Genomic DNA, 57,671 nt, shown 5'->3' on the forward strand with positions numbered 1-57,671 from the left:
ACTACGGCTGGTATGCCTTTGGAGGTATGTATGCTACCATTGATGGTGTTGGTTGGGGAGAAATGTATGCTTCAGAACCATACCGCGATTTGTTGGACAAGAATCCAGAGGACCGCAGACATAAGTTTATTGAGCCGCAGTACGTGGATGATGGTACCTATGAGTTAACTTATTCATATGATAAAGCATCTCCAGCTGGTTCAAGAATGTTTCAGATGTACGCAGTAACTGATAATGCAGGTACCTGGGAGTATGAATACAATGGGGGTACTCATGCTGTGATGACTGAAGAGGTGAATGGAGTAATGAAGTATTATATTACCGAAGGTGATCATATTAATGGAAAGACATATGTACGTATCGATAAGAAGATGAAAGTTCGTAATGGTTATCCTAAGTATTTCGTTATTAAATGTTCGAACCAGGAAGGACAACCACAACTTTTCTCACCGATTATTTCTCGTTTGGCAGAAATGTATCTGAATCGTGCAGAAGTAAAAGCAAAAGCTAATGATGTGGATGGTGCTTTGGCAGATGTAAATGTAATCAGAGAACGTGCGGGTATTCCAACTTATACAGAAGTGCCAGATGGTATGACTATACTTGAAGTGGTATTGGAAGAGCGTCGCCTGGAGTTGGCCTATGAAGCTCACCGTCGTTACGATATCTTCCGTAATGGTCTGACACTTGATCGCAAATACCCGGGTACACACGATAAAGGTTCAAATGCCTTACTGACAGTACCGGCTAATCATCCGAGGGTAGTTGATTATATTCCTGAAGCACAGATTCTGGCGATGCCAAATCTGATTCAGAATCCATAATATTTGCCTGAATAATTTTAAAGAGACTTTGCCAGGTATAATCATGCCAGGTAAAGTCTCTTTTTCTAAAAAATAAAGACATATGCAATATTCAAAACAATTCATTGCGTTTATTTTATCCATTTTCCTGGCGAGCTTTATTATTTCTTGCGATGGAGCTAATGGAGATGAAGATACCGATCCTCAACCGGAGACAAAAGAACCTCCGAAAATGTTGACTCAAGTTCCTGCAGAAGGAAATAGTTGGTTTCTAACAAACGTGGGGACAGCTCAAATGCACTCGAAAGATTTTAAAGGTAATAGCTGGTCATCAACTCAATCGGTTTTACGTACTTATTTTCATCTCGAGAAGGCAGGCACAGTACATATTGGCATTAAAGGAAAGGTAGTTTCCGGGACTTCTACAATTGAAGCAACTTTTCAGGGGGAATCAAAAGAGGTTACCATGAAAGATTCATATACAGGAGTGGTTTATATTGGTTCTTATGAGGTGGCATCTGCCGGGTATTATCACCTCGACTTAAAGGGGATAAAAAAAGTGGATGTTCAATTTGCTGAACTTGACCATATTGCCCTGGGGGGGGATGCTACCAGTGCAGGCGTTAACTTTTCTAATGAAGATTATTTTTACTGGGGACGCCGCGGGCCTTCAGTACATCTAGGGTATCAGGTGCCAACAGAAGCGAGCGATGTGCAGTGGTTTTATAGTGAGGTGCAGGTGCCGGAAGGCAATGATGTGATAGGCTCATACTACATGGCCAATGGCTTTGGACAGGGGTATTTTGGAATGCAGGTGAATTCAAGCACCGAAAGACGTGTGCTATTTTCTGTTTGGAGCCCATACCACACCGATGATCCCAACAGTATTCCTGAAGATCAGAGAGTGAAGCTAATCTCTAAAGGGGAGCTGACAATTACCAACGATTTTGGCAATGAGGGTTCCGGAGGCCAAAGCTACATGGTACATAATTGGGAAGTTGGTCGTAAGTATGGTTTTCTGCTGAGAGGTGAACCAGCAGCCGATAATAAAACAGAGTACAAAGCTTACTTTTTTGATTCGAAAGATGAGAAGTGGTATTTCATTGCGCACTGGAGTCGACCAGAAACTTCAACCTATTTAACCAACTTATATTCTTTTCTTGAGAATTTTAATACGGCAACTGGCCCGCTGGGGCGCATGGCTTTTTATGGTAATCAGTGGGTTTATGATACAACTGGCAAATGGTATGAGGTAACAAGTGCCAAATTTACAGCTGATGCCACAGCGCGTGATAAAGCCCGTATGGATTATGCCGGAGGCTATGTGGCTGGTGATGATGGTTTTTACCTTAAAAACTGTGGGTTTTTCAGTGAAGTTTCTACGTTGGATGTTGTTCATAATCGTCCTGCAGGTGGCACTGCACCCGTTATCGATTTTGACGCGCTCCCATTGAATTAGTAAATAGGACAGGAAAAGTGAAATAAACTAAAAAATATGATTTCTTCTTGAAATATCGTATTATTTTGGTTTATTTCACACCTTTGTTATAGGGTGTAGGGCCCCTGGAACCGTCTTACAGATAAGAAACAAACAATGTAATAGTGCTGATGGATTTTAAGAAGGATACAGATCATCTTATTATAAAATCTTTATCCAACAATTTGAATAAAGAAGAACAGTCGCGTCTGGATCAATGGTTAGCTGATTCAGAGCATAATAAAGATGAGTATTCTGCTTACTCCGAATTGTGGAAGCGTTCAGAAAAACTTGCTTTATCTGATGAGATTGATGTAGACACGTCTCTTGCCGCTACCAAAAGTCGGATGAACTTCAATTCCAATAAGCAAATTTGGTTGAATCGTTTACAGCAAATTGCAGCCATATTGGTTATTTCTATTGCTATCTCAACTGTTTTACATTTCTGGACGAGATCTGAAGCTGAAGAAGCCGTTTATCAGGAAATCGCAACCGCCTTTGGTGTTCAAACCAATGTTACCCTGGCCGACGGAACTGTTGTATGGCTCAACTCCGATAGTAAACTTCGATTTCCGGTTTCTTTTGACAATATGACTGAAAGAAGGGTTGAATTGTTAGGTGAAGCTTTTTTTAAGGTAGCACATAATGCTGAGGTGCCTTTTATTGTTAATGCCGATGAGTTGGATGTTAAAGTTTTGGGAACTTCTTTTAATGTCACAGCTTGGCCTGAATATGATAAATTGAGTGTTGCTTTAGAGGAGGGAAAAGTTAGCCTGTTTAATGCTAAATCCGACTCTAAGAAAGCGTTACTTACTATGAAACCCAATGAATTGGTAACGTTTGATCGTGAATCAAGAAGTTTAAATGTGGCTCATGTAAAGGACCTTGAAAGGTATAGCGAGTGGAAGGACGGCCGTTTAGTATTTTTGGGAGATGACATCGAAACAGTGATGCAAAAGCTGGATAAGTGGTATAATGTGGAAACAGTTATTGCGGATGAAGCACTCAAAGACTTTCACTTTACTGCTACTTTTACTAAAGAAACACTCAACCAGGCTTTAAGTTTGTTATGTAGTACCTCAGGTATAGCTTTCAAGATAGAGGCTGCTGTACAAATGCCAGACGGAAACTACACAAAGCGTAAGGTGGTACTGTCTTCGATAAAATAAACTGGAAAATAATAAAAAAAGCAGAGGAGTGGTGACGCACTCCTCTGTTTTGCAACTAATACCCAAATGTTAATCAGGTAAAATAAATGTTAATTTAAGCTAAAGGCAAAAATATGAAAAAATAGAAACAACCGGTTATTTCCGATGAGATATATAGAAAAAAAAGTGTCAGTTTGGAGAAGCTTATTGTTGACAATCATATTGTTGGTCAATGCCTCTCTAGCACCTGATCTGTGTGCGCAGGAAAATGGGATTCACCTGGATGAAAAAGGTGTTTCCATTAAGGATGTATTGCGGAAAATTGAAAGAATGAATGGTTATTTCTTCCTCTACAACAACAACCTGATTGATGTGGAGCGTAAGATTGATATACAAGTCTCCAATGCTGGAATTGATCAGGTTATTCCTCTTATTTTCAGTAACCAAAAAGTTAATTACGTCATTCATGACAGGCAAATTGTACTTTCACCCTATGAGCTACAGGCATTTAAAGGTCGTGAATATATAGCACAAGGGAGGGTTATTGATGAACAAGGGCAGCCGCTCATTGGCGTTGCCATTGGGGTGTTAGGCACAACGCGAGGTACAATTACGAATATGGAAGGACAGTTTAAAATTGAACTGGATCGTCCGGTTGCTGAATTGATATTTTCTTTTGTTGGCATGAATACAATTCGTTTTGACTATCAGGGCAAAGATGATATTCAGGTCGTGATGTCGCCCAAAAATAAATTGATTGATGAGGTGATTGTTGTAGCTTATGGTCGGCAGGCGGCCATGACTGTCACTGGGGCTGTACATTCCATCAATATGCAAAAAGTTGAGAATGCAGGTGTGCCTCAGGTGGCCAATTTGGTGCAAGGAGTTGCACCCGGATTGTTGGTGATTAATTCGTCAGGTATGCCGGGTGAAAAGCCTAAAATGCGTATCCATGGCGAAGGTTCGTTCAACTATTCCAACGAGCCTCTGTGGGTGATTGATGGTATAATTTATGGGCACTCTTCGCCGGATATTAATCCAACCGATATAGAGTCGGTTTCTGTATTGAAAGATGCTGCTGCTACAGCACTGTACGGTTCCAGGGCTTCAAATGGCATCATTATGGTTGAAACAAAGGTTGGAAAGTCTGGGCATAATGCCTTTACTTTTAACTCCAATGTGGGTATTACCCAGCTCAACCAAGGGCGTTTTCAGATGATGAACGGGAAGGAGTTATATGATTATACCATTGGTTTTGTAAATGATCAAAACCAATTTACCATGCCAGATCCTGATTCTGATAATGTTCTTAAAAGTACCAATTGGCTAGATATTGTATCAAAAACTGGTGTTGTACAAGATTATAATTTGTCATATGAAGGCGGCCGAAAGGGAGTGCTTATTTATGCCAACCTGGGATATTTCGAAGAAAAGGGTGCTGTTATTGGGCATGAGTGGAATAAGATTTCCGGGCGAATTAACTTTGACTACCAGGTGTCAGAAAAAGTAAAGATGGAGGCCCGCCTAAGCGGAGTGTTTCAGGATCGATTCAATAAAGAAAACGGTATGCTTCACTATTCATACCTGATGTTACCATGGGATAACCCTTATCACGAAGATGGAAGTATTAAATTGATTACCAGCGATGACTCCAGCTTAGAGTGGTATAGTCGTTATCAATTGAATCCGTTATATAATCAGCAATATAATTATACGCAAAGCAAAAATTACCAATACATGTCAGACCTTAAACTGGAACTTAAGCTGACTGACTGGTTGAATTTCTCTTCCGCAAATCGACTGCATAACACACACAGCCGATATGAGAGCATTGTTGATGCACGCACTTCTGCTGGTATTGCTAATAATGGTTCTATTGAAAATCATTATGCTCAACGACATTACTTTTCAACCAGTAATATCTTCCGTTTCAATATTGAACAGGAGAAACATCACCTGTTCGGATTGGCTGCTTATGAGTATTCAAAATCATACTTCAATAATATGAATGGAGCAGGCAGAGGTGTGTATTTCGATCTTGAGACCTTGAATAATACCTCGGTGCCCATGTGGCTGAATGGGACCAAATCAGAATCGGCATTTTTATCTGGCCTGTGCAATTTTCAGTATAACTACGATCAAAAATATATGATGAATGCTTCATTTAGAAGTGATGGTTCATCTCGTTTTGGCAAAAATAATCGCTTCGGAAATTTCTACTCTGTTGGTTTAGCATGGGCACTACACCGTGAGAAATTTATGAGTGCTGCCGGTTTCATTGATCATCTGCGAATCAGAGCGAGTTATGGCTCGGTGGGTAATGCTAATATCAATGAATATGTGGCTTATGGGGTATATAATATGAATAACGTGCAGTACAATGGCGAACCTGGAGGTCACCCCAGACGCTTATCAAACCCTGATCTAACATGGGAATCAAATTATAATGCAAACTTTGCCATTGATGCTGGTTTATTTCGTCGATTAAACCTGACCCTGGATATTTACAGTAAGAAAACTGCGAATCTTATACAGGATATACCAATGCCCCTTGTGAGTGGCTTCTACTGGTACACCGACAATGTAGGCTCTATTCAAAACAGAGGAATAGACATTCTTATGGAAGGTAGTATTGCTGAGGGAAGGTCTTTTGAATGGAGAGCCAATTTTAATGTTAGCTTTAATAAGAATAAAGTGATAGAACTAAATGAAGGTGAAGAAATATTTATCGGTAATAAAATAATTCATGAAGGTTGGGATATGAATACCTTATATCTGCGCAAGTGGGTTGGTGTGAATCCCGAAAATGGAGATCCTTTATGGGAGAAGGTCGTCATCAACGAGAATGGAGAGGAGATAATAGAAATCACCAATAATTATAGCGATGCCACGATGCAGCCCGTTGGAAGTACTTCACCGGAGTTTTTCGGAGGCTTTTCTAATACATTACGCTATAAACGTTTGAGTATGGTTGCTGATTTCAATTTCGTCTATGGCAATCAGATTTATAATAGTTACCGCGAATTGTTTGATAATGACGGAGCTTATCCTAGCTATAACTCCATGAAACTGCATTCGGGTTGGAAGCGATGGGAAAAGCCCGGTGATGAGGCCACTCATCCCAAACCTGTGTTTCAGGGCAACAGATTATCCAATAAGAGTTCGTCACGTTACGTTGAAGATGGGAGCTATATACGTTTGCGGCAATTAGTGTTACGTTATAAGTTACCCGAAAAGTATATCAATCGGATAGGCTTGAAAACGGCAGAGTTGAGTGTGTCTGGCGCTAACTTATGGACATGGGCTAACTTTTCAGGTATGGATCCGGAAGTTGGTATTGAAGGTTATTCCGAAGCATTGTATCCGGTGACGCGTAAGTTTATGCTGGGAGTTGATATTAGTTTTTAATGCAGACAAAGGTGAGTATTATGGGTAAGAATATGATTGTACTGGTAATTGGCTTAGTTTTATTACAGGCTTGTAACCTGGATTTAGAGCCTTATGAGGGACTGCCCGAATCTGAACTTATTGACAGTGACCATGGGATAAAAGGAATTACAGTTGGTAATTATAACTACTTGAAGGACTCGTATTATCAGCGCAACTTTCATTTTTTTGGCGAGTATGGTGGTGATAATATTTCACTGAGCGGAACCACCACGGATCATTTGTTTTATTGTTATAACTACCAGCATTTTCCGGCTATGTCCAGTACAACCAATTTCTGGGAAAAGGCCTATCAGTTGGTGGTTGGTTGCAACAAAGTGATATTGAATGTCAACACAAAAACAGCATCAGCTCAACAGCGTGAGTTAAAAGGTGAAAACTTGTTTCTACGGGCGCTAACCTTCTTTCACCTGTGCAATACCTTTGGCAGACCATACTATCAAGATCCTGAAAATAATCTGGGAATACCGCTAAAGTTAGATGATAACCTTGAAAATATCCCGCATCGTTCAAGTGTTGAGGAAGTTTATCAGCAGGTTATATCAGATTTGAAGGAGGCTGAACAGCTCATGACTAGCCGCAAACCTAATATCTACGCTACAAAGGAAGCGGCTCAGGCGCTTTTATCAAGGGTTTACTTATACATGTCAGGGAGCATTGAGAATCCCAATAAAGAGCATGCCTTAATGGCGGTTGAATATGCCACAAAGGTGATTGATTCTGAAATATTTCACCTGCTTAATACAGAGGTTTATAAGACTTATTTTCAATTAGCTCCGGAAGAAAATATTGAAACAATTTTCGCAGTAAAGCACCTTCCGGATATTGATGATAGAGGTTGGAGTTCCATAGGTTCCATGTATAATTACGTGAATCAGCAGGGTTGGGCTGAGATGTTCGCTTCAGAGCCTTATCGTGAGCTTTTGGGCCAGAATGTGGAAGATGTACGTCACTCATTTATAGAACCACAGTATGAGCAGGATGGCGTTACTTTACAGAAACGTAATGGCTATCCCAAATACTATATCAATAAATTTTCTCTACAGGAAGGATACCCAACACTTAGTTCGCCCGTATATATTCGTCTTGCCGAAATGTATCTGAACCGTGCCGAAGGGAATGCCCGTGCAGGCCATGCTCAGGCCGCACTGGATGATGTGAATTTACTTAGGGAGCGCGCTGGTCTTTCTGCTCAACAGCTATATACGATTGATGATCTAAAAGGAAGAGAAAGTGTTTTGGAAGTTGTGCTGGAAGAGCGCCGTCTTGAGTTGGCTTTTGAAGCTCACCGACGTTGGGATATATTCAGGAATGGTCTGACATTGGATCGACGTTATAGTGGAGTGCACGAGAATGATTTTGAAACGCTACTCATTTCTCCAGAACATCTAAGAGTCGTATTTTTTATTCCCGAATCACAAATGATTGTGCAGGATAACCTGGTTCAAAATCCATAATGAAATTAAGATACTGCTGAGATAGGTTAGTTTTATTAAGGCGCTTATTGTTGAAATCATTTAGTCAGCTTTCCTGAATTGCATTATAATCTTTGTTGCGTTCGTCAATTAATTGGTTATTTGGATTATAAGCTGTTTGATGCCGGAAATTTATACCTTTTTGATGAAAATACCCTCCTTGTCTCTAAATATCATAAAATCAAGGGTGTGTGTTGATTTGTAAAGGAGGAGGTGAGTTCTTTTCTTTCGCTCATATATCCGTAGATTGGATTATTTAACTGCCTTAAAGCTCTCATCTATTGATATTAAAGATTTGTACCCTTATTTGCTTAAAATTTACACCTGTTTCCGCGTCGTTTATGTCAATTTTGAAGATGACTAAAAACTAGTAATATGACATCAAGAAGATCTTTTTTAAGGAATATGGCGATGGGTGCAGGTGTTGCAGCAGCAGCTCCATTGGCAAGTTGTAACACGCGTTCAAACGAGAAAGAAGCTGTTGCGTATATACGCGAGAATGCTGAGCGTGTACCAAAGATGGAATTCAATATGTGTGGATATGCCGCACCAAAGCTAGATAAAGTACGCGTAGGTTTTGTTGGTATAGGTGATAGAGGTATTGGTGCAGTTGATCGTATGGGTTTCATCGAGGGAGTTGAAGTAACTGCTCTTTGCGATACGCGTCAGGCGGCTATTGATGGAGCTCAGGCTTCATTGGCTAAAGCGGGGTTGCCAAAGGCGAAAGAATTTACAGGTAGCGATATGGCTTTTAAAGCGTTATGCGATAGTGGCCTGGTTGATTTGGTATATATTGCTACGCCATGGGAATGGCACGTGCCTGTTGCCCTGGCTGCAATGCGCGGTGGTAGTCACGCTGCTGTGGAGGTGTCCACGGCTAAAACCATGGACGAGTGCTGGGAAATGGTGGAAGTATCGGAGCAAACCAAAAAACACTGTGTGATTTTGGAGAACTGTTGCTACGATTTCTTCGAACTGTTGACATTGAATATGGCTCGTCAGGGTGCTTTTGGTGATTTGGTGCATGGCGAAGGAGCTTATATTCACGATTTGGATTACTGGCACTTTAACAAGCCACAAGATGATAAACCACGTGGTGATGGTGCTTACGACAAGCTATGGCGTTTACACGAGAATACTCGCAAAGCCAATGTGTATCCAACGCATGGTTTAGGACCTATTTGTCAGGCCATGGATATTAACCGTGGTGATAGAATGGATTACCTGACAGCTATGATGTCGGATGATTTCACGTTAAAGCACCGTATCAAAGAGTTGGCTCCAGACAGACCTGATTTGCAGCAGTTCATTGGTAAAGAAATGCGTGGTAACATGGATATGCAGATGATTCGAACGGTAAAAGGTCGTACCATCATGATTCAGCACGATATCAGTTCTCCTCGTCCTTATTCACGTATTCATATGCTGAGTGGTACCAAGTGTTTTGCACAAAAATGGCCGTTGCAGCACATTGCTTTTGGACATAGCAAGGCCGATGATGCCAAGATGAAAGAGCTACAGGAAAAATATACACCTGAAATTGTAAGGCGTATTGGAGAGATGGCCAAGCAGGTAGGTGGTCATGGAGGTATGGACTTTATGATGGACTGGCGTTTAATCGACTGCTTGCGTAATGGTCTGCCAATGGATATGGATGTATACGATGCTGCAGCCTGGAGTTGTATCACACCATTAAGTGAATGGTCTATTTTAAATGGTTCGAAGCCTATTGATATTCCTGACTTTACACGTGGTAAGTGGAAAACAAACAAACCTGTTGAATTAACACTGAAAGGTGGTGGTACAACAGGAGTAAGAAACCTGAAGAAGGCAGATTCTAATAATCAGTTGTCTGTTTAAACTTCAATCTGTCAGAAATTGCGATTTTTGACCATCTGTACTTATATTAGGATGATGCAGTTATGCGTCATCCTAATTTCTATCGATTTTCAATAACCCATCCAGATAAATCTATGAAAACATTTACCTACTTATTAAGTGTTGTGGTAATGATGGCCCTTGTGGCATGCTCATCAGATACTCCGCAACCACAACCAGAACCTGAAAAACCTGAAGAACCAGTCAGCTATAATTACACATCTTCGGCTAAATACAATTTGAATGTAGTTTATTTTGTTCCTAATGATATTAGTGAACGCCAGGAGTGGCATCGCCGTTTAAGTGAAATTCTTTTACATGGACAGGATTTTATATTGAAACATATGAAGGCCTATGGATTTGGCAACAAAACCGTTCATTTGAAAGTAGATGAGGAGCAGGCACGTGTTAAAATAACCCTTGTTAACGGTAAGTATGCCACTAGTCATTATCCATCCGAAGGAGGCGGCACAAAAATAATTGAGGAACTGGAGACCTATTTTGCTAGTCATCCTGATGAAAAAGACAGTGACCACACTTTGGTGTTAATGCCTGTAGATAACCCGGATCCGGGTCAAAGAGATATTCCTTACTACGGTTATGGACGCTATTGTTTTGCACTCGATTACAACGAAATGGATGTAGCTTATCTGAAAGATGAAGATGAACGCGGACAACGTGCTACAACATACATAGGTGGGCTTTTGCATGAGTTGGGCCATGCACTTAATTTACCTCATAATAAACAAACTGTATCAGCCGATAAGAATCCTGAACAAGGTACTGCTTTAATGGGAAGCGGAAACTATACCTACGGTAAGTATCCTACATATTTAACCAGGGCTAGCTGTGCTATATTAAATAACTGCCAGGTAGTCAGTACTGACGAATCCACTAATTTTTATTCAGAGGTATCATTAAAGGTTACTGATATACAGGCCAAATACGAAAACTCAGAATTGAAGGTCTCAGGTAGTATTGAATGTGATGTGCCTGTTAATCAAGTGTGCTTTTATAATGACCCGGCTACAGATAATGCCGATTATGACGCAGTGAGCTGGAGTGTGGCAATGGATGAAGGCAATACCTTTAGTGTTAGTATGCCTGTTAATGAGCTTTTTCAGCGTGGAAACACGCCATATGTTTTGCGTTTGCGCTTCTGTCATCAGAATGGAGCTATTTCTACCTATTCATACACTTACACATTTAAGGACGACAATCTGCTTATTGAGTTTGGCGATAAGGATTACCTCGACAGGCAAGGGTGGAGCATAGTCGATTTCAGTTCTGAAGAAGCAGGCGAACAGGCGACTAATGTGCTTGATGGTGATCATTCTACTTTTTGGCACTCACGCTGGTCAACTAATGCAGCTTCGTACCCGCATTACTTAACCATTGATATGGGACAAAGTCAGACAATTAGCGGATTTACATTTGTGCAGCGCGACGGTATGCGCAAAGTAAAGGATATTGAAATATTGCTAAGTAATGATATGGAAAATTGGGAGAGTCAAGGAAGTTTTGTATTGAAGAACATTAATACAGCGCATCATATTGAACTGAATCAACCGGGTACTTATAGATATTTTAAAGTAATTGCAAAATCAGCCTTTGATGGTCAGCAGTTTGCTGCTATGGCTGAAATAATGTGTTTTTAATGACAATATAAACGTATGAAAACAATCTGTAGTTTTATTCTGATATTATTGACTGTAGTTTTTCTAAGCTGCAACGGTAGTAATACAAAACAAAAGCTGAAAACCGGCGAGGTGCCCGAAATGAGCGTTCGAGTGCCTGCAGGTGGCAATACCTGGGTGGTTGACAATCCCTTTAACGGCTCCAACTTTATTAGTGAAGATGGGATTAAAAGCTGGGACAATCCATCTGATAAATTTCGTATTTACTTTAAACTGCCCAAAGCCGGGGAGTTGCATGTTGGCCTGAATGCCAAAACAGAAGGTGGTTTGTCAGTAATTAAGTGCACCGTTAATGGTACAACAAAAGAGGCTGAGGTACAGAGTGATGCATTAACAACGCATTTTGTGGGCACTTTCAGCATTGATGAACCTGGCTATCATTTTGTGGAACTCGAAGGCATTTCCAAAGATGCAGGTGTTTTTGCAGAGGTAAAAGACGTGTTACTTGGGGGGGAAGCCACAGTGGGTAAAATGTACTTTGTCAATGAAGAATACTACTGGGGACGTCGTGGCCCATCAGTGCACTTAAGCTATAAAGTGCCTGAAGCCGCATCTGATATTGAATATTTCTATAACGAAATAACAGTGCCTGAAGGAGAAGATGTGATTGGCTCTTACTATATGGCCAATGGTTTTGGCGAAGGTTATTTTGGAATTCAGGTAAATTCTGAAACCGAGCGTCGTGTGCTGTTCTCTGTTTGGAGCCCTTATCATACCGATGATCCAAGTTCTATTCCAGATGATGAGAAAATTATTCTTGTCAAAAAAGGAGAGGGTGTTACAACCGGCGAATTTGGCAACGAAGGTTCGGGTGGACAAAGCTATTTAAAGTATAACTGGATAACAGGTAATACCTATCAATTCTTGTTGAAGGGACAACCCCTCAACGACGGTTATACTCAATATTCAGCCTGGTTTAAAGGGCCTGAATTGGATGACTGGCGGTTGATTGCCAGCTTTAAGCGGCCAAAAACCCAAACCTGGCTAACTCATCAGTATTCATTCCTTGAGAATTTCCATACAGAAACTGGTGCGATTAGTCGTAAGGCTTTTTACAATAACCAGTGGGTGCGCGATACCAAAGGAAATTGGTACGAAATGACTGAAGCTAAGTTTACAGCCGATGCTACAGCGCGCAAAGAGTCGCGTATGGACTATGCAGGTGGTGTTGTAGAGGGTGTCTTCTTTATGCAAAACTGTGGTTTCTTTAACGAAACAACACCAATCGATAGTTATCACCAACGCGATGCTTTGGGCGTTCAGCCTGCTATTGATTTTGATAAGCTCCCATAGATTTTTTTTATTGCATACTAAAGGTGGATAATCCCTGGTTGACATTTTTGTTAATCGGGGATTTTCTATTTTGCTATTGCAGAGTAATCAGCGAAAGAAGTAATATAATTTAGTCACAATAAACCTTGGGTTGAACAACAATAAACTATTTTTACATGCGTTCTCAATGAAGGTTATTTAATAAAGTATATCAAATAATGAATCGCTTAGTTAATATCATTTTATTATCAGCGCTTTTTACCCAAGCCGCTTTTGCACAAGACAACACATTGTTAACTATAGGAGACAAGCAGTTTTCTGTTGATGAATTCAATTACATCTATGAGAAAAACAACACTTTGTCGCAAGAGCCTATTAGCAAAAAAGAATACATCGATCTCTTTGTAAATTATAAGCTAAAAGTGGAAGAAGCCATTGCTCAGGGCTACGATACAGTACCTTCATTCCAAAAAGAATTACAATACTATCGTGATGAGCTGGCAAAACCATATCTCAGCGATAAAAAGGCCATTGAAGGAGTCGTTGAAGAGGCTTATGAGCGCATGTGCTATGAAGTCGATGCCTCACATATTCTTATTAAGTTGCCGCCATCACCTACGCCCGAAGATACCCTCAAAGCCTACAACAAGATTATGGATGTTAAACAGCAACTAGGCAAGGGTGCTGACTTTGAGGAAATGGTACTGCGCTATTCTGAAGGACCATCGGCCAAGCAGAGTAATGGCCATTTAGGCTATTTTACGGCATTTATGATGGTCTACCCATTCGAAGAAGCTGCTTTTAATACGCCAGTGGGTGGGGTATCAGAAATTGTGCGAACGGCCTTTGGTTATCACCTTATAAAAGTACACGATAAACGAAAGAATAAAGGAGAAATACAGGTGGCTCATATTATGAAAGCATTCCCATATAAAGCCAGTGAAGCCATCCAAACGCAAGCCAAAATTGCCATTGATTCTATTTATCGGAAGCTGCAAAACGGTGAATCATTTAATGCCCTCGTAGCAGAATATTCAGATGATAAACAAACAGTACCTAATAATGGTAAGTTACCATGGTTTACTACAGGCCGCATGGTGCCTGAGTTTAGCGAGGCAGCTTTTGCCCTTACCGAAAACGGGCAAATAGCTCCGCCTGTTAAGACACAGTTTGGCTGGCACATTATAAAGCGTCTGGACAGTCGGCCAGTAAAGCCTTTGGAAGAATGCCGCGATGACATAATGCAGAAAATAAAGCAGGATGAGCGGTCGTTGGCAGGGCAAAAAGCTACAGTCGCCCGATTAAAGAATGAGTATCAGTTTACGATTGATGCCAAGGGCTATAAGCAACTAAAGGCTTTTGTAATCAATAAGAGCAAAACAGAAGGATGGGTGGATGCACTGGAAGCCAATGATTGGTTGGTGGCGTCCTATGCCGGAGGTCAAATTTCATCGGCCGACTTTGCCAAAGAAATGGCTGCTCATCGTATGTCTGAGCAAGGTGTGAGCGGGGAGTTATTTACCAACCTTTGGAACAGTTATACTGATAAAGTGATGATAGCTGTAGAGAAAAACAACCTGGAAAAAAAATATCCTGAGTTTAAATACCTGATGGGTGAGTACCATGATGGCCTGTTAATCTTTGAAATCAGCCAGAGTGAAGTCTGGAACAAAGCGTCAAACGATAGTGTGGGGCTGGCTGCATTCTATGAGGCACACAAAGACAGCTATGTGCAGGAGGAGCATTTTGATGGGCGTATCATCTATTGCAAGACGAAAGCAGGTTATAAGCAGCTTAAAAAATTAGCAAAGAAAGGAGAGGTGCAGATAGATTCCCTTGCGCCATCGTTGCGTGAAGAGTTGCTGGTGAAACAAGGCCCGTTTTACAAAGGCGATGAGGCCCAGTTGGATAAGCAGATGTGGAAAGTGAAGACGTCCGTTATTAATACCGATTATCCGTACTTGCTAAGCGATGGTCACTTGGTTTCTAAAAGGATTCAGCCAATGGAAGAAATACGTGGACGTGTAATTTCTGATTATCAGGAACAATTGGAGCAGCAATGGATAGAGTCGCTTCAACAAAAATACAATCCAAAGGTCAACACTTTTGTTTTTGACTAGACAATGATATACTTTAGCCATAACATTTTCTTTTAACACAGATAGAAATGAATGGAAAGTACTCTGCAGCCGGCCTGACAGCTGTTTTATTAGTGTTGGTAATGGCCGCCTGCAACAAATCAGGTAGTTCAATTAATGATGATCCTTTGGTACGTATTAACGAAAAGGTACTGACTAAAGGCATGATTTACCAGGCAATACCCAATAGCCTGTCGAAAGATGACAGTACCATATTTGCCCAAGATTATATTAACCGGTGGATTCGTTCGGAGTTGCTGATTAGTAAAGCAGAACTTAACCTGACACCGGAAGAGAAGGATGTGGCTCAGCTGCTGGAAGAGTACCGCCGTTCGCTTTTAATTCATCAATACCAGCAAAAACTGCTAGAGCAAAAGTACAGTCCGCTGATTACTTCATCCGAAATCAGGAATTACTACAGCGATATGGAGGATAACTTCAAGCTGGCTGATCCGATTATCAAAGGCGTGTTTGTGATTGTGCCTCAGTCGGCTCCCAATATCAATAGTTTAAACGAGCTGTATCGGTCCGATGATTCAGAAGACCTGGTTAAGCTGGAAGCCTACTGTTTTCAGAATGCTAAAAAGTACGAGGTGTTTCTCGACCACTGGTTGGTGATAGATGATATCAATAAGTTTCTACCCGAACCCATTAGCCGGGTGGAACGTTTTCTGAGAAACAATACTTACTACCATACAACCGATTCGTTATATCAGTATTTCCTGTCGATTAAAGAGTATAAACTAAACAATGAGCTGGCACCTATAGAGTTTGTTGAAGGAAAAATAAAGGCCATCTTACTCAATAAGAAACGACTGGAGTTTATTAAGCAATTGGAATCGGACTTGTATGAGGAGGCCTTGAAGAATAAGAGCATTACCTTCTATTAACAGAACCTGTTGAAGGGCTAAAAACTTATTAACTATTGGTAATAGCAGCAAAAAATTATGTAGGTTTGCAATTGCCTTTTCAGATGCCCATGTTAATTGGAGAGATAATAGTGTCCGGCACCTGAAAACAGATTATTACGAAAAAGATTTTACAAACTACCGAACATGAAGAAATTCATTAAGATAAGCACGTTTATTTTATCAATATTCTTTTCAATCCAAACCCTTCAGGCACAAACTAATGTAATTGATGAAGTAATTGCTGTTGTTGGTGATAATGCTATTCTTAAATCGGATATAGAGCACCAGTATGAGCAGGCTTTAGTGGAAGGAGCCAATTATGCAGGCGACCTTAAATGTCACCTTTTCGAGCAGGCACTGATTAGTAAATTGCTGCTCAACCAGGCCAAACTAGATAGTATTGAGGTGGGAGAAAACGAGGTGGTTAACCAGGTTGACCAGCGTATTAACTACTTTATTCAGCAGATTGGAGATAAAGAAAAACTGGAAGAATATTTTAATAAGTCATTGCTGCAAATTAAGCGCGACCAAATGGAAATGGTGCGTACACAAATGCTGACCCAACGTATGCAGCAGGAAATCACCAAAGAGATTAAAGTAACACCGGCTGATATCAGGGGCTACTACCGCAACCTGCCCAAAGATAGTCTGCCCATGGTACCTACTCAATTTGAGTTGCAGCAGATTGTGTTGCACCCAAAGGTGGACCAGAAGGAGATTGACCGGGTGAAGGCGCTGTTGCGTGACTTCCAGAAGCAGGTGAATGAAGGACGTGATTTTGCAACCTTGGCAGTGTTATATTCTGAAGATAAAGGTTCGGCCACACGTGGTGGTGAATTGGGCTGGATGCCCCGTTCGGGGCTGGTACCTGAGTTTGCCAGTGTAGCTTTTAACCTGCAGGACAAAAAGAAAGTATCGAAAATTGTAGAAACGGAATTTGGTTTCCATATTATTCAGCTGATCGATCGTAAAGGGGAGCGCATTAACTGTCGCCATATTTTGATTAAGCCCAAGGTAAATCAAACAGCGCGCGAAGAAGCGAATGCAACACTGGATACTATCAGAGGTTTAATTACTGATGAAACCATGTCGTTTGAAGAAGCTGCTCTGCGCTTCTCAATGGACAAGGACTCAAGAACCAGTGGCGGCCAGATGGTTAACCCACAAACAGGAACATCGAAATTTGAGATAGCGCAAATACCGGTAGAGATTAATAAGCAATTACAAAACCTGAAGGAAGGGGAAGTTTCCCCATCATTCTTTATGCTGGATGAGCGTAAAGGACAGGAAACCTACAGGCTGATTAAACTCAAGCGTAAGTCGGAACCGCACAAGGCTAATTTGAAAGAGGATTACCAGCTACTGCAGTCGATGCTGGAAAACAGTATGCGACAGGAAACGCTGGATAAATGGATTAAAACCAAGCAGCAGGAAACCTATATTACGGTTGATAAGAATTGGGTGAATTGCGACTTTGAATATGATAATTGGGTAAAGGAATAAGTACTCGATTCGTTAAAATATAACTCCGGTATTATAAACAATACCGGAGTTTTTTTATCCCTTATGCCGTAGAGTGTATAAAAACAGTACAGATTTTCATGGCTGCAAATAAAAAATGCTTACATTTGAATTATTGCAACAGTTGAGGTGTGAAACGAGTAACCTATAAGTATAGAAACTCCCATTTAGAAGCTTATTTTTGGTTAATCGCCCTTGTTTCACTAGCGTTTTCCTCACCTGACAAGGCAACGCATTACACGTTATGTATTTTCAAGAATCTTGGTTTTGATTTTTGTCCGGGCTGTGGCTTAGGTCATGGTATCGCTTATTTATTTCACGGGCAGCTATTGGAATCATGGCAGGCACATCCACTGGCTTTGCTGGCTGTTGTGATATTGCTTGTTCGATCGATTAATATTTTAAGAAAGGATATAAAATTCACCATAAAAGAATAGACACTATGAATAAAATTTACACCTTATTACCAGAAGTTGAAGGGGAAGAGGCTATCTTCCTGGATTCCCTGTTAAAAGATTTGAATGAGGAACAAGCGCAAAACTTTATCCTTATTTACAGGGGACGACGTAAAGACCCGCAGACCATACTATTGACAGCTTTGTTGGGATTCTTTGGTTTTGCCGGTATCCATCGCTTTTTTATTAATCATATCGGCATGGGTATTTTGTATTTCTTTACGGCTGGCCTTTGTTTTATCGGTACCATTGTTGATTTAGTTAACCACAAAAACCTCGCGTTTGAGTATAATCAGCAGGTGGCACGCGAAATCAAAATATTAATCAATTGATAGCATCCACCATAAGTTGTGCATAACTGATGGGATAGTGTTTACTACCAAAGCTCCGGATTATCGGAGCTTTTTTTTATTTGATACGGCTTAGCCTGTAAATGCTCTTCAGGGAATGGTATTAATAAGGATGTCAGGGCATCTTTGTCCTTGAGTTGTAACCAATCCTCTTCCTTTCCATCGGGTAATATAAGCGGCATGCGCGGCTCTTTGGCCTTGGGATTATTATGAATGTGAGCCATTAGTTCGTTGGCTTGTGTGGTAACAATGGTGCAGGTGTGGTGGCTTTGCCCATTGTCGGGATTAATCCATTGACTCCATAAGCCGGCCAGCAGCATTGCTTCGTTGTCTTGCCTGGCAATGTAATAGGGAATGGTTGTATTATCTCTATGATGGTATTCATAAAAGCCAGCAACCGGAATAAGACATCGCCAGCTATGAGCAGCATCCTTAAATGAAGGCTTCTCAAATATGCTCTCTCCACGTGCATTCAGTGTCTTATTCCAAATGTCATGAGCTTGCGCCGTGTTGCGAATCCAGTGAGGAATCAGTCCCCACTGTGAGAGGATGGGATGATAGGGTTCTTTATTCGTGTAGATAATAATTTTAGGATGCGAAAAGCCTGATGCTTTTTCCAAATCATTAAAGTCTTTCAGCTCTTCTTCATAGCGTCTGATGTCCTCAGCGATGCCATAGTGCCTGGCCCTTTTCAGGGCCTTCTCAATAAGGTATTTGGCTGTGTAACACATATTAGATGCTTTGTTTTACAACAGCCTCGTCCATAAATTTGTTGTGGGGCTAATGTGGTTATATCAGCTACTTTAATCAGAACAACACCCACACATAACAACCTGCCAGTCATCAAACATGTGGGTTGTATGGTTGTATAACCCGGTGCTAGAATAGAATTCGCCTAAAAACAGACAATGTTCAATTTTAGGCATAGCTGCGCAGTTGCGTTGTGAATAGTTCTAACACCATCTTTACTGGCCTTGTACTCTATGTAATAGCTATTCATGGCCAGGCATTAGCTGATAACGCAAACGCGTTTTAATCCTCTCAGATTGGTGACTTTAATGGTTTCCTTATTCATCTCGATGAGGCCTTCGCGCATAAAGTCGTTCAACGAGCGACTTACCGACTCTTTCGATGTGCCAATCCAGCTGGCCATATCAGTGCGCGATATACGAACCGGAAAATCATTGCCTTCTTCTACCTCAAACAATTCCAGTTGCTGAACCAGTATGTTGGCCGCCCGCGCTCTAACGGTTTTCTGGCTCATGTTCATAATAGAAATGCAGGTTTCTTTCATCTCCAAACAGGCTTTCTGAAGCATCGTAAAAGCCAGATTGCTGTCTGTTTTAAAGGCTTCCTGCAGGTTGTATTCCGAAAGTTCACACAATACCGAGTTGACCATGCATTCACAACCCGTTACTTCAGGTTCGTTGGTAAATTGCGAATAGTAGCCTACAATTTCTCCTTCGCGCACCATGCGTATGATTTGCTTAGTGCCTTTGGCACCCACGCTAAAAAGCTTGACCATGCCTTTTTTTACCAAATAGGCGGTTTTAGCTTTGCTGTTAACGTCATAAACGACTTCACCGGTCCGGTACATTGAACACTTGTCAAATGAAGTGAATACCTGCCTGTCTGGTTTCATTGTTCTTTCCATTTGGCTTCATTTGTGGTTGTACAATTATCAGGTATAAAACGGTGGCCCTTGTTATTTATTGTTGCATAACATCGCTTATACCTGCTGTAATTGTATAGACACCTGTAATGTTAAAATGGGTGACAGGTTAATCAAAAAATGGCCGGAAAACTGGAGATTCTGCGGCTTGTTAAGTGTTTATCTGATTGGAGGAATGTGTGTTGTGTGGATTATTCAATAGTCACTCTCAGTGCTTCGACGAGGTCTTTATGCTTTTCAGAAGTGTCTCTGAATGCTTCAGGGGTGCCTCCAGACTTTTCAGGGATATCTCCGAATGATTCAGCAACATCTTAAAGCTCTTTTGAGGTGCTTCCGAATGATTTAGCGATGTATCCAAGTTCCTTGGAGGGGACTCTGAATGATTCAGCAGTGTCTTCAAATGATTCGGCGATATCTCTGAGGCATTTGGAGATATCGCCGAACAATTTATTTTATGCATTTTTCATGCTGAGCTGAATACGTTTTCGAACCCGATCCACTTCCATCACTTTTACTTTTACCTGCTGCTGCAGCTTAACCACCTCGTTGGGGTCACTGATGTAGCGGTCGGCCATCTGTGAGATATGCACCAGGCCATCCTGCTTGACGCCAATATCAACAAAAGCGCCAAAATTAGTGATGTTGGTCACTAGTCCAGGCAACACCATGCCTTCGTATAAATCATCGATGGAATAGATGCCTTCTGCAAACTCAAAGGCTTTGATTTCGCTGCGCGGATCGCGTCCGGGTTTATCCAGCTCTTTCATGATGTCGGTAAGTGTGGGCAGCCCAATAGTATCACTCACATAGTTCTGCAGCTTAATTTTATCGCGTAGCGCCTTGTCTTTCACCAGGTCATCGACCTTACAGCCCAGGTCTGCCGCCATCTGTTTCACTACTTTATAGGCTTCGGGGTGAACGGCTGTATTATCGAGAGGGTTCTTAGCATTCTGAATCCTCAGGAAGCCAGCTGCCTGTTCAAAGGCTTTGGCACCCAATCTTGGTACCTTCTTCAGCTTATCGCGCGAGTCAAAGGCACCGTTTTCGGCTCTGAAATCAACAATGTTTTGTGCCAACTGCGGACCTAATCCTGATACATAAGTGAGCAGGTGTTTACTGGCTGTGTTCAGATTTACACCAACCGAGTTAACACACGACTCCACCACTGTGTCCAGTGATTTCTTCAATTGCGTCTGGTCCACATCGTGCTGGTATTGGCCAACACCTATTGATTTAGGATCAATCTTAACCAACTCGGCCAAAGGGTCCATCAGTCGGCGGCCTATGGAAACGGCTCCACGCACAGTAACATCATAATCAGGAAACTCCTCGCGTGCCACTTTGCCTGCTGAATACACCGAGGCGCCATCTTCACTCACAACAAATATCTGTACCGATTGCTTCAGACGTAATCCTTTGGCAAAAGCCTCTGTTTCGCGCGAGGCCGTACCGTTACCTATGGCAATTGCTTCTATCTGATACTTGTCAATCAATGCAGTAATGGTTTGTGCCGATTTCGGATAGTCGTTCTGTGGCGGGTGCGGATAGATGGTGGCATTATCCAGCAGGTTACCTTGTGCATCGAGGCACACCACCTTACAGCCTGTCCGATAACCGGGATCGAGTGCCAGTACTCGTTTTTGCCCCAGTGGTGAAGCTAACAACAGCTGACGCAGGTTCTCTGAGAAGACGCGGATGGCTTCTGTATCTGATTTTTCAGTAAATAGTCGTGTGAATTCAGTTTCTATAGAAGGCGCTAAAAGGCGCTTATAGGCGTCGGCCACTGCATCGGCTACTTGTTCTGATGCGCTGGTATTGCCCTTTACAAAGAAACGATCGAGGCGTTGGATGCTATTTTCAGCATCTGGTGCTATCGTTAGTTTTAAGAAACCTTCCTTCTCGCCACGGCGCATAGCCATAAAACGGTGCGAAGGACAGCGTTTCAGAGGTTCGTTCCAATCAAAATAGTCCTTGTACTTAAGGCCTTCCTCTTCTTTGCCTTTCACTACTTTGGAGCAGATGGTGGCTTCTTTATCAAATACCGAACGTACAATCTCACGAGCCACCTGATGCTCATTTACCCATTCGGCGATAATGTCGCGGGCACCCTGAAGTGCTTCATCCACATCTGCTACTTCGTCGTTGACAAAGCTGGCAGCTCGTGCTTCGATGTCACGTTCATATTGCTTCATCACAATTTTTGCCAGAGGCTCCAGTCCTTTTTCTTTGGCTTTCACGGCTCTGGTTTTGCGCTTGGGCTTATATGGCAGGTATATGTCTTCCAGTTCGGTGGCATTATAACATGATTTAATTTTAGCTTCCAGTTCTGGTGTTAAAACGTCCTGTTCATCCATCGATTTCAGGATGGTTTCTTTACGTTTTTCCAGTTCCTGCAGCTTTTCATATCTCTCCTTAATGGCACCCACCTGTAGTTCATCCAAACTACCTGTCATTTCTTTGCGGTAGCGACTGATGAAGGGAATAGTTGCTCCTTCGTCAAGCAGTGTAACAGTGTTTTCAACGCCTTTAAGTGGCAGGCTTAGTTCCTTTGCTATTAGCTGAGTTAATTGCATATAATCAGATGACAGTATAATATGAGTAATTATCCGCTGGTATATAATTTATAGAGCCAGTAAAGCTTATTCGCCCTGCCTGGGTTTTTTGCCGGGTTTCTTTTTGTAATTATTCCGTTTGTTACCCGATGGTTTTCCTTTGCCACCTTTGCCTCTTCGGCGACCCTTTAATAGTTCTTCAGGATTATAAACAGGTGCTTCGCCCAGCTCCGGATTAAGCGGAATCTTGTAGATATTCGTTTCAATCAGGCGCTCAATCTTATGAAACTCCAGAATCTCTTTGTCGTTAATCAGTGTAATGGCCACTCCTTGTGTTTGAGCCCTGGCTGTTCGCCCTACACGGTGCACGTAATCCTCTGCATCGCGGGGTACATCAAAGTTAATAACCAGATCAATTTTTTCGATGTCAATACCTCGGGCAATAATATCGGTAGCCACTAATATCTGGATGTTGCGATTTTTAAACTCACGGAGTACATTTTCGCGTTCAGCCTGTTCTAGGTCTGAGCTGATGGCCTCTGCATTAAAGCCATTGCTTTTAAGTGAGCGTGCTATCTCCTTCACTTTTTGTTTGGTAGAAGAGAAGATGATGATGCTGGGTAAGTCTTTGTCCTTAAGCAGGGTGTTGAGCAGTGGAATCTTTTGCGTGTCATATACCATATAGGCGGCCTGTAGGATGCCTTCAGCTGGTTTGCTGATGGAGATATTCACTTCATCAGGCTCAACCAGAATATTTTTGGCCAGCTCCCTGATTTTTGGCGGCATGGTAGCCGAAAACATCAGTGTTTGCCTTTCTTTGGGTAAATATTTAACCACTTGCATAATGTCATCGAAAAAGCCCATGTCGAGCATACGGTCGGCTTCATCCAGAATGAGGTGCTGCAGCGTATCCATTTTTACATAGCCCATGGTTAAATGCTGAATCAGTCTGCCTGGCGTGGCAATCACAATATCAGCACCAGTGGTCAGGGCATTTTTTTGCCGGTTCCATTCACCCGAATCATTACCGCCATATATGGCTGTTGATGATATGTCCAGAAAGTAGCCAAATCCTTCCATCTGCTGATCAATCTGGATGGCCAGTTCGCGTGTTGGAACCAGAATGAGGGCATTTATTTTGTTATGGCCGTTGCGTACCAACTTATCCAGTACAGGTAGGAGGTAGGCAGCCGTTTTTCCGGTTCCTGTTTGAGCGCAGGCAATCAGGTCTTTGCCATCTTTGATAACCGGGATGGTTTGTTCCTGCACCGGTGTTGCTTTTTCAAAACGCATGGCGTTCAGTCCGTCAAGCAACTCTTCCGAAAATCCAAATTCTTTAAATTCCAATGTATTCGCTTTACAATAATACTATTCTACATATACAACCAGTCCTTTTAGATATTCTCCTTCGGGATGGTAAATGTCAACCGGGTGATCAGCCGGCTGAGTCAGTTGCTGCAGTATTCTAACCTTTCGACCGGCTCGGGCTGCTGCCGAAAACACCATCGTTCTGAACTGCTCTTTGGTGATAACCTGTGAGCAGGAGAAGGTAAAGAGGATACCGCCCGGACGTATTTGCTCAAGTGCCTTCGCGTTTAGTCGACGATAGCCCTGCAGGGCGTTTTTAACCACATTGATGTGCTTGGCAAATGCCGGAGGATCTAATATGATTAGATCGTATTTGTTTTTGATTTTGTTGAGATACTTAAAGGCATCCACCGCAAAAGCTTCGTGTCGTTTATCGCCCGGGAAGTTAAGTTCAACGTTATCGTTGGTGATTTGTATGGCACGCTCGGAGCTGTCAACTGAGTGAACCACCTTTGCGCCACCACGCATGGCGTAAAAAGAAAACCCACCAGTATAACAAAACATGTTTAAAACTTCACGGTTGCTGCTGTAATGCTCTATCAGCGAGCGGTTATCGCGCTGGTCGACAAAAAAACCGGTTTTCTGGCCGCGTTCCCAATCAACTTTAAATTTTAAGCCGTTTTCAAGTGCAATCTTCTCTGAACTTTTACCATATATATAGCCATTAACAGGTTCTACATCGGCTTTATAAGGCATGGTGCCTTCTGATTTATTAAAGACAGATTTAAGTCTGTCACCCAGCACTTCCTGCAGAGCTTTTGCAATCAGGTCTTTTACCAGGTACATGCCAACGGTGTGCATTTGCACCACTGCCGTTCCGTTGTAAAAATCGATAATAAGACCGGGCAAATAATCACCTTCACCATGCACTAATCTAAACGCATTGGTATTAGCATTATCGGCCAGTCCAACGGCACACCTTAAGTCAAAAGCCTTCTGAATTCTGTTTTTCCAAAAGTCGTAATCAATTACTTCCTGATTAAAACTTAGTATTCTGACGGCTATTGAGCCAATTATATAATGTCCGATAGCCAGGAAATTATCCTCACTATCTAATACTTCAACAATATCTCCTTCTGTTAATTCAGGTCCTTTTACGCCTTTTACAGCTCCTGAAAATACCCAGGGGTGAAAACGACTTAAGCTTTGCTCTTTACCTTGTTTAAGAACTAATTGTGGACGTTCAGTCATCGGTGCTAAAATTATTATATGGTTTGCGCCTGTGCGTGCGGAAACTCTTCCTGTAGTTTATTTAATAGTTCAATGGCCACCCAGGCATCGGTGGCCGCATAAAGGATTTGACCTTCGGATAAATGAGGTGCCTCCCAGTTAGAAAGGCGCTGACGCTTGCTTACTCTGAAATTAAGAACCAGTCCCGCCAGTTTTTTAAGGCTGGTATCTTCAATGCCTACACCTTTCACATGGTCCTGAATTTCGATGAATCCAGCTTGTTTAAAAGGCACTAATCTGTTTAAGCCTCTAATGTCATCTCTGATGCCAACACCTACTTTTTTTATCTGTGGGTTTGATAAAAGGCGCACGAGTGATGGGTGAAATCCTGTTTTGTTTAAACGAAACAGATAGGCTTTTTCATTGGTTGCCAGCTGCAGCAGAGCTACCTGGTTCACTTTCCCTTTCTGAAAAGAGGGTTTGGTTTCTGTATCGAATCCTATTGTATCGTGTTTTTCAAGCTCTTTTACAAGTTCTTCGATGATATTGATGTCTTCAATGACATCAACACGGCCTTCAAAGTGCTTTAAAGGTAATTGATTAAGTTCTTCTTTTGTAATGGTTTTCTCCATTTATCTTAGTTGGCTTTATTATAGTAATGGGGGCAGTTCGTCACTATCATCCTGCCAGTCTTGTTGCATCCGGTTGTACCAGTTATCTTTTTGTTGATTGCTCTGGAAGGTATCTTCACCCTCTTCCTCATCCAGTGCCTCATCTCCATATTGTATGGCATGTAAGGCTCTGAGTGTATTGACCATTTTTTGTCCCCAGTACAATTGAAAGTTCTCAACGACTTCCGCCAGTGCATCATTCATTATTTCGGTCACCCCTAATCGATAGGCCGAAATAAAGTCTTTAATATCCTGGTAAATGTCAGTCAGATCTTCGGCAATGAAAGAAATAACCGGGGTATCACTGCGTTGCATTTCAGGGGTAAAAACTTCCAGGTAATCATTAAAGCGGCCCAGTTTAGTAGTTAAGGCATCTAATACATTGGTGTAAGTCATTTCATCCACTGTTTTTTCAATGCTCTCTTCCAGTTCACTTTCCACCTTAGGTAATACCGTCGCTTTAAGATATAGAAGTGGTATAATACGCGTGGCTACTGTTACAAATTGTTGCCTGTTGTATTCATCTGTTGATTCCAAAAAGGCACAATATTCCTTGGCTACAGTAACAAATTCAATAACATTTTTAGAGTAAACGATGTGCTCAAATGCTTCTTCCATACTTAGTAATCACCCTTATGTTGAGACAATGTAGATATGATAAGTGGCAAAAGTAACAAAAATTAGCGACTATATCCGGCGTGTTGAGATATTAACATCACACGGCTTGTGAAAGGCAATGACAGTAGGTTACACAGGGTGTTCTGGCTGATCGATTATCTTTGAAGCTGCAGCCGCATCAGCTCTTGAATGTAAAGAGTTGGGGAAAAATATTATTTTTGCACAGAAGTGTTGAGAAGCTGTATATGCAACGCAACATTTTTTTGCATTAATAATGACAGATGAATAAGGAAACAATAAGTTTAGGAGTGTTGTATAATAATCTGATTGGTAGGTTGAAAGGTTTGGTGGTGAGTCCGCAAAAGGAGTGGAGTGATATCTTCTCAGAGCGTAAAGCTATCAACGAGGTGCTTGCGCAATTCAGTTTTCCCTTGTTAGGGCTATATACTCTCAGCACTTTTATTGGTTACTTATTATCTCATCAGGGACTCGATTTTGGTTCGGCGGTTAAGGAGGCTGTGTTTACTTTCTCATCCAGTTTTTTCGGACTTTATGTAAGCTATTTTTTATTGGTTAAGGTAGGTGTCCTTTTAGGGCAGGAGATTGGGAAAGAAAAAGCTTTTCAGTTGATTGCCTACGCATCAGCTATTACATACCTTACCGGTAGTATTATAGCTTTAGTTCCTGAAACCATTGTTGTTGCGAGTATTGTCAATCTGTATATTATATACCTGGTGTGGCTGGCCTGCAGAGTGTTATCAACTTTGTCGCAGGATGCCCGAATCTGGCTAACCATCATCGCAAGTATCTTCATTCTTGCTGTACCCGTATTAATAAGCCGATTGTTTGTTTTCATCAGTAACCTTACAGTATGAGTCTGCCCACATCACGCATCAATATAAGAAATAAAAGAGCCACGTTTGATTATGAATTGATCGAACGCTTTAGTGCTGGTATACAGTTGGCAGGTACAGAAATAAAGTCCATCAGACTTGGTAAAGCCAGTTTGGTTGATTCTTACTGCTACTTTGTTAAAGGCGAGCTATGGCTCAAAGGTATGCGTGTGTCCGAATATTTCTACGGAACCTTTAATAATCATCAACCTGAACGTGAAAGAAAATTGTTGCTAAAAAAGAAAGAGTTGCAGAAATTGGAGCGTAAAACCAAAGAATCTGGTTTAACCATTGTGCCAATTAAACTCTTTTTCAATGACAGAGGCTTTGTGAAAATTGAAATTGCATTGGCCAAAGGTAAAAAGCAACACGATAAGCGTGAAACACTTAAAATGAAAGACGCAGGCAGGGAGATGGATAGGGCTAGAAAAAAGTTCTAAAAATCAACATCTGTCACGCAACCCCTTCTAAATTAATTCATCTATCAGGTGAATTTAATTTCTATGAAAGAATGGGGTTGATGCCACTGCTGCGACAATTTATTATTCAGTTTAGGTGTTTAATTAGAATCATCTTTAATGCTAAATTGGTAATTAATTGTTGTGAATAATCTCAATGACATAATTAAGGGATGTCAGAAGAACAAGGCTGCTGCTCAAAGGCAATTGTATCAGGCATATGCTGCAAAAATGTTTGCGGTATGCTTGCGCTATTGCAAGGATAAAACAGAGGCCGAAGATTGTTTGCAGGAAGGTTTTATTAAGGTATTCAACAACATAGATAAGTACGGATTTAAAGGCTCGTTTGAAGGATGGGTGCGTCGTATAATGGTTAATACGGTTATTGAGATGTTTCGAAAAAAGCAGCCTGAGCTGTTGGTTGATGAATTTCCTGTTCTGACCGATGGTGAAGATGAAGAAGTTTATGATGCGTCGTTTACGCATGATGAATTAATGGCTATGGTGCAGGAGTTACCGCCAAAGTATAAGTTGGTGTTCAATTTATATGTGCTTGAAGGATTTTCGCATGCCGAGATTGCTCAAACAGCGGGTATTTCTGTAGGAACGTCAAAATCAAACCTGGCACGAGCCCGCCAGTGGCTTAAAAAGAGTGTTGAAAACAGATTGTTGGAGAAAAAACAGGCCGTATGTTAAGGGAAGGCAAAAATATAGATGCTATTTTTAAAGAAGGGCTATCTGCACATGAGGTGGTACCTGAAGTATATGTATGGGATTCTCTTGAGAAATCGCTTGCTAGTCAACGCAAACAACGGAAGGTATTGGTTATCTGGCGTAGTTTGGCTGCTGCCTGTATTGCCGGGTTTATTGCACTTTCAATTGGCTGGCTTTTCAGGGTGAGTGAACCATTGACTAGTTCTGAGGTGCAAGTGGTTGAAAAAGATAATATTGAGAATGAAATACCTTTGCAGGCTACAGGATTTACTGAGCGAGTTGTCGATAATAAGACTAATGTTGAGGATGTAAAGAGGGAACCTGCCTCTTTAATAGAGAGCAATTTACCACAGCCTAAGGAGGTAACTGTTGCAGTGAATGAAAAGAAGGCCGTTGCTACTGCAGATGTATTGGATTATTTATCGCCCAATTCATCTCTTCAGGTAACAGAGAGTTATGATATTGACAGGCGGCTTCATAACAGACAAGAAAAAGTCTATTATCCGATATATGCGTATAATTCCACACCAGTATCTGAAAAGAAAAAGGCTACGGTAAGCGTAGGCGGTTTGCTCTCGCCAGCTTATAATTCAAAAGTGAGCTATGGAGCTCCTGCCAGAAATGTTCTTAAATCCGGAAGTTCAGTTAATGAGAGTGGTATTAACTCGTTAGGGGGAGGTTTGCAGGTGAGGGTTAATACAGGTTCGCGCTGGAGCTTCGAAACAGGTATATTATACTCGCAGGTAGGGCAGTCTGTAAAAAATGCACAATCGACCACATTTGCAAATGTGCGCGAGGGGGTCATAAGTCCAAATACTGCAACGGCTAATTCACTTGGAGAGATTGTGATTAACAAAGCCAGTGAAGATTTTAGTAGAGCACAAGCGTATGCCAACGATATTGAGTCAGCAGTTTTAAATTACGACAATTCATACAATTCAGTTAAGCAAACACTTGATTACATTGAGGTGCCTTTAATGGCCCGTTATGCCTTATTTAATAGTTTTCCCTATTTGTCAGTGTCAGGCGGTTTTAGTTCAAATTTTTTAGTGAATAACAGTGCTTATGCGGTTAGTGGCAGTTCTAAAGAGAAAATAGGAGAGACGAGCGATATTAAGCCATTTGTAATTAGTAGTTCTCTGGGAGTAGGTGTTGATGTGCCTATCACAAAAACTATCCGTTTGAGTTTAGAACCCAGATTCAAATATTTTCTTAATTCAGTCAGCTCTAATGAGCTCAATAGCTTTCAGCCGTATTCCTTTGGTGTGTACGGAGGCCTCACTTTTGTAGTGAATTAGGCTATTTTAGTGATTCGAGCATAGAAAAGTACACTCCCCTTTGTTTCAGCAGTTCATCGGGGGCACCAACTTCTGCAATGCCTGAATTTTCCATCACAACCACTATGTCGGCCAGTTTGATGGTAGATAGGCGGTGGCTGACAATGATGGCTGTTTTATTTCTCGTGATTTCTTTAAAGTGGGCAATAAGCTTTGCTTCGGTAAAGGCATCCAGTGAGCTGGTTGGTTCATCTAATATAATAATCTGTGCGTCGGTATTGTAAAATGAACGTGCCAGCGCGGTGCGTTGCCATTCACCTCGACTGAGCATTTGACTGCCTTTAAAGAGGGTGCCCAGGGTGGTGTCAAAACCTTCGGGCAGATTCGAAAATAATTCATGTATCCCTGCTTTCTGGGCTGCTTCTTGTATGATTCCGTTTTCATCTTTGCGTCGCATATTACCAAAGCGGATATTATTGGCGGCGCTTACATTGTACAGCATAAAGTCCTGAAAGATGACCGATATATTTTTAGAAATCTCTGATGATGCTATATGATGCCAATTGATATTGTCAACCGTTATTTGTCCTTCGTTTGGTTGATGCAGGCCGGCAAGCAATTTAACCAGTGAAGTTTTGCCACAGCCATTGCGGCCAACCAGAGCTACTGTTTTACCTTTAGGAATCGTCAGGCTAATATTTTTCAGCACCCACTTGTTGGTGTTGGGGTATTTGAAGCTGACATTTTTAATTTCAATAGTAGTTTTAATGGGGTTAGGAAAAAGTTGATTAGCAATGGATTTTTCAATGCTGATATTATTAAACTCAATGAAGTTTTGAAGAAATAGGTTGTCTTCGTAAAGTGAACTAAGGCTGCTTAACAGTCCCTGAAGTACCGCATAGGCACGTTGCAGGGCCAGAAAGTACATGGCCATTGAACCGCTGCTAATATGTCCTTCTACTGTTTGTTGCACAACGTAGCCAATTATTAACAACAAAATAATTGTTGCCAAAACCTGCACTGCTACTTCATACAGGGTTTTGGATTTGGAAAGCGTCCACTGCTTATCCCGTAAATCGTGTTTGAAATACTCATATTCGCGCTTGAAGGTTTCTCCCAGATTAAATACGCGAAGTTCTTTAGCGAAGTCTTTGGCTGTTAGTAGTCTGTTGAAGTAATGAACGCGTCTTTCGTCTTCGGTGTGCTGTTTTCTGTATTGGTAAATCTTGCGTGTATGGGCTATTCTGAAGTAAAAGATGGGAGCGCCAGAAATGATTAAAACAGGTATCATGGCCCAATGGATATTGCTCAGTATAATTAGTATCAGCAACAGTGTCAAGCTGTTTTGTGCCAGCTGTAAAATACCATAGAAAACCCTGGCGGGTCTGAAGTTGGCATCATTCAATGCTCTGTAAAAAGTATCCTGATAATTGGCATCTTCAAAATACTTGTAGTCAATGTTAATCGTTTTTTTATGGATGATGTTTTGAACGTAATCATTTACAAAATGGCTCTGGCGTTCTCTTACCAGGCTACTTACCGAACCGCTTATGGCATTGAGTAAAAAGAAAAGCGCAGTAGCGCCAATAATGTAATAGAGGTGCTGGGGATTATTATTGATGGTGTTGATGTGATTGGTGACTACATCAATCAGTTCTTTTACAACATAGAGCAAAAGCAAGGGAATGCAACCTCTTATTATTGTTATAATGGTATTGATGAGTGTCCATTTAGGAGAACTCCTATAGACAATGCGTAATGATTCAAGTAGATGATTAATTGATAGTTTGTTGACTCTTTTCATTCAACACAGGTGGTTTATATTACTTCCATGTAAATATAGGATCTTTTATTGTTGGAATGATTAAAATCTCACCTGTAATTCCTTAGTTGAAAACACTAATTGCCTGATAGCAGGGTTGTCAGCTTGTAATGAATTCGACCATAATAATTAAATGGCCTTCCTGTTATAGGTGTAAGTTTGGGCATTAGTTTCTTGAATAGCCTGAAAAGTAATTGGTTGGTTGATGTTGTTTTGTTATTTCGTTTGCGAGCGACAACCGTACCTAATACATCCTTTGCTTTAACAGGAGTGTCAGATCTGATAAGTGCGTCGCCTTTGAAATAGTAATGGCAATTGTCGGTTTTTATTAAGCGGTGAGCTATTAAAATATCCTGATGGCAAAATACACCTATATCACCAGTTTGGGGAAGCTTGGGAATAACCACAACTTTATCGCCGGGGTGCAGAAGCGGATACATGCTAATACCATGCGCGGGTACTTCCACCTGGTGCCCATCCTGAAGCAGTTTTTTGAGCGTTATTTGTAGTTTAGTATCAGCCAAGTTCCTTCGTAATTAAATGAACTATTTCATTATCTGGTTTAAAACCGCATTCGTATACCCCGCAGCTTTCGGCAATGGCGTGCAAGGCATCAAGACGGCTTTGTACTTGTTGTTCATCATATTGAAATTGCATGCAGTTGCCTAAAAGTCCCATTGTGCCTTTAATAGCAGGTAGCTTCTTGATATAGTTGTGTGGTGATTGATTGATTAGGAACGCTTTGTGTAGCCTCACACTCTTGTAATTATCCTGATAATAGGGCATAGGAGTGTTGTATGCTACAAATCCCTCCTTATCAGGTAATATTATCAGCCTGTCGTCATTAATGATAGTGGCACCTTGTTGACGCCATAATTCGGCCATGGTTGACTTGCCAGTGCCTGATACTGCTGAGAATAAATAACCTTTGTTGTTGAACTCAACAGTTGAGGCATGGATAACAAAACCGCCATAATGATGAATGATGTATTGTAACAGCAGAATCCCCAGGGGATGAAAAAAAGGATCGAAAGAGAAGGCTTGAAGGTGTTGAGCACAGATATTGATCCCTATTTCTTTGCGTTGGATATTAATATTTGCCAGAGCTTCTTTAATGTAATGGTGGTTTTCGAACTCAACAAATATGCCTTCATCTTCGCCATTTCTTATCACCGACCACTTGTAGGGTATTTCAGTGTCAAATTTGTCTGCACCAGTAAAAATATGATTGATTTCGCGATGGTTTATGTTTTCCTTTAGCCTAATGTTAATTGTCCATTCATTTAATGATGTTGGTCGTACTAATGAAAAATTATTACTCCCGCCCATTGGGTCGAAGTCAAAAAGGGGGCATAAGAGATTAACTGTAAATCTTATGCCCCCAATTGTATACTGTTGGGTTTTATAAACCGTATCCATTTACTACATATTAGAAAAATCAGGTGAATCATTACCGAAAGGGTAATCCTGTGCCGGCGGATTCTGATAATCTGGTGCCGATTGTTGCATTGGTGCCGGCTCTTGAGGAGCAGTTTTAGGAGGTAATGGAGGACTTCCAAAAAGGTATACTACCCCTTTATCAATATAGTGTTCCTCAATATCTGGCTTATTATATCTTCTTTTAATATTCATTCCCGATTCGTCTCCGTTTTATCGCCTTTATAGCTCTTGTATTATGCCTTTATCAACAGCCTTAATTAAGAATTGTTCTAAATCTGAATGGGCTGTTTCCCTGTCAATCTCAAATTCACAAAGGATTAACTCAAGTAGTTGATCCAATGATTTTGGTTGGCTTAATGCATTATAAACAATCGATCCAATTTCATTTAGGGAGAATACTTTTTCCATCAGAGCAACTTGGTCAACAAGTGGTACAATCACCATCTCATCACCAACTGTTTTTTCAACAAAACCGTTCTTTTTCCTGTACAATTTCCCCACTAAATACGTTTAACTTCGGCAAAAATATAAAAAATCAAAAAATCAATTCGCAATTATGCTAAAAGTAATGATTAATTTGACCAATGGCTCATTTTAGCCAACTAATTAGTTCAATAGTTCGTTATTTTTTGATTGATTAAAATTCTGTTCGTGCAAATGGTGCTACCTCCTGACCAACAAATTCTTGTTTAAGATATTTATAGTAACCATTAATGGCAATCATGGCAGCGTTATCGGTTGTATAAGAAAACTTTGGAATAAATGTTTTCCAACCTTTTTCTTGTGCTAATTGTGTTAGTCTGTCGCGCAGGCCTGAATTAGCAGAAACACCCCCTGCTAATGCAACCTGCTTAATGCCGGTATCTTTGGCTGCCTTTATCACCTTATCCATCAATATATCGATAATGGTTTTTTGCAAAGAGGCACAAATATCAGCTTTATTCTCTTCAATAAACTCAGGGTTCTTCTTTAATTCATCACGAAGGAAGTAAAGAACTGAGGTTTTTAAACCACTGAAACTGTAATTGTAATCTTTAATTCTTGGCTTATTGAATTTGAATGCTTCAGCATTGCCTTCTTTTGCCAGTTGGTCAATTAAAGGACCTCCCGGATATGGCAGCCCTATAATTTTAGCACATTTATCAAAGGCTTCTCCGGCAGCGTCATCAATGGTTTGTCCAATTATTTCCATGTTCAGGTGATCTCTGACAACAATAATCTGGCTGTTGCCACCTGATACTAAAAGGCATAGAAAAGGAAATGAAGGCTGGTTTGTATCGTGTTCATTCTCTTTAATGAAGTGCGCCATTACATGCGCGTGCAGATGGTTCACTTCAATCAATGGCAGGTTATTGGCCAAGGCAAAGCCTTTAGAGAAAGAGGTGCCCACTAATAATGATCCCATCAGTCCGGGACCGCGCGTGAAAGCTACTGCGTTGATGTCGTTTCTGCTTATCCCTGCATCTTTAATGGCCTTTTCAACTACCGGGATGATATTTTGTTGGTGCGCTCGTGAAGCTAACTCTGGCACCACACCTCCATAGGCTTTATGCACATCCTGATTAGCTACAACGTTTGATAATATGACATCATCTTTAATAACAGCCGCTGAAGTGTCATCGCATGATGACTCAATTCCCAAAATTATCGCACTCATAATTTTTATCAGATAGATTTATCCCTAATCAAATTATTATTCCCGCCTTTTTCTTACTTTTGGTGGGTTAAAACGGGATAAAAGTATAAAAAAAAATATCAAAATAGGATTGTATGTATTGGCGGGACTATTACTAGTGCCGCTCTTGTTGTATTCTGTTTTGTTATTGCCTGCAGTTCAGACATCTGTAGTGAATTATGTGACTGCTGAATTATCCGAAGATTTAAACACTGATATAACTATCAAACGGGTCCACTTTCGACCATTTAAGACACTTGTGCTGGATGATATTGTGATTTATGATCAGCATAAGGATACACTGCTGGTTGTTGAGCGTGTTTCTGCAAACATTGACTCGTTATATTTCAGAAGCAAGGAGCTTTATGTTGGGCTCTTGAGTGTTCAAGGTCCCGATGTAAATATTCAAAAAGAAGATTCGGTATATAATTACAGCTTTTTAACTAAAAGGCTTGTCAACAGGCGCACAGGAAATTCAAAATGGACAATAGGTCTGAGGGACCTTGAAGTTGAAAATGGAACAGTCGATTATGCTGTTGATTCATTGTCACGCGCTACCACTATTTCAGAAATCAATCTGCTGTTACATGACTTGCGAAAGGATAGTCTCTGGCGCTTTGATATCAAAGAATTTGGACTTAAAAATCCGATGCACCTTAATCTTGAAAAGGTGGAGGCTAATGTGGCTGTTGGTGATTCGTGCCTGTTCTTAAATAAGGCTTTAATTTCAACCGGCCGTTCATCATTACATATTGACTCGTTAGCTCTTGAGTTTAATAAAGGAGAAAAGGGGCTTGAGCAAATTGGTAGTTTTTATGCAGATGTCAGAAAATCCGATTTCAGTGAAGCAGATATTGTTAAGATTAGTCCACTGAAACGAGCTGCAAACATTGGTCTTTCAGGCGTAGTGTATGGCACGGTGAATAACATAAAGGGGCGTAATGCCAGAATTTATTTCGGGCCTCATTCGCAATTGGTTTCAAGCTTCGATATTAGTGGATTGCCAAATATTGACGAAACTTTTTTGTATTTAAAAGTAAGCCGGTTGAGTACCACCCCTTCCGATTTAGAGCAACTTTTTTCGCATGTGAAAGGGCAGGCTTTAACCTTACCGGCGGCTATCAATAGTTTAAATGAAATAAACTATCAGGGAAACTTTACAGGTTTTTTAACTGACATGGTGGCCTATGGTGAGTTTACAACAGCCTTGGGACAGATAAGTACAGACATTGGGCTGAAGATAGATAGCCAGGATGATCTGGTATTTTCGGGTAACCTGAAGACGCAACAGTTTGATATAGGTCAACTGGCCGGGGCCGAGGAGTATGTTGGAAAAGTATCAATGGCCGTGGCTATTAATGGAAGGCGGCGTTCAACCGAGCAGTTTGATGCTTATTTGAGTGGCGTTATCGATACTTTATCCATCAATAAATATGATTATAAGAATATTCGATTGAACGGCCTTTTTGAGAACAATAAATTTGATGGTGATTTTTTAATTGATGATCCCAACGGGCAAGTCGGATTTAATGGGAAAATTGATCTGTCGGGGGATATTCCCAACTTCAGCTTTAATGCCCACTTAACAGATATAAAACTAGATCGCCTCAACCTCTATTCAAAACATAAAAACAGTTCGCTTACTGTTGATGTAGAAACTGATATTTCGGGTAAAGACCTGAATGATATTGTTGGGTTTATGCATCTAGATAATTTCTCATACCTGTCAGATGACCATGATGTGGCCATTGACTCGTTGTTGCTCATTTCTGTGCGTGAGGGGGAGAGAAAGCGCGTTGTGCTGCAGTCTGATATTGCTGAAGGCGATTTGGTGGGTGTTTATAATTTTACGCACATTGGTAGCTTGCTCAAAAAGAATCTCACTCAATATTTGCCTGCTTTAACAAATTCTGTGAACATCAAAGAAAAAGAGCTGACACATAACGATTTTACTTTTTCCTGCACTTTTAAACGTATTTCTGAAATAGCAGCAGTGTTAGCCCCTGGTATAAGTGTTTCCGATGAAGGTTTGCTGTTAGGCAGCTATAATTCATCACAAGGGGAGATGGATGTTGAAGTGGAGTTGCAATATATTGATGCGAATGGATTAAGTGCCAGTCATCCAGAGGTGCATATTTCCAGTGGACAAAGTGATGAGCTGGATGTAGTTTCTCGGTTCAGAGAGTTAAGTGTAGATAAGCTTGGCACTTTTCAGAATTTGAGTTTTCACCATAGTGCCCATAATGATACGGTTGATTTCAATATTTTCTGGAATAACTGGGACGACTATACCAATAGCGGATCCATTTTGACAACGACCACCTTTAAAGCAAGGGATAACGGCGTGTATGCAACTTGTAATTTTCATCCTTCCTATATCATGGTGCGTGACAGCCTATGGGAGATTCAGCCAACTACTTTGCATTACCACCCAGACGGATTCTCAATGAAAAATTTCAGGGTGCACCATGGCAACCAGGAGGTGGGTATTAATGGTTTTGCTCATCGTCATGTAAAAGATGGACTACGGGTTCATTTGCAAAATATCAGTTTGTCTGACATTATTGGTTACCAAAATCTGCAGCAGGTGCAGGTGTCGGGAGCTTTGAGTGGCACCTTGGATTTTCAGAACATATATAAGTCACCTGTCATAAGCGGAGATTTGGCGGTTGATGGTTTTGTCTTTAACGATGATGAGGTTGGTGATTTTTCAGTTGTGGCCGACTATCAACCAAAGAAGAATCAGTTAAACGTCCAGGCAAATGTGGTTAAGGACGAAAAGCAGTCGCTTATAGGTGGCGGATATATTGATTTGGCCCAACAACAGTTAAACATGAATTTCGATATTGATCAGCTGGAAATAGGTTTTCTGAATCTTTACCTGAGCCGAATAATGCAAAACTTAACGGGTACAGCCAGTGGGCAGATTGCTGTGGTTGGTGCACTCAGTAGCCCCGAATTACTTGGTAAACTTCGTATTAATAAGGCGTTTTTTGATGTTGGTTTGCTTAAGACAACTTATTCCGTCGCCGATTCGGTTATTTTCGAGCCTAATGAAATGATCTTTAAAAATCTATTGGTGGCCGACAGGAATGGGAAGCAAGGAAGTTTTAATGGTACAATTCATCACACGGCCTTTCGAAATATGAGCTATAACCTTAGCCTTATAGCCAACAACATGTTGGTAATGGATACTAAATACAGCGATAACCCTTTGTATTACGGCGAGGTTTATGCCGATGGCAACATGGCAATAAACGGAACGACAAAGGATTTAATAATTGATATTGCCGGACGGACGCGTGAGAATACAGAGTTTTTTATTCCCCTTACCGATGAAGAAAGTGCTGAAGAGAGTAGTTTTATTCGGTTCATTAATCCTGTTGATGAAACAGACACGCAACGCAAAGAGGGCATTGAGGTAAGTAATGAATACGATATTGATTTGACCGGGATGACCGTAAGTATGGATCTGGATATTACGCCCGATGCCCGCTGTCAGGTGATATTTGACTCAACTGTTGGCGATATACTCAGGGGAAGTGGTAATGGCAATCTGCAGGTTAAAATGGATAAAGAGGGAGGTATCAACTTCTACGGCGATTTTAATTTTGACAATGGAGACTATATGTTTACCCTTCGAAACGTGTTAAATAAGAAATTTGTTATAAATCAAGGTTCAAGCATTAACTGGGATGGTAACCCGTATGATGCTAATATTGACCTTAATGCCACCTATAAGCTGAAAACAAGCCTGTTGGATTTGATTGGTGATTATTCCGATGAATCGCAAAGAGACTTTGGCCGGCGTATACCCGTTAACTGTAATCTGCTGTTGAGTGACCGACTGACACAGCCAAATGTGAAGTTTGAAATTAAGACACCATCCAGCCAGGATTATAATCAGAATATTATTGATGCCTATATTAATACCGAAGAGGAAACCAATCGTCAGGTATTGTCTTTGCTGGTATTGAATAAGTTTTACACCACCGAAAATGCCTCTGCTAATAACCCAACCGGGTTATCAGCTGGTAACAATGCGGCTTTAGTTACCACTACCGAGATGCTATCCAATCAGTTAAGTCATTGGTTGTCACAAATAAGTCGTGATATTGATATAGGTGTAAGCTATCGTCCGGCAAGTGAAATGACAGATGATGAGGTGGAGGTGGCGCTTTCAACGCAAATGTTTAATAACAGGGTACTGGTGAATGGTAATGTGGGTTATGGACAGGACCAAACTCGCCCAAGTAACCTCATTGGTGATTTTGATGTGGAAGTAAAACTGAATAAATCAGGTAGTTTAAGGGCTAAAGCCTACACGCATACCAATAACGATTTAATTTATTCCAGTGATTATAATGTGTCGCCAACCACTCAGGGTGTTGGTGTGTCTTTCCGCGAAGAGTTTGATACGCTAGAGGAACTCATGCATAAATACTGGCTGAAAATATCGGGTCAGAATAAGAAAAAAGCAGAACAAGGGCAAGAGAAGGAGGAAGAAGAGACTAAAGATTAAATCTTTTCGTTACTTATTACATAGCTATTTTACTATTTTTAGCCTTGAATAATTTATGGGTAAGGAAGAGGTTGTGTTTGCTTCCTTATGGGTTTTGATAATATTATAAAACTAATTGATATGAATTTGTTGTTGTTCATTCAGGCAACTGCTGAAGAAATGCCTGTAGACGAATTGGCTGAAGGAGCCGAAAAGAGCATGAATTACATGGAGATGGCTAAAGCCGGAGGTTTAATTATGATACCATTGGTGCTGCTTTCGTTTGTGGCTGTGTATATATTTATTGAGCGTTACCTGGCTATTCGTCGTGCAACAAAAGAGGATGCCGGCTTTATGAATAAGATAAAGGACTACATCCATGATGGGAAAATCGAATCAGCATTGGCTTTGTGCCAGTCGCACGATTTTCCGGTGTCGCGCATGATTGAAAAAGGCATTACTCGTATTGGTCGTCCGCTTAATGATGTGAATACAGCCATCGAAAATGTAGGTAACTTAGAGATTAGCCGACTGGAGAAGAGTCTGCCTACATTAGCAACTGTTGCTGGTGGAGCCCCAATGATTGGTTTCCTGGGAACCGTAATTGGTATGGTAAAGGCTTTTTTTGATATGGCCAATGCCGGTAATAATATTGATGTGCAGTTGCTGTCATCGGGTATTTACACGGCCATGGTCACTACGGTTACCGGATTAGTTGTTGGTATTGTTGCCTATTTTGCCTACAATATATTGGTGGCCAAAGTAGAAAAGGTGGTGTTTAAAATGGAAGCCCGCACCATGGAGTTTATGGATTTATTAAATGAACCAGCTCATTAAGCATGGCTTTAAAGCGAAGAACAAAGATTAGTGCAGCGTTTAGCATGTCGTCTATGACCGACATTGTGTTTCTGTTGTTGATATTTTTTATGATTACATCAACCATGGTACACCCCAATGCTATTAAGTTGCTCATTCCTAAGAAAGCCACTAAAAAGGTGGTGGTGGAGAAGTACCTGAATGTGCGTGTCACGGAATCGGGCAGATACTATGTGGATGGGAAGCGCTTTGGCACCGATAACGTTGAAACGGGCTTAATAAATGCTTTCAGCAGCAGCGATAGAGCTATTGTAAGGTTGCGCACCGACCGTAATGCATCAACCGGCCATGTGGCCCGTATTCTGGATATAGCAGAATCGAACGGAATAAAAGTAATTTTAGATATCAGGTAATGGCACTAAAAAGACAAAGTAAAGTAGATTCGGGCTTCAGCATGTCATCCATGACGGACATTGTTTTTCTGTTACTCATCTTTTTTATGATTACCTCAACCCTGGTAACGCCACAGGCAGTGCGCGATTTAGTGTTGCCCAAAAGTGATCACCAGGTGTCGGCTAAGCCCAATACAACGGTATCTGTAACAGCTGATATGCGCTACTATGTGGAGGGAGAAGAGGTGCCATTCTGGAAGATTGAGCGGCGATTGAAGGAAATTATTGAGGTCAGCCCCGATACCTATATCGCCTTGCACGTGGACGAGTCGGTGCCATTTTCGGTCGTTGGGAAGATAAGGGATATTGCTATCCGTAATAAGTACAAACTGATATTGGCTACACAGGGTAAATAAGATGGAAGAAAAGGATAAGAGATATGGCATTATAGGCTCGATAATATTTCACGGTATAATATTGTTGTTGTTGATATTCTTTGGCCTTCAAACATTACCACAAGAAGAAGAGGGCATACTGGTGAACTTTGGGGATACCGTATTGGGGCAGGGTGAAGTGGAGCCGAAAGAATCGCAGGCGCCACCGGTGGAGCAACAGCAGACACCTCCGCCACCCAAAGTAGAAAAGGTGCCTGAACCTAAAGTAACCGAGCCTGAAAGTAAAGATGAGGTAGCAACCCAGGATTTTGATGATGCCCCGGTAGTAAAGTCGGAAGCGCAAAAGAAGAAAGAAAAAGAAGAGCAGGAGCGACTGGATAAAGAACGTCGGGAACGTGAAGAACAAGAACGCATTGAGCGTGAAAAAGAGCTGGAAAGGCAGCGCATTGCAGCCGAAGAGGAGGCCAAACGTCAACAGGAGCTGGCCGAACAACGTGCCCGCGAAGAAGCCGAACGTAAAAAGCGGGAGGAGCAGGAGCGACAGGCTGCCGAGGCGCGTAACCGTGTATCGGGTGCCTTTAGTGGAAAAGGTACCGGCGATAGTTCTTCGGAAGGTGAAACGGGTGGTAGCGGCAACCAGGGCTACGTGACTGGAGATCCGAATTCAAAAAACAGAACCGGATCGGGATTAGGCGATTCGGGTAGTGGCTTTGATCTGAAGGGCCGCTCGTTGATTGGTAGTTTACCAAAGCCACAGCACAACTCCAATAAGGAAGGCATTGTGGTGATCAAAATTATTGTCGACAGAAATGGTAATGTGACGTCGGCCGAGTTTCAGTTAAAGGGTTCTAATACGCAGGACCGCGAGCTGGTAGAGAATGCCAAGGCAGCAGCACGCCGCGCTAAGTTCAATGCTGATAAAAATGCCAGCGCCTACGCACAAGGTACCATTACCTATTATTTTCAGCTGGACTAAGCATGACAACCATCTGCCCACTATAGGCGATGTCGTCCTCTGTAAGGGGTTGCCTGTCCCCAATATAGGTGATGCCGTCCCCGGTAAGGGTGGGTCAGTCCCCAGTATGGGTAAGCCAGTCCTCAGTTTAGGTGATGATGTCCTCCGGAGGGGTAAGCCGTCCCCAATCTAGGTGATGCCATCCCCGGTAAGGGTGGGCCAGTCCCCCGTAAGGGTAAGCCAGTCCTCAGTTTAGGTGATGATGTCCTCTGGAGGGGTAAGCTGTCCCCAGTATAGGTGAGTTGTCCCCGGCAAGGGTGAGCCGTCCCCATGGGGTTTTCAAGGTGAAATTAAAAGAACAACACCTTAAGACCTGCCACAAATACTGTAGCCAGCAATATGTACCGAATATACTTAACGCCTATCTGCTGCGCGTATTTAGATGCGATAAAAGCCCCGCTGGCATTACCTATGGCCAGGATAATGCCGTATAGGTAATTCACCTGGCCTGACCAGATGAAGATACCCAATGCAATGGCTGTGTAGGCCAATACAATAAACACCTTTATGGCATTGGCTTTTATTAAGTCATAGCCAACACCCAGCACCAGGCCTGCCAGTAAAAAGAAGCCGACACCTGCCTGTATGAATCCACCATAGACGCCAATAAAAAAGAAGATAACAATCTGCCAGAAGGCAGGTTTTTCATTCACTTGTCCGGCTTGTGCTTTCACCCATTTATCGGGCTTTAGCAGAATGACAAAGAACATGACGAAAAGGAGTGAACCGATAAACAGGTTTAGAATTGCTTCATCAATTGTAACAGCAATAGAGGCGCCAATAACAGAACCAATAATGGCAGGAATAACCAGAAAAAGACTGCTCCGGTAATTAATCAGTCCCTGCTGTTTAAAGTTGCGCACCGCTATCACATTCTGGAAAAAGATAGCTACCCGATTGGTGGCATTAGCCTGGTGCGGCGACAAGCCAAGAAACATCAGCAGGGGCAAAGTGATTAACGAACCACTGCCCGCCAGGGTGTTGATGAAACCGGCAAAGAGTCCGGCCAGAATAAGTAATGCAGCATTGAGTATCGAAATGTCCATATTGCAAATGTATGGTTTTCAGGTAAAACAGAAAGTGACTCTCTATTCTATTTTTAGGTCTTGTAAATCGCTAATAGCTATAAGCAAAGCGCTCTCCTAGCTGGCAGCTATTTTGGCATCACCTAACACCATGCTTTAGCATGGTGGATAAGTGGTAAGGAGCTAATGGCTTTAGCCATTTATTTTATCAAAGCCATACGCAGACATGAATTTTTCATATTCCTCAGCCCACGAACTATGCCTATGATGTTGTTCCTGATTTTTGATATATGCTCTTACTTTAGATACTTGTGATTCACTAATAGAAACAGCAAAATATTCATCTGCCCATTCGAATTTGCTTTGGCACAAGTTGTTTTTGTTAATCCAAAACGATGATTCACCTTTTAATAGTTGCATTGTTTTTGTAATGGTCATGTCGGATTTTAAGGCAAGTAAACAATGCACATGGTCTTGATGACCGTTGATAAAATCAATATAGATGCCTTTTATACTAGCATTCTCTTTAATGTGTTTAAAAATCTGTTTTTTATTGGAGTCATCTATAAAGGGGAATCTGTTCTTTGTTCCCCAAACACAATGTAGCCAAATGCGGGTGTACGACATAGGTAAAAGTTTGTGGCTAAAGCCGGTGGAATATCACATTATATGCACCGCCCTGAAGGACGGTGTTATGTGAATTAAAATTGTTTATAGATTAGGAAGTTAGTGTTTTCTTTGGATAATTTTATGTTGACATCCCAATTAACAACAAAAGCCGCTCTCCAACGAAAGCGGCTCTGTATTTTTATTATGTGCATTGTAAATAGTTATCAGCCATTAACCAACAGCTATCAGCTTTGTTCTACCATGCAAACATAGGCTTATCAGCCATCAATGCATTTACTTTTTTGCGTGTTTCAGCAATAGCTTCTTCGTTATCGATGTTCGAAATTACTTCGTCAATCAAATTAACGATAGTACGCATGTCGTCTTCCTTCAATCCACGTGATGTGATAGCAGACGTACCCACACGGAAACCTGAAGTGGCAAATGGTGAACGTGTATCGAAAGGCACCATGTTTTTGTTAATGGTGATATCAGCCTTCACTAAAGTGTTCTCCACTTTCTTACCAGAGATATCAGGGAATTTAGTGCGAAGGTCGATCAGCATTAAGTGGTTATCTGTTCCACCAGAGATGATTTTGTATCCCAACTTAACAAACTCAGCAGCCATAGCTTGTGCGTTAGAGCGAACCTGGTCTACATAAACAGCGAAATCATCAGAAAGCGCCTCGCCAAAAGCAACTGCTTTAGCCGCAATCACGTGCTCTAAAGGACCACCTTGCTGGCCTGGGAATACGGCGAAATCCAGTACGGCACTCATCATCTTGGTTTCACCTTTTGGTGTTTTGTAACCAAATGGGTTTTCGTAATCTTTACCCATCAGAATCATACCACCGCGTGGTCCACGTAGTGTTTTGTGAGTAGTAGTAGTTACAATGTGACAGTGCTCAACAGGATTGTTCAAACGACCTTTGGCAATTAAACCAGCCGGGTGAGCCATATCGCAAAGTAGTAATGCACCAATCTCATCAGCCAAGCGACGCATGCGGGCATAATCCCATTCGCGTGAGTAAGCCGAAGCACCTGCAATAATCATTTTAGGTTTGTGCTCACGAGCAATAGCTTCCATCTCATCGTAATCTACCAATCCGGTATCTTCTTTAACATGATAGCAAACAGGGTTGTATGTTACACCTGAGAAGTTAACCGGTGAGCCGTGTGTTAAGTGTCCACCGTGTGCCAAATCCAAGCCCATGAAAGTATCACCTGGCTTAAGTACGGCAAAAAATACAGCGGCGTTTGCCTGAGCTCCAGAGTGAGGCTGTACGTTGGCATACTCAGCACCAAATAACTCACAAGCACGGTCAATAGCCAATTGCTCAGTCTGGTCTACCACCTGGCAACCACCGTAGTAGCGTTTGCCCGGATAGCCTTCAGCATATTTATTAGTTAAACAAGAACCTTGAGCTTCCATTACTTGCTCACTTACAAAGTTCTCTGAAGCGATTAGCTCAATACCTTCTTTTTGGCGAGCGTATTCCTTCTCAATTAGGTCGAAAATTACAGTATCGCGTTTCATCTTATTGATATGATTTTAAGATGTGAGTATCAAAACACAAGATTTTTAGTCAATTTTGCGTAGTTAATACTGACTGATTATGATTATTTATTAAACTATTTCTCTCTTTTTGCTCCTGCCGTTGCAGGTTGTAACTGATCACGCCAGGTATTATTACCTTGCTGTCAATGGGTTGTTTTTATCAAAGGAACACAAATTTACGCGAACCAGCCGATAAAAAAAACATTGCAGTTTATAACTTTTTATGAGAGGCAAAAATGATAAACAGCAACATTGATATCATTCATCTTTTTACCCTGCAAAGCTCATAAAAAGTACATGGGGGAGAAATACTTTGCTGAGAAGGCTGCACTAGTTACCAGGCACAATGCACCAGGTATTTGAATTAATCATCCGAATAGTGAATAAGTACACGACGATAAACGGAGAATATCTTTGATTTTGAGACAAAGCCGAGGTATTTACCGTCTTTAACTACCGGCAGGTTCCAGGCGCTGGTATCTTCAAACTTACGCATCACCCGGTCCATGTTTTCATCAATTTCTATCATGGCAGGCGGTATTGACATGAGTTCTTCAACGGTTGTTTCGTTGTAAAGCTCATTGTTAAACATTATCTCACGAATATCATCCAGTAGCACAATGCCGCATAATTCATCTTTATGATTAATCACCGGAAAAATATTTCGTTTTGAGGTGGATATGACCTTTACCAGTTCACCTAATGTCATCTCCGGATAGATGCATTTGAAGTCTGTCTCCAGCACTTTCTCCAGGCGCATTAGTGTTAGCACTGCTTTATCCTTATGGTGGGTAATCAGTTCGCCCTTTTGTGCCAGGCGCTTGGTGTATAATGAGTGAGGCTCAAAATACATAATGGTCAGGTAGGCAATAGTAGAGGTAATCATCAATGGAATAAACAGGCCATAGCCATTGGTTATTTCGGCTATCAGAAAGATGGCTGTCAGTGGCGCGTGCATTACACCAGCCATCATACCAGCCATGCCAACCAGTGTAAAGTGCGACGAGGGCAGCTCTGCCAGTCCCAGTGTTTCCATAAGCTTAGCAAACAGGTAGCCGGTTACTCCGCCCATAAATAGTGTGGGGGCAAAGATACCACCTATACCTCCACTGCCGGTTGTGGCAGCTGTGGCAAATACCTTAAAAATGATAAGTAATACCAGAAAACCGATGAGGGCCCAAATGTTGTTATGCCAGGCATAAAATATACTTTCGCCCATCACAGCCTCGCTGTTGCCATTAAGTAAGGCAATAATGGTGTTATAACCTTCGCCATATAGCGGAGGAAACAGGAAAATCAGTAAGCTCAGTGCCAATCCACCCACTATCCATTTCGAAAACGGGTTTTTCATCTTGCCAAACTGCTTTTCGGTATTCATGATGCCGCGGGTAAAATACAAGGATATAAACCCGGCCAGTATGCCAAGCAGGACATAGTAAGGGATGTTATTCAGCAGAAAAGGTGCTTCAAGGGTAAATGCAAATTCGGCGCCTTTGCCCAAAAAGAAATAGGCGATGGTTGATGCTGTAATGGCCGATATAAGTAAGGGAACAATAGACGCCATGGTTAAGTCGAGCATTAATACCTCCAGTGTAAAAACCAACCCGGCAATGGGCGCCTTAAAGATGCCGGCGATGGCACCTGCAGCTCCACATCCCATAAGCAGGATGATGGTTTTGTAGTTCATTCTGAACAAGCGTCCCAGCGTTGAACCAATGGATGCACCCGTGAGCACAATCGGGGCCTCTGCTCCAACCGAACCACCAAAACCAATGGTAAAGGTACTGGTGATGATGGACGAGTAGTTATTGTGACTCTTTATATGTCCGCCTTTCTTGGAGATGGCATAAAGGATTTTGCTGACACCATGTCCCAGACTATCTTTAACAAAGAATTTAATAATCAGGATGGTGATTAAGATACCAATCATCGGATATGCCAGAAATAAGTAGTTTCCTTTCTCCAGGCTAAAGTTCTCTGTTAAAAAGTGGTGAGTAAAATGTACGGCATTTTTAAGCGTCACAGCAGCTAGTCCGCTAAATATTCCGACTAACAAACTAAGTAATAAAATAAAGTGTTTTTGACTAATATGCTTAACTCGCCAAATAAGAACTTTCCCGATTATCTGATTGATTTTGTTCATAGTGGGCACAAAAGTAATACAAATAAAACGACAATGTTTTAGGCAGTTTTATTTTTAACGAATCTTAAGAGTACTGATAGTCTTACTATAATTGAAAGGAGTGTGGGTATTGGGCACAAAAAAAGGGAGTTTTCAACTCCCTCCTCAACTATATCCTGTCATAATTAGATTACATCTTGGGTTCAATCTCAGCCCAGTTTTCTTTTCGTGCAATACGGCTCACCTGCATTTCGCTCACGCAAAATAGCTTGGCTATCAGGTTTTGCTTAACACCTTTTTCGAGCATGCCTTTAATAACGGCCACATCATCAGTCGAAAGTTTAGAACTGGTCACTACCTTGCCGGCTTTTTTACGAGCTTCCTGAAGCACCTTGTGCATGCGCTTGTAGCTTTCAGCTTTAGTCACCCACTTGAGGTTGGTGTGGTAGTTGTTTTGCTTATTCCAGTCAAGGTGTATCACCACATCCTGGTCTTCTGCTGTTTTATCAACAAAATACTCTGCTGTTAACTTATGTACTAAGTACGACTTTTTTTGTCCTTCTACACGCAGACTAACATTGTAAAAGCCCTTAATATTACCAAGTTTAACGATGCGCCCGTTTACCTTATCATAACAATAGCTTTTTATACGGCCATAGTTACTTATTTCATATTTTTTGTCGGTAAACGTAAGCTCTTTCCACTGCTCGTCTTCAATTTTCCGAAGCTTGCGTTCGTTCATGTTTGGTTTCATTACACTTTAGGTTAAAGGTTGAAATATACTAGATTAATGCTGTAAGATCTTATAAATCTATACTTTTAGTGTCGAGAAAAATGTCGAGAATTCGACTAACTGTTTTAAAGTAACAGCAAAAGTATGAAAAAGGATCTGTCAATTCAATATATCCCTGAATTTAAGTGCTGTTAAAAAAAGTTAAGTGCTTATTAGTTGGAAGACAGGGAGCTGTTGGCTTGCTCAAATAATTGGCATTTTAATATCTTTGCAGCCTAAAGTGCTATTACTATGTCGTTAGGTATTGATGATAAAGAATTAGAGAAATTTATTTTGGTGGGCGATCGTATTTTGCTTAAGCCTAAAGTGCCCCAGAGTAAAACCAAATCGGGGCTTTACCTGCCACCTAGTGTTCAGGAAAAAGAAAAGGTGCATAGCGGTTACATAGTAAAGGTTGGCCCGGGCTATCCAATACCTGCCATGGCTGATGAAGATGAAGCCTGGAAAAAGAAGGATGAATCCGTTAAGTATGTGCCTTTGCAGCCCAAAGAAGGTGACCTGGCTATTTACCTGCAAAGCGGAGGCTACGAAATAGAGTATAAAAACGAAAAATATATCATTGTATCTCAATCGTCGGTATTGATGGTGATTAGGGATGAAGGATTGTTTGAATAGGAGAAATCAATGAGTATAATGGGAGAACGAATTACCACCAATAAAACCAACTACTGGAAATCAAGTGAAGGCCCTGTCTGGGCGCTTGCACCCATGGAAGATGTGACGGATACCGTATTTCGTGAGGTTGTCTTACGTTTATCGAGTCCGGGCAACCTGCATTTACTGTTTAGCGAGTTTTTATCTACCGATGGATTTTGTCACCCGGTGGGCAAAGAAAAGGTTGTGCACCGCTTTCATGTTAACGATAGTGAACTAGAGCTGATTAAGCGTGATAATGTAAAGCTGGTTGCACAAATTTGGGGAACGGATCCTGAGAAATTTTATAAAACAGCCAAATATATTGCCGAAGAAACGGCGTTTGACGGGATTGATATCAACATGGGCTGTCCCATGAAAAATATTATCAAAAAGGGTGCTTGTTCGGCATTGATTAACACACCTGAGCTGGCGCGTGAGATTATTACAGCGGTGCATGAGGCCAGTGATTTGCCGTTGAGCGTTAAAACGCGTGTAGGCTTTAAATCAGTAGTCACTGAGTCGTGGATCTCAAACCTACTGCAATCCGAAGCCGATGCAATTATCGTACACGGACGTATTCAGAAAATGATGTCGGAAGGTGAAGCTGACTGGAATGAAATTGCCAGGTCGGTGGAGTTGCGTAACCAAATTAATCCTGACATAAAACTGTTGGGTAACGGCGATGTAATGTCTATTGAGGAATCACTTGATAAAGTGATGGAGTATGGTGTTGATGGTGTAATGGTTGGTCGTGGTATATTTCATAATCCATGGTTTTACAATCCTGCCTATTCACCTGCAATGGAAGAGCGCATTGAGGCGCTGCGTTTGCATGCCTCTTTATACGCTAGTACCTGGCAAGGCGTGAAGCCCTGGTCAATTCTTAAACGCTTCTTTAAAATTTATACCAATAGTTTCCCGGGAGCAGTGCAATTGCGTGCGCAGTTAATGGAAACTCATGGCTTTGATGAGGTAGAGCAGATACTCAATGATTTCCTGTTAGAGCAGGAGGCCAGGAAGCAAGCTAAAGAGTCAGAGGCTGAAGACGCACAATAGCTTAAGTAAACTGTTTGAGCTGATTGCGGTAAGCGGTAAATGCATTGGCCCGCGATATAAAACCAAGGTATTTACCCTTATCGATAACAGCAATGTTAAAACGGCTTGATTTGCGAAACATTTCCACCAGGTCTTCCATGCTATCATCCGGACTAATATAGTACTCCGGCATATACATGAGGTCTCTTACCAGGGTTGATTCGTACAGCTCTGGCTTAAATATGATTTTACGGATATCGTCCATTTTAATCATTCCATGTAGTTGTCCTTCATCATCCACCACCGGAAACAGGTTGCGATGAGCCTCAGAAATCACCTTAACCAAATCGCCCAGATTGGCATCTGGCTTGATTCTGGCGAAATCATTTTCAATGAGGTTTTTCACTTCCATCATGGTCAATACAGCGTGATCTTTGTCGTGAGTGATGAGTTCGCGGCGCTGTGCCAGCTGATGCGTATAAACTGAGTGCTTAACAAAGGTTTTGGTAGTGGCAAACGAAGCTGTGGCCGTAATCATCAATGGCAAAAACATTTCGTAGCCACCCGATAAATCGGCAATCAGAAAGATGCCGGTAAGAGGTGCCTGTAATACGCCTGCAATGAGTCCTGCCATGCCAATGAGCGCAAAGTTTGGGGTGTGTAGCTGATGAAATCCAAGTTTGTTAACAATGCTGGCAAAAAGCAAACCTGTATTGGCGCCCATAAAAAGTGTTGGTGCAAAAATACCCCCCACACCACCACTGCCAAAAGTGAGTGAGGCGGCTACCACTTTCAGCAGAATAATAATGCTTAGTAGGGAGGCCATAGCGGCAAAGTTATCGGTCAGAAATGCAAAGACAGAACCGTCAAATACATGGCTGAAATCGCCGGCCAAAGCTTGGTTAATGTATTCATAACCTTCACCATACAGCGATGGGAAGAAGAATAAAAGTGTACCCAGTAATAAACTGCCCACCAACAGGCGTATCCTGCTTTTATTAAACCGTTCGAACCACTGCTCAATAAGAATGTATACACGTGTAAAATAGGTGGCAACAAATCCGGCAATAATGCCAAGCAATATATAATAAACAAGGTCTTTCAGTTCGTATGTATGGGTAACATCAAAGGGATAAACCACTTCTTGTCCCATAAATAGATAAGATGTTACAACTGCCGAGATAGAGGCCATCAGAATTGGCACCAAAGAAGCCAGTGTCAGGTCAAGCATAATCACTTCCAATGCAAAAACAATGGCGGCAATGGGGGCTTTAAAAATGGCTGCCATAGCTCCGGCACAGGCACAACCCAACAGTAATTTAATTTGCCTGTAGTTTAAACGAAACAGTTGGCCAACATTACTCCCGATAGCTGCACCGGTTGACACAGTTGGGCCCTCTAATCCCACGCTTCCGCCAAATCCGACAGTTAATGCACTGGTTATGATAGATGAGAACATATTGTGCCGGTTCATCTGTCCCTGATTTTTTGAAATAGCATAGAGCACATTAGGAATACCATGGCGTACCGGACGTTTGATGACATACTTGATAAATAAAACCGATAAAAAGATGCCAATAGAAGGAGTGATGAGGTAAAGGTAGCCTTTGCTACTTTGTGTATAATGGTGAACCAGTTCGCTGATAAAGTGAACCGAATTTTTGATGATCACCGCAGCTAAACCGGCTCCTATGCCAACTAAGATGCTTAAAATCATCATAAACTGACGATTGCTTACATGTCTTAAACGCCATACCAGGAACTGGCGAAAGAGAGATTTACGATTCATTTTCAAAGATTGTAGGAGCAAGGTAGCAAAAAATGTACATTTCATGAATATTGCTTAATTGTAGAAAGGAAAAACATTTTCTGCTATGTCGTGTTTAAGGATTAACTTTGTTTATTCAACAGATACAATTCTGATTAATATGAAAAATAGGTTCAGATTATTAATAATATTCGTCTCTTTAATAATAAGCCATACTTTAACAGCACAAACCGGAACAATCAAAGGTTTAGTGAAAGATAAGTATAATAATCAGCCGATTCCATTTGTAAATATTGTAGTGTATGGAACAACTACCGGAACGATGACTGATTCCATTGGCCAGTTTGAGCTACAGAATGTGCCAGCTGGTTTTGTGCAGTTGCAACTCTCATCAATTGGCTATAAGCCTTTTGTTACCGAAGAGTTTAACATCTCGCAGGTGCGAAATAATTATTTCGAGATAGCACTGGAAAGTACAGCTGAGGCATTGGATGAAGTACAGGTAACGGCATCGCCCTATGCTGTAAAACCAGAAGCGCCGGTTTCGTTGCGGCGAATTGGCATCGACCAGATTGAAAAGAGTGCTGGTGCCAATCGCGATATTTCGAAAGTATTGCAGTCGTTCCCCGGCGTTGGAAGTGCCAGTACCTTTCGGAATGACTTGTTTGTGCGAGGTGGCGGTCCTTCTGAAAACCGTTTTTTTTTAGATGGCATCGAAATCCCAACTTTAAACCACTTTACCACCCAAGGCGCATCTGGTGGTCCGGTTGGTATTTTGAATGTGGATTTTATTCGCGAGGTGGATTTTTATTCGAGTGCTTTTCCGGTTTCCAAGGGTAATGCATTAAGTTCGGTGTTTGAATTTAAACAGATTGATGTGCAGGATGATAAGCCACACTTTAAAGGTACTGTGGGAGCATCTGAATTATCATTGACAACCACTACGCCTATCAGCGAGAAAACAGGATTGATTGCATCGGTACGTCGTTCATATCTGCAATTTTTGTTTGATGCACTGGAGCTGCCGTTCCTGCCTACTTTTACTGATTTTCAGTTTAAAACGCAAACACGTATTGATGCCAAAAATGAAATCACCTTTTTGGGCGTAGGAGCCATTGACAGGTTTAAGCTTAACCTCGATGCTGAGCCCACAGAGGAGAATAATTATATATTGGACTATCTGCCGGTTAACAATCAGTGGAGCTATACTGTTGGCGCCGCTTACAAGCATTTTTTCGAGCGTAGCTACCTGTCTGTTTTTATGAGTCGCAACCATCTTAATAATGTGGCATATAAGTACAAGGATAATATTCAAACGCCTGAAAATCTGTTGACCGATTACTCGTCCGACGAAATTGAGAACAAGTTGAGGGTGGAATATACAGCCCGCCCCAATGATTTTACAATAAATATTGGCGCTGGTACCGAGTATGTGCAATATCAGAATGAGACTTACAGCAAAGTGTTTGAAGATGGTGTTCCTAAGGAAATTAATTATTCATCGGAACTTAATTTTGTAAAATGGTCGGTTTTTGGCTCCGTTTCCCATCCATTTTTTAACGATCGTTTAACTCTATCGGCCGGATTGCGTATGGATGCTAATAGCTACTCATCTGATATGAATAAGCTGTTTAGTCAGTTAAGCCCAAGGGTTTCGGCCTCATATATGCTTTTGCCCGATATTTACCTTAATATGAATGTTGGACGTTATTACCAAAACCCGGCTTATACCACTTTGGGTTACCGTAATAACGCTGGCGAACTTGTCAATAAATCAAACGGAATAAAATACTTGCAGGCCGATCATGTTGTGGGAGGGCTGGAATATCGTCCCAACAAAAGAACCCGGATAACACTGGAGGGTTTCTTTAAGCAGTACGATGATTACCCTTTTTCGGTTAAAGATTCCATTTCTATGGCTAGTAAAGGTGGTGATTTTGGCATTTTTGGCGATGAGGAAGTGACATCTACCTCCAAAGGGAAATCGTATGGTGCCGAATTGCTTATCAGAACTCGTACAGATAAGGGATTTAGCATGATAGGGGCTTATACCTTTGTACGAAGCGAGTTTACTGATTGGAAGGATGACTATGTACCATCATCATGGGATAGCCGCCATATTCTAACATTTACCGGAAATAAAGATGTGGGTAAAAACTGGAACATTGGTGTTAAATGGCGATTTGTGGGAGGTTTACCATACACACCTTACGATTACGATAAGTCATCGCTGGTATTGGCCTGGGATGCGCAAAACCGACAGTACCTTGACTATGCACAGTTTAACACCCAGCGATTAGATAATTTTCATCAGCTGGATGTGCGGATTGATAAGACCTGGTACTTGAAAAATATGACACTTGGCTTTTACATCGATATCCAAAATTTATATAATCAACAGGCCAATCAGCCTCCCGAGTTGATTCAAGAACTGGATGATAGTGGTAGGCCAATTATCGAGAATCCCGGCGCACCAATTGAAGAGCAGCGGTACCGTCTGAAAGAGATTATTACCACATCGGGCACTGTGCTGCCAACCATTGGATTAATGATAGAGTTCTGATATTACTTGGGTTTGCTCATGAATAGAATTAGTATCTATAAAAATAGTTTGTACGTGATTAGTAAGATTATCAGAAAAAGATTAGTTAGGGCAATTAGTTTAGCTGTATTGTTAGCGAGCTTATTAATGTTGATTAGTGGCATCGAACTACTTGTTAAACCGTTTCCGGGCATAACATTCTTACCAATTGGTAATGTAATAGCCTGGTGTGGGGTTATTTCATTCTCGGTTCTGTTGTTGTCGTTTATTGCTTTAAACTATTTTGCAAAAGCAGCTATCATCAACTCATTGTTATGGGGATTTATTAGTTATTGCCTCGCCGGAAACTGGCGCTTTGAGTTCTCAGGTTTCGGTGATTCGTTTGTTGGTAGTGCAAAGGCTTTTAGTTGGTTTGTGGCATACAGCGCCTTTACACTGGTTTTTCCTGTAATCGTATATCTACTTTCATTTATTGTTAAGCGTTTCAGTTAAATCTGTATTTTAGGTCTTATCTTCGCACAAAAGATTCGTCATGAATATTGTTGTAATCGGTTCAGGAAATGTGGCAAGCCATTTGGCAAGAGCTTTATACATGGCTAAGCATCGAATATTACAGGTTTGTAGTCGTACAATTGACAATGCCCAAATTTTGGCTAATGAAGTCAATGCCGATTCAATTGATGAAGTGCAACAAATTAATGTACAGGCGGATTTATATATTCTATCAATTAAGGATGATGCTTTGGCGGAAGTTGTTGAACAACTGCCTGATGTTGATGGAATGGTTGTGCATACGGCCGGCAGTGTATCGGTCAATATCTTATCGCGATTTAAAAATTACGGGGTGTTTTACCCGTTTCAAACCTTTGTAAAAAGTGCAGAGCTTCAGTTTGATGCAATTCCTATTTTAGTGGAAGCTAACACTATAGCTAATGCTTCTTTGCTGATGGGATTGGGCAATGAATTGAGTAAAAGAGTTCTGCAGGCCAGTTCAGATCAACGGGGCGCCTTGCATATTTCAGCTGTTTTTGCCTGTAACTTTGTAAATCATATGTATCGTTTGGGCGAAGATGTACTAAAAGAGAGTGGGCTTCCGTTTGAATTGTTGCATCCCTTGATTCAGGAAACGGCGAATAAGGTATTGCGCATGTCACCATCGGTAGCACAAACGGGGCCGGCAGCACGCAATGATCAGCAAATAATTCAAAAGCATCTTAATCAGTTGGAAGGCCAAAAGGAAACTCAACAGATATATCGGATGCTGACCGATAGTATTCTAAAATACAATAAATAGATTACCTTGTTAAAGTTGACTGGCCAATACATCGGCAACATGTATGGTTTTAATGTTCAGTTTTTGGGCATTAATGTAGCTTTGGATATTTAACAGACACGATGCTTCAGTCGATACAATGTATTCGGCACCGGTTGAAAGGGCATGCTCAACCTTTTGCTCCGTCATGGCTGTTGAAATAGGTGCATATTTTACCATAAAAGTGCCACCAAATCCGCAACATTCGGTGCGATGAGGCATTTCAACAAGCTCCAAATCGGCCACATTCTTCAATAGCTGGCGAGGTTCATCTTTTAATCCGTACTCTCTCAGAGCCGAGCAGGCATCATGATAAGTTATTTTATGAGGAAATGCAGCATTAAAATGAAGCACCTTAAGCTGATTGACCAGGAAATCTGTTAATTCAAAGGTGTTGTTTTGCAGGCGTTGGGCATGTTCTTCATCTACCAGGCTTGAATAGTGATTGCGGATATAGGCCGCACATGAAGCTGAAGGCGTAACGATTGGGCGATTATTAGGAAAGTCCTTAATGAATTTTTGAGCCAGTTTGGTTGAATGTTTCACATCGCCACTGTTGAAAAGTGGTTGACCGCAACAGGTCTGTTTTGGATTGTAATGTATTTCACAGCCCGCTTTTTCCAATAGTTTAATCGTATTCCAGGCGGTCTCCGGAAACATCTGGTCAATAAAGCAGGGAACAAATAGATCGATCAGCATGGAGGATTGAGTTTATATAAGGAGCAAAGTTAAGGTTCCCCAATTAAAGGATGTTAATAATTAGCAATTATTTGTAAAGCTCATCGGTTTGGCATGTTAAATGTTTATCACTGAGTCGTTAAACTTTCTCATAGCTTTAGTGTAACTGAATGGCTGTAGTTTACGTTGAAGGCTTTGGGTGGATAAAAACTCATGCGGATGAAAAGGTATATTGAGCACCTTATTGAGGATTTGGAGAAGGTACAAGTTGAGTCAGCAGAACGTCTCAACAGTTTTTTTACAGTGCCGGTGTCAAGTGATTATGATTGCATGCACGACGAAGAGTTGGAAGGCGTTAAATTGTCGGACCTTATTGGTCTTGAGCAATTCTTTTTCCCCAATATTGATTATTTATCGGATGTTGAGGTGGCAGAAGTGGTAATGTCATTAATAAAGGTGTATGAGGCATACGGTTTAAATCCCATATTCGAAAGCTGTGTTAATGATCGCATTAAATACGGTCATTTGCGTTATGCCTTGGAGCACCAGGTATATCCGGTGCGTAATCAGGTGGTTGATTTGGAAATGTGCGACTATCTGCCCAAATATTGTCCTCTGTACGATTTATGTTCGCATCACAATGCCCATAATGTTTGCTGTGAACTAAAGCGGAGAGCATAATTCACTATGTCAGCAAATAAAAACTTTCTCCAGGCTTTTGACGAAATAAAATAGTAATTCCAAAAGCTGAATCTATTTAGCAGGTACAAACTTTAGCGAAATTGAATTAACGCAATGGCGGGTGTTTTTGGGTGTAAAGCCTTCACCCAAGAATACATGGCCAAGGTGGCCATTACAACGGGCGCATACAATTTCGGTTCGTCGGCCATCGACATCGGGCACGCGTTTAACAGCGCCTTCAATTTCATCATCAAAGCTAGGCCAGCCACAATGCGAATCAAATTTGTCATTCGAATTATATAAAGGGGCATTGCATTGCTTACAAATGTATTGTCCCTTTCCTTTATGGTCTGTATATTCTCCCGTATAGGGATATTCTGTTCCTTTATGCAGTATAACCCTTTTTTCCTCTTCATTAAGCGGATTAAGAACCAGTTTTGTTGAATCTTGTGCCATCATATCTTGACTTATCAGAACTATCAGAATTAAAATCAACCATTTCATCGGCCTATCGTTTTTTATAGCTACTCAGTGTTGCTATTTCTTCATTGACTTATTGGTAGGTATTACCTTATATTGGTCGCTTTAGTTTGAGAATCCTTACAACGATTCTGTTACTTAAACTCATTTTAAATAGAGCAAATCTGCTGTCATTTTGTTCATTGTTCAAGGCTATTTATGAATTTGTTCGAAAAGTAAATGAGCTTATTTGTAACGTAGTGATAATGTGAAAAATAAGAAGGTGTTTTAAATGATTTGTTAAAAAGTATTACATTACCTAAATGTTAAACAATATCTTGTAAGGTATTTAAATACAGTATGATGTGTTGCTCTTTGTTAATTGAACTCTTTTTATATATTTGTCAACCGTTAATAATTCTTTACCAAAAA

Annotated in this window: 49 protein-coding genes (1 of these 49 only partly in view); 28 read left to right on the forward strand and 21 right to left on the reverse strand. The window is 41.3% G+C overall.

The features are described from left to right. From KDU71_RS11925 to KDU71_RS11985, 13 genes are all read left to right on the forward strand, one after another. A protein-coding gene (locus tag KDU71_RS11925) for a RagB/SusD family nutrient uptake outer membrane protein (protein ID WP_212191215.1) crosses the window boundary here: on the forward strand, nt 1-824 show its 3' end. The gene continues 847 nt to the left of window position 1, outside the view; only the last 824 of its 1,671 coding nucleotides appear in the window; its start codon lies off the left edge, out of view; it ends in the stop codon at nt 822-824. Nucleotides 825-906: 82 nt separating this feature from the next. Then, the gene (locus KDU71_RS11930) at nt 907-2,262 is read left to right on the forward strand and encodes a DUF3472 domain-containing protein (RefSeq protein WP_212191216.1); all 1,356 of its coding nucleotides are present in this window, start codon (nt 907-909) and stop codon (nt 2,260-2,262) included. Nucleotides 2,263-2,465: 203 nt separating this feature from the next. Then, nucleotides 2,466-3,449, forward strand: a complete 984-nt coding sequence (locus tag KDU71_RS11935; RefSeq protein WP_212191217.1) for a FecR family protein — start codon at nt 2,466-2,468, stop codon at nt 3,447-3,449. Nucleotides 3,450-3,593: 144 nt separating this feature from the next. Then, nucleotides 3,594-6,836 (forward strand): SusC/RagA family TonB-linked outer membrane protein, encoded by a 3,243-nt coding sequence (locus KDU71_RS11940; protein WP_212191219.1) that lies wholly within the window; start codon nt 3,594-3,596, stop codon nt 6,834-6,836. Between the two features lie 20 nt (nt 6,837-6,856). After that, nucleotides 6,857-8,332 (forward strand): RagB/SusD family nutrient uptake outer membrane protein, encoded by a 1,476-nt coding sequence (locus tag KDU71_RS11945; RefSeq protein ID WP_212191220.1) that lies wholly within the window; start codon nt 6,857-6,859, stop codon nt 8,330-8,332. A gap of 393 nt (nt 8,333-8,725) precedes the next feature. Beyond that, a complete protein-coding gene (locus tag KDU71_RS11950; protein ID WP_212191223.1) occupies nt 8,726-10,210 on the forward strand; it encodes a Gfo/Idh/MocA family protein in 1,485 nt (494 codons plus the stop codon). A 113-nt stretch (nt 10,211-10,323) separates the two neighbouring features. Next, nucleotides 10,324-11,886: a discoidin domain-containing protein gene (locus KDU71_RS11955; protein ID WP_212191225.1), complete on the forward strand. Its 1,563-nt coding sequence runs from the start codon at nt 10,324-10,326 to the stop codon at nt 11,884-11,886. 15 nt (nt 11,887-11,901) lie between these two features. Beyond that, on the forward strand, nt 11,902-13,218 hold the full coding sequence (locus KDU71_RS11960; protein WP_212191227.1) for a DUF3472 domain-containing protein: 1,317 nt from the start codon (nt 11,902-11,904) through the stop codon (nt 13,216-13,218). A 197-nt stretch (nt 13,219-13,415) separates the two neighbouring features. Beyond that, nucleotides 13,416-15,317 (forward strand): peptidylprolyl isomerase, encoded by a 1,902-nt coding sequence (locus tag KDU71_RS11965; protein WP_212191229.1) that lies wholly within the window; start codon nt 13,416-13,418, stop codon nt 15,315-15,317. Nucleotides 15,318-15,364: 47 nt separating this feature from the next. After that, a complete protein-coding gene (locus tag KDU71_RS11970) occupies nt 15,365-16,225 on the forward strand; it encodes a hypothetical protein (protein WP_212191236.1) in 861 nt (286 codons plus the stop codon). A 165-nt stretch (nt 16,226-16,390) separates the two neighbouring features. After that, nucleotides 16,391-17,749 (forward strand): peptidylprolyl isomerase, encoded by a 1,359-nt coding sequence (locus tag KDU71_RS11975; RefSeq protein ID WP_212191238.1) that lies wholly within the window; start codon nt 16,391-16,393, stop codon nt 17,747-17,749. A 149-nt stretch (nt 17,750-17,898) separates the two neighbouring features. Continuing rightward, nucleotides 17,899-18,204, forward strand: a complete 306-nt coding sequence (locus tag KDU71_RS23295) for a DUF2752 domain-containing protein (protein ID WP_212191240.1) — start codon at nt 17,899-17,901, stop codon at nt 18,202-18,204. A 5-nt stretch (nt 18,205-18,209) separates the two neighbouring features. Further along, nucleotides 18,210-18,554: a TM2 domain-containing protein gene (locus KDU71_RS11985; RefSeq protein WP_212191242.1), complete on the forward strand. Its 345-nt coding sequence runs from the start codon at nt 18,210-18,212 to the stop codon at nt 18,552-18,554. Nucleotides 18,555-18,598: 44 nt separating this feature from the next. On the opposite strand, the gene KDU71_RS11990 is transcribed toward KDU71_RS11985, so the two are convergent. From KDU71_RS11990 to KDU71_RS12020, 7 genes are all read right to left on the reverse strand, one after another. Continuing rightward, nucleotides 18,599-19,303 (reverse strand): SOS response-associated peptidase, encoded by a 705-nt coding sequence (locus tag KDU71_RS11990; protein WP_212191244.1) that lies wholly within the window; start codon nt 19,301-19,303, stop codon nt 18,599-18,601. Nucleotides 19,304-19,581: 278 nt separating this feature from the next. Next, the gene (locus KDU71_RS11995) at nt 19,582-20,226 is read right to left on the reverse strand and encodes a Crp/Fnr family transcriptional regulator (protein ID WP_212191246.1); all 645 of its coding nucleotides are present in this window, start codon (nt 20,224-20,226) and stop codon (nt 19,582-19,584) included. A gap of 470 nt (nt 20,227-20,696) precedes the next feature. Continuing rightward, the gene (locus KDU71_RS12000; protein WP_212191248.1) at nt 20,697-22,817 is read right to left on the reverse strand and encodes a Tex family protein; all 2,121 of its coding nucleotides are present in this window, start codon (nt 22,815-22,817) and stop codon (nt 20,697-20,699) included. Between the two features lie 66 nt (nt 22,818-22,883). Then, on the reverse strand, nt 22,884-24,143 hold the full coding sequence (locus tag KDU71_RS12005; RefSeq protein ID WP_212191250.1) for a DEAD/DEAH box helicase: 1,260 nt from the start codon (nt 24,141-24,143) through the stop codon (nt 22,884-22,886). Nucleotides 24,144-24,164: 21 nt separating this feature from the next. Next, nucleotides 24,165-25,355, reverse strand: a complete 1,191-nt coding sequence (locus tag KDU71_RS12010; protein ID WP_212191252.1) for a class I SAM-dependent rRNA methyltransferase — start codon at nt 25,353-25,355, stop codon at nt 24,165-24,167. Between the two features lie 14 nt (nt 25,356-25,369). Next, nucleotides 25,370-25,966, reverse strand: a complete 597-nt coding sequence (locus KDU71_RS12015; protein WP_212191253.1) for a 3'-5' exonuclease — start codon at nt 25,964-25,966, stop codon at nt 25,370-25,372. A gap of 18 nt (nt 25,967-25,984) precedes the next feature. Then, entirely contained in the window at nt 25,985-26,623 is a 639-nt protein-coding gene (locus tag KDU71_RS12020; protein WP_212191254.1) for a DUF5063 domain-containing protein, read from the reverse strand. Between the two features lie 281 nt (nt 26,624-26,904). On the opposite strand from KDU71_RS12020, the gene KDU71_RS12025 reads away from it, so the two are divergent. The 4 genes from KDU71_RS12025 (at nt 26,905) to KDU71_RS12040 (ending at nt 29,986) form a co-directional block, all read left to right on the forward strand. Further along, the gene (locus tag KDU71_RS12025) at nt 26,905-27,498 is read left to right on the forward strand and encodes a Yip1 family protein (RefSeq protein WP_212191256.1); all 594 of its coding nucleotides are present in this window, start codon (nt 26,905-26,907) and stop codon (nt 27,496-27,498) included. Next, nucleotides 27,495-27,956, forward strand: coding sequence for an SsrA-binding protein SmpB (smpB, locus tag KDU71_RS12030; RefSeq protein ID WP_244828449.1), 462 nt, complete (start codon nt 27,495-27,497; stop codon nt 27,954-27,956). Before KDU71_RS12025 ends, smpB begins: the two co-directional genes overlap by 4 nt. Before the next feature lie 162 nt (nt 27,957-28,118). Next, entirely contained in the window at nt 28,119-28,670 is a 552-nt protein-coding gene (locus tag KDU71_RS12035) for an RNA polymerase sigma factor (protein WP_317195166.1), read from the forward strand. Beyond that, the gene (locus KDU71_RS12040; RefSeq protein ID WP_212191258.1) at nt 28,664-29,986 is read left to right on the forward strand and encodes a porin family protein; all 1,323 of its coding nucleotides are present in this window, start codon (nt 28,664-28,666) and stop codon (nt 29,984-29,986) included. The genes KDU71_RS12035 and KDU71_RS12040 overlap by 7 nt, the downstream gene beginning before the upstream one ends. 1 nt (nt 29,987) lies before the next feature. On the opposite strand, the gene KDU71_RS12045 is transcribed toward KDU71_RS12040, so the two are convergent. From KDU71_RS12045 to tsaD, 6 genes are all read right to left on the reverse strand, one after another. Beyond that, nucleotides 29,988-31,769, reverse strand: a complete 1,782-nt coding sequence (locus KDU71_RS12045; RefSeq protein ID WP_212191260.1) for an ABC transporter ATP-binding protein — start codon at nt 31,767-31,769, stop codon at nt 29,988-29,990. Nucleotides 31,770-31,864: 95 nt separating this feature from the next. Next, nucleotides 31,865-32,311, reverse strand: coding sequence for a S24/S26 family peptidase (locus KDU71_RS12050; protein ID WP_212191262.1), 447 nt, complete (start codon nt 32,309-32,311; stop codon nt 31,865-31,867). Then, nucleotides 32,304-33,206: a hypothetical protein gene (locus tag KDU71_RS12055; RefSeq protein ID WP_212191264.1), complete on the reverse strand. Its 903-nt coding sequence runs from the start codon at nt 33,204-33,206 to the stop codon at nt 32,304-32,306. Before KDU71_RS12055 ends, KDU71_RS12050 begins: the two co-directional genes overlap by 8 nt. Nucleotides 33,207-33,209: 3 nt before the next feature. Further along, nucleotides 33,210-33,419 carry a hypothetical protein gene (locus KDU71_RS12060; protein WP_212191266.1) on the reverse strand — a complete coding sequence of 70 codons (210 nt, stop codon included), beginning with the start codon at nt 33,417-33,419 and terminating at the stop codon, nt 33,210-33,212. 27 nt (nt 33,420-33,446) lie between these two features. Further along, the gene (locus KDU71_RS12065; RefSeq protein WP_212191268.1) at nt 33,447-33,728 is read right to left on the reverse strand and encodes a PqqD family protein; all 282 of its coding nucleotides are present in this window, start codon (nt 33,726-33,728) and stop codon (nt 33,447-33,449) included. A gap of 136 nt (nt 33,729-33,864) precedes the next feature. Next, on the reverse strand, nt 33,865-34,884 hold the full coding sequence (tsaD, locus tag KDU71_RS12070) for a tRNA (adenosine(37)-N6)-threonylcarbamoyltransferase complex transferase subunit TsaD (RefSeq protein WP_212191269.1): 1,020 nt from the start codon (nt 34,882-34,884) through the stop codon (nt 33,865-33,867). A 118-nt stretch (nt 34,885-35,002) separates the two neighbouring features. On the opposite strand from tsaD, the gene KDU71_RS12075 reads away from it, so the two are divergent. The 5 genes from KDU71_RS12075 to KDU71_RS12095 all read left to right on the forward strand — a co-directional run bounded on the left by KDU71_RS12075 (nt 35,003) and on the right by KDU71_RS12095 (nt 41,982). After that, complete coding sequence (locus KDU71_RS12075; RefSeq protein ID WP_212191270.1) at nt 35,003-39,424, forward strand: translocation/assembly module TamB domain-containing protein; 4,422 nt, start codon at nt 35,003-35,005, stop codon at nt 39,422-39,424. A gap of 120 nt (nt 39,425-39,544) precedes the next feature. Beyond that, a complete protein-coding gene (locus KDU71_RS12080; protein WP_212191274.1) occupies nt 39,545-40,240 on the forward strand; it encodes a MotA/TolQ/ExbB proton channel family protein in 696 nt (231 codons plus the stop codon). A 2-nt stretch (nt 40,241-40,242) separates the two neighbouring features. Next, entirely contained in the window at nt 40,243-40,632 is a 390-nt protein-coding gene (locus tag KDU71_RS12085; protein WP_212191275.1) for an ExbD/TolR family protein, read from the forward strand. Beyond that, on the forward strand, nt 40,632-41,027 hold the full coding sequence (locus KDU71_RS12090; protein WP_212191277.1) for an ExbD/TolR family protein: 396 nt from the start codon (nt 40,632-40,634) through the stop codon (nt 41,025-41,027). Before KDU71_RS12085 ends, KDU71_RS12090 begins: the two co-directional genes overlap by 1 nt. 1 nt (nt 41,028) lies before the next feature. Continuing rightward, nucleotides 41,029-41,982 (forward strand): TonB family protein, encoded by a 954-nt coding sequence (locus KDU71_RS12095; protein WP_212191279.1) that lies wholly within the window; start codon nt 41,029-41,031, stop codon nt 41,980-41,982. Nucleotides 41,983-42,311: 329 nt separating this feature from the next. Here the strand turns inward: KDU71_RS12095 and KDU71_RS12100 are convergent, their stop codons facing one another. The 5 genes from KDU71_RS12100 to KDU71_RS12120 form a co-directional block, all read right to left on the reverse strand. Next, nucleotides 42,312-43,067, reverse strand: a complete 756-nt coding sequence (locus tag KDU71_RS12100; RefSeq protein ID WP_212191281.1) for a sulfite exporter TauE/SafE family protein — start codon at nt 43,065-43,067, stop codon at nt 42,312-42,314. Between the two features lie 171 nt (nt 43,068-43,238). After that, on the reverse strand, nt 43,239-43,673 hold the full coding sequence (gene tnpA / locus KDU71_RS12105; RefSeq protein WP_212191290.1) for an IS200/IS605 family transposase: 435 nt from the start codon (nt 43,671-43,673) through the stop codon (nt 43,239-43,241). A 238-nt stretch (nt 43,674-43,911) separates the two neighbouring features. Then, nucleotides 43,912-45,192: a serine hydroxymethyltransferase gene (gene glyA, locus KDU71_RS12110; RefSeq protein ID WP_212191292.1), complete on the reverse strand. Its 1,281-nt coding sequence runs from the start codon at nt 45,190-45,192 to the stop codon at nt 43,912-43,914. Nucleotides 45,193-45,577: 385 nt separating this feature from the next. Continuing rightward, entirely contained in the window at nt 45,578-47,269 is a 1,692-nt protein-coding gene (locus tag KDU71_RS12115; RefSeq protein ID WP_244828450.1) for a chloride channel protein, read from the reverse strand. Nucleotides 47,270-47,525: 256 nt separating this feature from the next. Next, entirely contained in the window at nt 47,526-48,089 is a 564-nt protein-coding gene (locus KDU71_RS12120) for an NUMOD4 domain-containing protein (RefSeq protein WP_212191296.1), read from the reverse strand. Between the two features lie 270 nt (nt 48,090-48,359). Between KDU71_RS12120 and KDU71_RS12125 the strand changes: the two genes are divergently transcribed. Then, on the forward strand, nt 48,360-48,743 hold the full coding sequence (locus KDU71_RS12125) for a co-chaperone GroES (RefSeq protein ID WP_212191298.1): 384 nt from the start codon (nt 48,360-48,362) through the stop codon (nt 48,741-48,743). 18 nt (nt 48,744-48,761) lie between these two features. After that, nucleotides 48,762-49,820, forward strand: a complete 1,059-nt coding sequence (locus KDU71_RS12130) for a tRNA dihydrouridine synthase (protein WP_212191300.1) — start codon at nt 48,762-48,764, stop codon at nt 49,818-49,820. A 1-nt stretch (nt 49,821) separates the two neighbouring features. Here KDU71_RS12130 and KDU71_RS12135 read toward each other — a convergent pair whose 3' ends face one another. Beyond that, nucleotides 49,822-51,588 carry a chloride channel protein gene (locus tag KDU71_RS12135; protein WP_244828452.1) on the reverse strand — a complete coding sequence of 589 codons (1,767 nt, stop codon included), beginning with the start codon at nt 51,586-51,588 and terminating at the stop codon, nt 49,822-49,824. Between the two features lie 139 nt (nt 51,589-51,727). Here KDU71_RS12135 and KDU71_RS12140 point away from each other — a divergent pair, with 139 nt between their 5' ends. The 3 genes from KDU71_RS12140 to KDU71_RS12150 are packed head-to-tail and all read left to right on the forward strand — an operon-like array spanning nt 51,728 to nt 55,403. Next, entirely contained in the window at nt 51,728-54,130 is a 2,403-nt protein-coding gene (locus KDU71_RS12140; protein WP_212191304.1) for a TonB-dependent receptor, read from the forward strand. Nucleotides 54,131-54,148: 18 nt separating this feature from the next. After that, nucleotides 54,149-54,601: a hypothetical protein gene (locus KDU71_RS12145; RefSeq protein ID WP_212191306.1), complete on the forward strand. Its 453-nt coding sequence runs from the start codon at nt 54,149-54,151 to the stop codon at nt 54,599-54,601. A 40-nt stretch (nt 54,602-54,641) separates the two neighbouring features. After that, nucleotides 54,642-55,403: a Rossmann-like and DUF2520 domain-containing protein gene (locus KDU71_RS12150; protein ID WP_212191308.1), complete on the forward strand. Its 762-nt coding sequence runs from the start codon at nt 54,642-54,644 to the stop codon at nt 55,401-55,403. A 9-nt stretch (nt 55,404-55,412) separates the two neighbouring features. Here the strand turns inward: KDU71_RS12150 and KDU71_RS12155 are convergent, their stop codons facing one another. Continuing rightward, nucleotides 55,413-56,120: a (Fe-S)-binding protein gene (locus KDU71_RS12155; RefSeq protein WP_212191310.1), complete on the reverse strand. Its 708-nt coding sequence runs from the start codon at nt 56,118-56,120 to the stop codon at nt 55,413-55,415. 198 nt (nt 56,121-56,318) lie between these two features. On the opposite strand from KDU71_RS12155, the gene KDU71_RS12160 reads away from it, so the two are divergent. Continuing rightward, nucleotides 56,319-56,780: a hypothetical protein gene (locus tag KDU71_RS12160; protein WP_212191312.1), complete on the forward strand. Its 462-nt coding sequence runs from the start codon at nt 56,319-56,321 to the stop codon at nt 56,778-56,780. 72 nt (nt 56,781-56,852) lie between these two features. On the opposite strand, the gene KDU71_RS12165 is transcribed toward KDU71_RS12160, so the two are convergent. Further along, complete coding sequence (locus KDU71_RS12165) at nt 56,853-57,284, reverse strand: methionine-R-sulfoxide reductase (protein WP_244828454.1); 432 nt, start codon at nt 57,282-57,284, stop codon at nt 56,853-56,855. Nucleotides 57,285-57,671: the final 387 nt, after the last annotated feature.

The sequence above is a fragment of the Carboxylicivirga sediminis genome (assembly GCF_018156225.1).
GTDB classification, from domain to species: domain Bacteria; phylum Bacteroidota; class Bacteroidia; order Bacteroidales; family Marinilabiliaceae; genus Carboxylicivirga; species Carboxylicivirga sediminis.

Bases quoted from the DNA above. Each gene is read 5' to 3' on its own strand.
- KDU71_RS11930 (WP_212191216.1), top strand. From the start codon at position 907: ATGCAATATTCAAAACAATTCATTGCGTTTATTTTATCCATTTTCCTG.
- KDU71_RS11940 (WP_212191219.1), top strand. From the start codon at position 3,594: ATGAGATATATAGAAAAAAAAGTGTCAGTTTGGAGAAGCTTATTGTTG.
- KDU71_RS11945 (WP_212191220.1), top strand. From the start codon at position 6,857: ATGGGTAAGAATATGATTGTACTGGTAATTGGCTTAGTTTTATTACAG.
- KDU71_RS11950 (WP_212191223.1), top strand. From the start codon at position 8,726: ATGACATCAAGAAGATCTTTTTTAAGGAATATGGCGATGGGTGCAGGT.
- KDU71_RS11955 (WP_212191225.1), top strand. From the start codon at position 10,324: ATGAAAACATTTACCTACTTATTAAGTGTTGTGGTAATGATGGCCCTT.
- KDU71_RS11960 (WP_212191227.1), top strand. From the start codon at position 11,902: ATGAAAACAATCTGTAGTTTTATTCTGATATTATTGACTGTAGTTTTT.
- KDU71_RS11965 (WP_212191229.1), top strand. From the start codon at position 13,416: ATGAATCGCTTAGTTAATATCATTTTATTATCAGCGCTTTTTACCCAA.
- KDU71_RS11970 (WP_212191236.1), top strand. From the start codon at position 15,365: ATGAATGGAAAGTACTCTGCAGCCGGCCTGACAGCTGTTTTATTAGTG.
- KDU71_RS11975 (WP_212191238.1), top strand. From the start codon at position 16,391: ATGAAGAAATTCATTAAGATAAGCACGTTTATTTTATCAATATTCTTT.
- KDU71_RS11985 (WP_212191242.1), top strand. From the start codon at position 18,210: ATGAATAAAATTTACACCTTATTACCAGAAGTTGAAGGGGAAGAGGCT.
- KDU71_RS11990 (WP_212191244.1), bottom strand. From the start codon at position 19,303: ATGTGTTACACAGCCAAATACCTTATTGAGAAGGCCCTGAAAAGGGCC.
- KDU71_RS11995 (WP_212191246.1), bottom strand. From the start codon at position 20,226: ATGGAAAGAACAATGAAACCAGACAGGCAGGTATTCACTTCATTTGAC.
- KDU71_RS12000 (WP_212191248.1), bottom strand. From the start codon at position 22,817: ATGCAATTAACTCAGCTAATAGCAAAGGAACTAAGCCTGCCACTTAAA.
- KDU71_RS12010 (WP_212191252.1), bottom strand. From the start codon at position 25,355: ATGACTGAACGTCCACAATTAGTTCTTAAACAAGGTAAAGAGCAAAGC.
- KDU71_RS12015 (WP_212191253.1), bottom strand. From the start codon at position 25,966: ATGGAGAAAACCATTACAAAAGAAGAACTTAATCAATTACCTTTAAAG.
- KDU71_RS12020 (WP_212191254.1), bottom strand. From the start codon at position 26,623: ATGGAAGAAGCATTTGAGCACATCGTTTACTCTAAAAATGTTATTGAA.
- KDU71_RS12025 (WP_212191256.1), top strand. From the start codon at position 26,905: ATGAATAAGGAAACAATAAGTTTAGGAGTGTTGTATAATAATCTGATT.
- smpB (WP_244828449.1), top strand. From the start codon at position 27,495: ATGAGTCTGCCCACATCACGCATCAATATAAGAAATAAAAGAGCCACG.
- KDU71_RS12040 (WP_212191258.1), top strand. From the start codon at position 28,664: ATGTTAAGGGAAGGCAAAAATATAGATGCTATTTTTAAAGAAGGGCTA.
- KDU71_RS12045 (WP_212191260.1), bottom strand. From the start codon at position 31,769: ATGAAAAGAGTCAACAAACTATCAATTAATCATCTACTTGAATCATTA.
- KDU71_RS12055 (WP_212191264.1), bottom strand. From the start codon at position 33,206: ATGGATACGGTTTATAAAACCCAACAGTATACAATTGGGGGCATAAGA.
- KDU71_RS12060 (WP_212191266.1), bottom strand. From the start codon at position 33,419: ATGAATATTAAAAGAAGATATAATAAGCCAGATATTGAGGAACACTAT.
- tsaD (WP_212191269.1), bottom strand. From the start codon at position 34,884: ATGAGTGCGATAATTTTGGGAATTGAGTCATCATGCGATGACACTTCA.
- KDU71_RS12080 (WP_212191274.1), top strand. From the start codon at position 39,545: ATGAATTTGTTGTTGTTCATTCAGGCAACTGCTGAAGAAATGCCTGTA.
- KDU71_RS12085 (WP_212191275.1), top strand. From the start codon at position 40,243: ATGGCTTTAAAGCGAAGAACAAAGATTAGTGCAGCGTTTAGCATGTCG.
- KDU71_RS12090 (WP_212191277.1), top strand. From the start codon at position 40,632: ATGGCACTAAAAAGACAAAGTAAAGTAGATTCGGGCTTCAGCATGTCA.
- KDU71_RS12095 (WP_212191279.1), top strand. From the start codon at position 41,029: ATGGAAGAAAAGGATAAGAGATATGGCATTATAGGCTCGATAATATTT.
- KDU71_RS12100 (WP_212191281.1), bottom strand. From the start codon at position 43,067: ATGGACATTTCGATACTCAATGCTGCATTACTTATTCTGGCCGGACTC.
- tnpA (WP_212191290.1), bottom strand. From the start codon at position 43,673: ATGTCGTACACCCGCATTTGGCTACATTGTGTTTGGGGAACAAAGAAC.
- glyA (WP_212191292.1), bottom strand. From the start codon at position 45,192: ATGAAACGCGATACTGTAATTTTCGACCTAATTGAGAAGGAATACGCT.
- KDU71_RS12120 (WP_212191296.1), bottom strand. From the start codon at position 48,089: ATGAAACCAAACATGAACGAACGCAAGCTTCGGAAAATTGAAGACGAG.
- KDU71_RS12125 (WP_212191298.1), top strand. From the start codon at position 48,360: ATGTCGTTAGGTATTGATGATAAAGAATTAGAGAAATTTATTTTGGTG.
- KDU71_RS12130 (WP_212191300.1), top strand. From the start codon at position 48,762: ATGGGAGAACGAATTACCACCAATAAAACCAACTACTGGAAATCAAGT.
- KDU71_RS12135 (WP_244828452.1), bottom strand. From the start codon at position 51,588: ATGAATCGTAAATCTCTCTTTCGCCAGTTCCTGGTATGGCGTTTAAGA.
- KDU71_RS12140 (WP_212191304.1), top strand. From the start codon at position 51,728: ATGAAAAATAGGTTCAGATTATTAATAATATTCGTCTCTTTAATAATA.
- KDU71_RS12145 (WP_212191306.1), top strand. From the start codon at position 54,149: ATGAATAGAATTAGTATCTATAAAAATAGTTTGTACGTGATTAGTAAG.
- KDU71_RS12150 (WP_212191308.1), top strand. From the start codon at position 54,642: ATGAATATTGTTGTAATCGGTTCAGGAAATGTGGCAAGCCATTTGGCA.
- KDU71_RS12155 (WP_212191310.1), bottom strand. From the start codon at position 56,120: ATGCTGATCGATCTATTTGTTCCCTGCTTTATTGACCAGATGTTTCCG.
- KDU71_RS12160 (WP_212191312.1), top strand. From the start codon at position 56,319: ATGAAAAGGTATATTGAGCACCTTATTGAGGATTTGGAGAAGGTACAA.
- KDU71_RS12165 (WP_244828454.1), bottom strand. From the start codon at position 57,284: ATGAAATGGTTGATTTTAATTCTGATAGTTCTGATAAGTCAAGATATG.